This window comes from Romboutsia sp. MSSM.1001216sp_RTP31141st1_G3_RTP31141_220114 (assembly GCF_039031195.1).
Lineage (GTDB): Bacteria > Bacillota > Clostridia > Peptostreptococcales > Peptostreptococcaceae > Romboutsia_C > Romboutsia_C hominis.
In genome coordinates this window covers 1-57,671 of record NZ_JBCIUO010000004.1, presented here as the reverse complement: position 1 = coordinate 57,671, position 57,671 = coordinate 1, and the positions used below count along the sequence as shown (strand labels likewise).

General features: G+C 27.6%; 53 protein-coding genes, 1 rRNA gene and 2 riboswitches (1 of these 56 running past the window's edge). Of the genes, 43 read left to right on the top strand and 11 right to left on the bottom strand.

The features are described from left to right. On the top strand, positions 1 to 381 hold the 3' portion of the coding sequence (locus ABCP60_RS08350) for a methylated-DNA--[protein]-cysteine S-methyltransferase (RefSeq protein WP_092922888.1). The gene continues 84 nt to the left of window position 1, outside the view; the window shows 381 of its 465 coding nt (coding positions 85-465); its start codon lies beyond the left edge, outside the window; the stop codon is at positions 379 to 381. A gap of 36 nt (positions 382 to 417) precedes the next feature. Then, positions 418 to 813 carry a DNA alkylation repair protein gene (locus ABCP60_RS08345; RefSeq protein ID WP_330405549.1) on the top strand — a complete coding sequence of 132 codons (396 nt, stop codon included), beginning with the start codon at positions 418 to 420 and terminating at the stop codon, positions 811 to 813. Between the two features lie 298 nt (positions 814 to 1,111). On the opposite strand, the gene ABCP60_RS08340 is transcribed toward ABCP60_RS08345, so the two are convergent. Beyond that, positions 1,112 to 1,933: a nitroreductase family protein gene (locus ABCP60_RS08340; protein ID WP_166504814.1), complete on the bottom strand. Its 822-nt coding sequence runs from the start codon at positions 1,931 to 1,933 to the stop codon at positions 1,112 to 1,114. Positions 1,934 to 2,154: 221 nt separating this feature from the next. Here ABCP60_RS08340 and ABCP60_RS08335 point away from each other — a divergent pair, with 221 nt between their 5' ends. Then, positions 2,155 to 3,063 (top strand): LysR family transcriptional regulator, encoded by a 909-nt coding sequence (locus tag ABCP60_RS08335; RefSeq protein WP_166504815.1) that lies wholly within the window; start codon positions 2,155 to 2,157, stop codon positions 3,061 to 3,063. A 44-nt stretch (positions 3,064 to 3,107) separates the two neighbouring features. Here ABCP60_RS08335 and ABCP60_RS08330 read toward each other — a convergent pair whose 3' ends face one another. Further along, on the bottom strand, positions 3,108 to 4,574 hold the full coding sequence (locus ABCP60_RS08330) for an amino acid permease (RefSeq protein WP_343101587.1): 1,467 nt from the start codon (positions 4,572 to 4,574) through the stop codon (positions 3,108 to 3,110). A 276-nt stretch (positions 4,575 to 4,850) separates the two neighbouring features. Further along, positions 4,851 to 5,021, bottom strand: a riboswitch (Lysine riboswitch). Between the two features lie 190 nt (positions 5,022 to 5,211). On the opposite strand from ABCP60_RS08330, the gene ABCP60_RS08325 reads away from it, so the two are divergent. The 8 genes from ABCP60_RS08325 (at position 5,212) to ABCP60_RS08290 (ending at position 15,079) form a co-directional block, all read left to right on the top strand. Continuing rightward, positions 5,212 to 7,779: a cell wall-binding repeat-containing protein gene (locus ABCP60_RS08325; protein WP_166504817.1), complete on the top strand. Its 2,568-nt coding sequence runs from the start codon at positions 5,212 to 5,214 to the stop codon at positions 7,777 to 7,779. A 176-nt stretch (positions 7,780 to 7,955) separates the two neighbouring features. Beyond that, a complete protein-coding gene (locus ABCP60_RS08320; protein WP_092922906.1) occupies positions 7,956 to 8,168 on the top strand; it encodes a hypothetical protein in 213 nt (70 codons plus the stop codon). A gap of 207 nt (positions 8,169 to 8,375) precedes the next feature. Then, a complete protein-coding gene (locus tag ABCP60_RS08315) occupies positions 8,376 to 8,756 on the top strand; it encodes a hypothetical protein (protein WP_092922909.1) in 381 nt (126 codons plus the stop codon). 420 nt (positions 8,757 to 9,176) lie between these two features. Then, positions 9,177 to 11,306 carry an anaerobic ribonucleoside-triphosphate reductase gene (nrdD, locus tag ABCP60_RS08310; RefSeq protein ID WP_166504818.1) on the top strand — a complete coding sequence of 710 codons (2,130 nt, stop codon included), beginning with the start codon at positions 9,177 to 9,179 and terminating at the stop codon, positions 11,304 to 11,306. A 16-nt stretch (positions 11,307 to 11,322) separates the two neighbouring features. Further along, positions 11,323 to 11,826: an anaerobic ribonucleoside-triphosphate reductase activating protein gene (gene nrdG, locus ABCP60_RS08305; RefSeq protein WP_092922915.1), complete on the top strand. Its 504-nt coding sequence runs from the start codon at positions 11,323 to 11,325 to the stop codon at positions 11,824 to 11,826. A gap of 690 nt (positions 11,827 to 12,516) precedes the next feature. After that, complete coding sequence (gene rpsD / locus ABCP60_RS08300) at positions 12,517 to 13,110, top strand: 30S ribosomal protein S4 (RefSeq protein WP_092922918.1); 594 nt, start codon at positions 12,517 to 12,519, stop codon at positions 13,108 to 13,110. Between the two features lie 137 nt (positions 13,111 to 13,247). Continuing rightward, complete coding sequence (locus ABCP60_RS08295; RefSeq protein ID WP_092922921.1) at positions 13,248 to 13,583, top strand: helix-turn-helix domain-containing protein; 336 nt, start codon at positions 13,248 to 13,250, stop codon at positions 13,581 to 13,583. A 128-nt stretch (positions 13,584 to 13,711) separates the two neighbouring features. Further along, positions 13,712 to 15,079, top strand: coding sequence for a cation:dicarboxylase symporter family transporter (locus ABCP60_RS08290; protein ID WP_092922924.1), 1,368 nt, complete (start codon positions 13,712 to 13,714; stop codon positions 15,077 to 15,079). 77 nt (positions 15,080 to 15,156) lie between these two features. Here ABCP60_RS08290 and brnQ read toward each other — a convergent pair whose 3' ends face one another. After that, positions 15,157 to 16,446, bottom strand: coding sequence for a branched-chain amino acid transport system II carrier protein (brnQ, locus tag ABCP60_RS08285; protein ID WP_092922927.1), 1,290 nt, complete (start codon positions 16,444 to 16,446; stop codon positions 15,157 to 15,159). Between the two features lie 605 nt (positions 16,447 to 17,051). Here brnQ and ABCP60_RS08280 point away from each other — a divergent pair. Both ABCP60_RS08280 and raiA read left to right on the top strand, forming a co-directional pair. After that, positions 17,052 to 18,503: a DEAD/DEAH box helicase gene (locus tag ABCP60_RS08280; RefSeq protein WP_195237920.1), complete on the top strand. Its 1,452-nt coding sequence runs from the start codon at positions 17,052 to 17,054 to the stop codon at positions 18,501 to 18,503. Positions 18,504 to 18,643: 140 nt separating this feature from the next. After that, positions 18,644 to 19,174 (top strand): ribosome-associated translation inhibitor RaiA, encoded by a 531-nt coding sequence (raiA, locus tag ABCP60_RS08275; RefSeq protein ID WP_092922933.1) that lies wholly within the window; start codon positions 18,644 to 18,646, stop codon positions 19,172 to 19,174. Between the two features lie 93 nt (positions 19,175 to 19,267). Here raiA and ABCP60_RS08270 read toward each other — a convergent pair whose 3' ends face one another. Beyond that, positions 19,268 to 20,044, bottom strand: a complete 777-nt coding sequence (locus ABCP60_RS08270) for a type II CAAX endopeptidase family protein (protein WP_166504820.1) — start codon at positions 20,042 to 20,044, stop codon at positions 19,268 to 19,270. Between the two features lie 224 nt (positions 20,045 to 20,268). Further along, positions 20,269 to 20,380: riboswitch (TPP riboswitch) on the top strand. A gap of 130 nt (positions 20,381 to 20,510) precedes the next feature. Here ABCP60_RS08270 and thiS point away from each other — a divergent pair. From thiS to ABCP60_RS08245, 5 genes are read left to right on the top strand one after another with little or no spacing between them, the layout of a single operon-like run. Further along, positions 20,511 to 20,705 (top strand): sulfur carrier protein ThiS, encoded by a 195-nt coding sequence (gene thiS / locus ABCP60_RS08265; RefSeq protein WP_166504821.1) that lies wholly within the window; start codon positions 20,511 to 20,513, stop codon positions 20,703 to 20,705. Between the two features lies 1 nt (position 20,706). Next, complete coding sequence (thiF, locus tag ABCP60_RS08260; RefSeq protein ID WP_166504822.1) at positions 20,707 to 21,513, top strand: sulfur carrier protein ThiS adenylyltransferase ThiF; 807 nt, start codon at positions 20,707 to 20,709, stop codon at positions 21,511 to 21,513. Positions 21,514 to 21,532: 19 nt separating this feature from the next. Beyond that, on the top strand, positions 21,533 to 22,309 hold the full coding sequence (locus tag ABCP60_RS08255) for a thiazole synthase (protein ID WP_166504823.1): 777 nt from the start codon (positions 21,533 to 21,535) through the stop codon (positions 22,307 to 22,309). Between the two features lies 1 nt (position 22,310). After that, positions 22,311 to 23,414, top strand: coding sequence for a 2-iminoacetate synthase ThiH (thiH, locus tag ABCP60_RS08250; RefSeq protein WP_343101586.1), 1,104 nt, complete (start codon positions 22,311 to 22,313; stop codon positions 23,412 to 23,414). After that, the gene (locus ABCP60_RS08245; RefSeq protein WP_166504824.1) at positions 23,414 to 24,040 is read left to right on the top strand and encodes a thiamine phosphate synthase; all 627 of its coding nucleotides are present in this window, start codon (positions 23,414 to 23,416) and stop codon (positions 24,038 to 24,040) included. The genes thiH and ABCP60_RS08245 overlap by 1 nt, the downstream gene beginning before the upstream one ends. Before the next feature lie 150 nt (positions 24,041 to 24,190). Here the strand turns inward: ABCP60_RS08245 and ABCP60_RS08240 are convergent, their stop codons facing one another. Continuing rightward, positions 24,191 to 25,015, bottom strand: a complete 825-nt coding sequence (locus ABCP60_RS08240; protein WP_092922954.1) for a MerR family transcriptional regulator — start codon at positions 25,013 to 25,015, stop codon at positions 24,191 to 24,193. 362 nt (positions 25,016 to 25,377) lie between these two features. Here ABCP60_RS08240 and ABCP60_RS08235 point away from each other — a divergent pair, with 362 nt between their 5' ends. From ABCP60_RS08235 to ABCP60_RS08205, 7 genes are all read left to right on the top strand, one after another. Beyond that, a complete protein-coding gene (locus ABCP60_RS08235) occupies positions 25,378 to 25,578 on the top strand; it encodes a hypothetical protein (RefSeq protein WP_166504825.1) in 201 nt (66 codons plus the stop codon). Positions 25,579 to 25,611: 33 nt separating this feature from the next. Next, complete coding sequence (locus tag ABCP60_RS08230) at positions 25,612 to 25,800, top strand: hypothetical protein (RefSeq protein ID WP_092922961.1); 189 nt, start codon at positions 25,612 to 25,614, stop codon at positions 25,798 to 25,800. Positions 25,801 to 26,064: 264 nt separating this feature from the next. Further along, positions 26,065 to 27,018, top strand: coding sequence for an ABC transporter permease (locus tag ABCP60_RS08225; RefSeq protein WP_166504826.1), 954 nt, complete (start codon positions 26,065 to 26,067; stop codon positions 27,016 to 27,018). Beyond that, positions 27,008 to 28,021 (top strand): iron chelate uptake ABC transporter family permease subunit, encoded by a 1,014-nt coding sequence (locus ABCP60_RS08220; RefSeq protein WP_092922967.1) that lies wholly within the window; start codon positions 27,008 to 27,010, stop codon positions 28,019 to 28,021. Before ABCP60_RS08225 ends, ABCP60_RS08220 begins: the two co-directional genes overlap by 11 nt. Beyond that, complete coding sequence (locus tag ABCP60_RS08215; protein WP_092922970.1) at positions 28,021 to 28,776, top strand: ATP-binding cassette domain-containing protein; 756 nt, start codon at positions 28,021 to 28,023, stop codon at positions 28,774 to 28,776. Before ABCP60_RS08220 ends, ABCP60_RS08215 begins: the two co-directional genes overlap by 1 nt. 67 nt (positions 28,777 to 28,843) lie before the next feature. After that, complete coding sequence (locus ABCP60_RS08210; protein WP_092922973.1) at positions 28,844 to 29,803, top strand: siderophore ABC transporter substrate-binding protein; 960 nt, start codon at positions 28,844 to 28,846, stop codon at positions 29,801 to 29,803. 250 nt (positions 29,804 to 30,053) lie between these two features. After that, the gene (locus tag ABCP60_RS08205; protein ID WP_343101585.1) at positions 30,054 to 31,754 is read left to right on the top strand and encodes an ABC transporter ATP-binding protein; all 1,701 of its coding nucleotides are present in this window, start codon (positions 30,054 to 30,056) and stop codon (positions 31,752 to 31,754) included. Between the two features lie 51 nt (positions 31,755 to 31,805). Here the strand turns inward: ABCP60_RS08205 and ABCP60_RS08200 are convergent, their stop codons facing one another. After that, the gene (locus tag ABCP60_RS08200) at positions 31,806 to 32,000 is read right to left on the bottom strand and encodes a zinc ribbon domain-containing protein (RefSeq protein WP_343101584.1); all 195 of its coding nucleotides are present in this window, start codon (positions 31,998 to 32,000) and stop codon (positions 31,806 to 31,808) included. A 220-nt stretch (positions 32,001 to 32,220) separates the two neighbouring features. On the opposite strand from ABCP60_RS08200, the gene ABCP60_RS08195 reads away from it, so the two are divergent. Then, a complete protein-coding gene (locus tag ABCP60_RS08195; RefSeq protein ID WP_343101583.1) occupies positions 32,221 to 32,988 on the top strand; it encodes an ABC transporter ATP-binding protein in 768 nt (255 codons plus the stop codon). Beyond that, positions 32,978 to 34,987, top strand: coding sequence for an FtsX-like permease family protein (locus ABCP60_RS08190; protein ID WP_343101582.1), 2,010 nt, complete (start codon positions 32,978 to 32,980; stop codon positions 34,985 to 34,987). The genes ABCP60_RS08195 and ABCP60_RS08190 overlap by 11 nt, the downstream gene beginning before the upstream one ends. A gap of 147 nt (positions 34,988 to 35,134) precedes the next feature. On the opposite strand, the gene ABCP60_RS08185 is transcribed toward ABCP60_RS08190, so the two are convergent. From ABCP60_RS08185 to ABCP60_RS08175, 3 genes are all read right to left on the bottom strand, one after another. Beyond that, positions 35,135 to 35,359 (bottom strand): helix-turn-helix transcriptional regulator, encoded by a 225-nt coding sequence (locus tag ABCP60_RS08185; protein WP_092923282.1) that lies wholly within the window; start codon positions 35,357 to 35,359, stop codon positions 35,135 to 35,137. 13 nt (positions 35,360 to 35,372) lie between these two features. Beyond that, positions 35,373 to 35,864 (bottom strand): DUF2975 domain-containing protein, encoded by a 492-nt coding sequence (locus ABCP60_RS08180; RefSeq protein ID WP_092922988.1) that lies wholly within the window; start codon positions 35,862 to 35,864, stop codon positions 35,373 to 35,375. 145 nt (positions 35,865 to 36,009) lie between these two features. Continuing rightward, a complete protein-coding gene (locus tag ABCP60_RS08175) occupies positions 36,010 to 37,530 on the bottom strand; it encodes a hypothetical protein (protein ID WP_092922991.1) in 1,521 nt (506 codons plus the stop codon). Positions 37,531 to 37,864: 334 nt separating this feature from the next. Between ABCP60_RS08175 and ABCP60_RS08170 the strand changes: the two genes are divergently transcribed. The 4 genes from ABCP60_RS08170 to trxA all read left to right on the top strand — a co-directional run bounded on the left by ABCP60_RS08170 (position 37,865) and on the right by trxA (position 41,515). Continuing rightward, on the top strand, positions 37,865 to 39,163 hold the full coding sequence (locus ABCP60_RS08170; RefSeq protein WP_195928548.1) for a conjugated bile salt MFS transporter: 1,299 nt from the start codon (positions 37,865 to 37,867) through the stop codon (positions 39,161 to 39,163). Positions 39,164 to 39,389: 226 nt separating this feature from the next. Beyond that, positions 39,390 to 40,553, top strand: coding sequence for an SAM-dependent methyltransferase (locus tag ABCP60_RS08165; protein WP_092922997.1), 1,164 nt, complete (start codon positions 39,390 to 39,392; stop codon positions 40,551 to 40,553). Between the two features lie 110 nt (positions 40,554 to 40,663). Beyond that, the gene (locus ABCP60_RS08160; RefSeq protein WP_092923000.1) at positions 40,664 to 41,032 is read left to right on the top strand and encodes a C-GCAxxG-C-C family (seleno)protein; all 369 of its coding nucleotides are present in this window, start codon (positions 40,664 to 40,666) and stop codon (positions 41,030 to 41,032) included. A 171-nt stretch (positions 41,033 to 41,203) separates the two neighbouring features. Continuing rightward, entirely contained in the window at positions 41,204 to 41,515 is a 312-nt protein-coding gene (trxA, locus tag ABCP60_RS08155) for a thioredoxin (RefSeq protein ID WP_343101581.1), read from the top strand. 608 nt (positions 41,516 to 42,123) lie between these two features. On the opposite strand, the gene ABCP60_RS08150 is transcribed toward trxA, so the two are convergent. Further along, positions 42,124 to 42,849, bottom strand: coding sequence for a hypothetical protein (locus ABCP60_RS08150; protein ID WP_092923006.1), 726 nt, complete (start codon positions 42,847 to 42,849; stop codon positions 42,124 to 42,126). Between the two features lie 211 nt (positions 42,850 to 43,060). Here ABCP60_RS08150 and ABCP60_RS08145 point away from each other — a divergent pair, with 211 nt between their 5' ends. The 4 genes from ABCP60_RS08145 to ABCP60_RS08130 all read left to right on the top strand — a co-directional run bounded on the left by ABCP60_RS08145 (position 43,061) and on the right by ABCP60_RS08130 (position 47,787). Further along, the gene (locus tag ABCP60_RS08145) at positions 43,061 to 46,237 is read left to right on the top strand and encodes a two-component regulator propeller domain-containing protein (protein WP_343101580.1); all 3,177 of its coding nucleotides are present in this window, start codon (positions 43,061 to 43,063) and stop codon (positions 46,235 to 46,237) included. A gap of 89 nt (positions 46,238 to 46,326) precedes the next feature. Further along, the gene (locus ABCP60_RS08140; protein WP_343101579.1) at positions 46,327 to 46,503 is read left to right on the top strand and encodes a hypothetical protein; all 177 of its coding nucleotides are present in this window, start codon (positions 46,327 to 46,329) and stop codon (positions 46,501 to 46,503) included. A gap of 398 nt (positions 46,504 to 46,901) precedes the next feature. Beyond that, on the top strand, positions 46,902 to 47,273 hold the full coding sequence (locus ABCP60_RS08135) for a VOC family protein (protein ID WP_092923012.1): 372 nt from the start codon (positions 46,902 to 46,904) through the stop codon (positions 47,271 to 47,273). A 214-nt stretch (positions 47,274 to 47,487) separates the two neighbouring features. Continuing rightward, a complete protein-coding gene (locus ABCP60_RS08130) occupies positions 47,488 to 47,787 on the top strand; it encodes a PTS sugar transporter subunit IIBC (protein WP_092923015.1) in 300 nt (99 codons plus the stop codon). A gap of 358 nt (positions 47,788 to 48,145) precedes the next feature. Here the strand turns inward: ABCP60_RS08130 and ABCP60_RS08125 are convergent, their stop codons facing one another. Further along, positions 48,146 to 48,598 carry a MarR family transcriptional regulator gene (locus tag ABCP60_RS08125; RefSeq protein ID WP_166504835.1) on the bottom strand — a complete coding sequence of 151 codons (453 nt, stop codon included), beginning with the start codon at positions 48,596 to 48,598 and terminating at the stop codon, positions 48,146 to 48,148. A gap of 316 nt (positions 48,599 to 48,914) precedes the next feature. Between ABCP60_RS08125 and ABCP60_RS08120 the strand changes: the two genes are divergently transcribed. The 8 genes from ABCP60_RS08120 to ABCP60_RS08085 all read left to right on the top strand — a co-directional run. Further along, the gene (locus ABCP60_RS08120; protein ID WP_343101578.1) at positions 48,915 to 51,137 is read left to right on the top strand and encodes an ABC transporter ATP-binding protein; all 2,223 of its coding nucleotides are present in this window, start codon (positions 48,915 to 48,917) and stop codon (positions 51,135 to 51,137) included. 22 nt (positions 51,138 to 51,159) lie between these two features. Continuing rightward, positions 51,160 to 52,977 carry an ABC transporter ATP-binding protein gene (locus ABCP60_RS08115; RefSeq protein WP_092923285.1) on the top strand — a complete coding sequence of 606 codons (1,818 nt, stop codon included), beginning with the start codon at positions 51,160 to 51,162 and terminating at the stop codon, positions 52,975 to 52,977. Positions 52,978 to 53,236: 259 nt separating this feature from the next. Next, a complete protein-coding gene (gene agaB, locus ABCP60_RS08110; protein WP_092923024.1) occupies positions 53,237 to 53,713 on the top strand; it encodes a PTS galactosamine transporter subunit IIB in 477 nt (158 codons plus the stop codon). A 22-nt stretch (positions 53,714 to 53,735) separates the two neighbouring features. After that, the gene (locus ABCP60_RS08105) at positions 53,736 to 54,503 is read left to right on the top strand and encodes a PTS sugar transporter subunit IIC (protein WP_092923027.1); all 768 of its coding nucleotides are present in this window, start codon (positions 53,736 to 53,738) and stop codon (positions 54,501 to 54,503) included. Beyond that, complete coding sequence (locus ABCP60_RS08100; RefSeq protein ID WP_092923030.1) at positions 54,493 to 55,332, top strand: PTS system mannose/fructose/sorbose family transporter subunit IID; 840 nt, start codon at positions 54,493 to 54,495, stop codon at positions 55,330 to 55,332. The genes ABCP60_RS08105 and ABCP60_RS08100 overlap by 11 nt, the downstream gene beginning before the upstream one ends. Positions 55,333 to 55,341: 9 nt before the next feature. After that, complete coding sequence (locus ABCP60_RS08095; protein WP_343101577.1) at positions 55,342 to 55,743, top strand: PTS sugar transporter subunit IIA; 402 nt, start codon at positions 55,342 to 55,344, stop codon at positions 55,741 to 55,743. Positions 55,744 to 55,871: 128 nt separating this feature from the next. After that, a complete protein-coding gene (locus ABCP60_RS08090; protein WP_343101576.1) occupies positions 55,872 to 56,153 on the top strand; it encodes a hypothetical protein in 282 nt (93 codons plus the stop codon). Positions 56,154 to 56,579: 426 nt separating this feature from the next. Beyond that, a 16S ribosomal RNA gene (locus tag ABCP60_RS08085) occupies positions 56,580 to 57,671 on the top strand; the annotation flags it as partial.

Sequence of the window (57,671 nt, the reverse complement as noted above, 5' to 3'; positions counted from 1 at the left end):
GCGGAGAAACTATCATCAGAAGATATGAATATTGAAGAAACACCATTAATTAAAGAAACAGCAAAGCAACTTCAGGAATACTTATTAGGACAAAGAATAGAATTTGATGTACCACTTTCTCTTAACGGTACAGAATTTCAAAAGCTAGTATGGAATGAACTTAAAGATGTACCATATGGCAAAACATATAGTTATAAAGAATTAGCTCAAAAAATAGGTAAGCCAACAGCAGCTAGAGCAGTGGGAATGGCAAATAATAAAAATCCTATATTAATAATAATTCCATGCCATAGAATTATAGGTGCTGATGGAAGTTTAGTTGGTTATGCTGCGGGTTTAGAGATAAAAAAACAATTATTAGATATGGAAAATAATAATTAAATAAAAGTATATTAACATTATATGGAGAAGGGATATATGAACGAAAAAATTAGAGAAGAACTTTTGAAATTATCAGAAGAAAAGTATAGAGAATTTTCTTCAAGGCTAATACCAGGAGTTGAGAATATACTAGGTGTTAGACTTTTGTGTTTAAGAAAAATAGCGAAGAGAATAGCTAAAAAAGACTGGAGAGAATATCTAAAAAATGCTAATGATACATATTTTGAAGAGGTTATGCTACAGGGAATGGTAATAGGATATGTTAAGGATAGTAATATAGAAGAAATATTAGTATATATAAAAAACTTTATTCCTAAAATAAATAACTGGTCTGTATGTGATAGTTTTTGTAGTGGGCTTAAAATAACCAATAAAAATAAAGAAATAGTATGGGAATTTCTAAAAAAATATAACACTAGAATATTTAAATAATAATAATCTTGATGATTTTACTTACAATAAATCTCTCCAGAAAATATGTGAATCTTTAAAGATTGACAAAGAAAGGAAAGTCTTAATAAAATCAATGAAGAGATAGTAAAAATGGGCTAATTTACCTTAACATAGCCCATTTCTATTTTTTTACATACAAGGATTTTATATTAAGAACAAAACTGTTGATAAATTATGGATATAAGATATATCAACAAGTTTGAAAATGTAGAAAAATATATTTTGAGCAACGGACGTAGTCGTTGGCGACATGAGCGAAGCGAATTTTTTATTTAGATTACTTCCAAGATATTTGTGCTTCTTTTCTTGGAGTTGTTCTTTGATATTTTACATCTGGATATCCGATAACCATGCAAGTTACAATTTTTTGATTTTCGTTCAGTCCTAAGAAGTCCATAATTTTTTTATTTCCTTCAGCAGATCTTGTAAAGAATCCACTAAAGAAAGTTCCAAGGCCTAGAGCATTAGTCATAAGTTCCATATTAGAGGAAGCTAAACTAGCATCTACAGGATTATCAGAAACTACAAGTATTACAGCAGGAGCATTGAAGAATAGACTATCCCTACCAGTAGGATTTGCTTTAAATTCTTCATACATTTTTACCCACATCTGGGCATATAGCTTTAAATTCATTGTCTCAGGTGTTAAGTTAGCAAGCATATATTTACCCATATCACTTAATCTTTCTAAAGACATTTCTTTTAAAGTTTCTATGCCATCTTTAACTACAATATAAGATACATCTTGTGCATTTCTTGCTGTTTGAGTAAATCTCCCTGCTTCTATGATTTTAGAAAGTTTTTCTATTTCTACATCCTGATTTTTAAAGTGTCTTACACTTCTTCTAAACTTGATAAAGTTTAGTAAATTATCTGCATCAATAGAGAAATCCTCTTTATTATAATCTTTAACTTCATTCATGTTATAATCATCAGTTGATACTGCATTTTTAGGGCATATTGCAATACAGTGACCACATTTAAAACAGGCTACATTTTTAATATGAGCCTTTTTATCTATAAGTTCAATATCTTTAACCATGCAATCTTTAACACATAGAGAACATCCTATACAAAGATCCTTATCTACTTTCATCATAAAAAACACTCCCTTTAATTTATATAATATCTTTCAATTTTAATTTATATGTCTTAATTATTTTGGTATACTAATAAGTAAAATTCATAAGAAAATACAAATATATTTATTAAGGATAATAGTGATTATAGCACTGTTATAACCACTATGTCTAATTTAAAATATTCATAAACATATAACTTTTAGTTATAGATTTGATAAATTATAAAAAGGAGTAGAAAATGAACCTACAACAACTAGAGTATTTCAAAACAGTCGCTGAAACCGAAAATTTTACTAAAGCTTCAAAGTTATTATTAGTTACTCAACCAGCATTAAGTAAATCAATAGCAAAGTTGGAAGGAGAACTAAAAGTCCCTTTATTTGAAAAGAGTGGCAGAAATGTCAAACTAACTAGGTTTGGGAAATTATTTTTAGTTCATGCAGAGAGAGCATTGGTAGAGATTGAAAAAGGGATAAAGGAATTAGATGAAATGGTTAGTGATACTACAGGGACAGTTTCTATTTCCTCTACATCTAGAGTAGGAGCTTATTTTATGAATTTTATAATAAGCGATTTCTTAAATGATAACCCTAATGTAAAGTTTCAATTTAACCAACAGTCTGTAACTGAAATAATAGAAGATTTAAAAAAAGGAAAAATTGATATTGGTTTCTATGATAATCATACAGAACCTATTTGGGATATTAATATAGAATCTATACCAATAAAAAAGCAAGAGTATATATTAATAGTACCAAAGAATCATAAATTAGCCGGTAGAGGAGAGGTATCTTTAAAGGAATTAGAAAATGAATCTTTTATAGCATTTTGTGAAGGTAGTAAAGATAGGATTCTTTCTTGTACTGATGCTTTAGGGTATACCCCTAAAATATCAATTCAGCCAAAAGGAGCTAATATAGGAAGTGTAATAGAAGGATTAGTATCTGCTGGAGCAGGGATTTCAGTAGTTCCTGATTCACCAACTATCAATACAAATACACTATCTAAAATAAATATTAAAGAAACTATTAAGGAAAGAATAATATATATGAGTTATTTAAAAAATTCATATATACCTCCAATAGCAAAGTTATTTAGAGATTATATATTAGAATATGTTGATAGAAATTATATAACTTCATCATAAAAAATGTAACTCCTAAGTTAAAGGAGTTACATTTTTTATGTTTATTAATTTAATTCAAGGATCTTTTTTTCTATATTATCTAAATTTTTATCTTCTCCATAAGTTAAATCAACCTTGTGAAGAGGGATAAGTTTAGTCTTGTGCTTAATTTTATAACCTATATATATACTTAAAAATAGAGGTATACCTATATAAGAAGCTATTAAACCACTCCAGTCAATGCCATCTGGTTTAATACAAGAATAACCTTGACCTATTATTATAACTATACACATTATTAATGCTAGTATAGGTCCAAAAGGATACCATTTAGCAGTAAATTTTAAATCTTTTAAATTATTACCTTGATGAGTATATGCTTTTCTAAATCTATAATGGCATATTGCTATTCCAACCCATGCTATAAATCCAGCAAGGCCAGATGCAGCAACTAACCAAACATAAACAGTACTTTCGGCAAATACACCTGTTAAGAAACAAAAAGATGCAACTATAGTAGTTAATATTAAAGCATTTACAGGAACACCTCTTTTATTAGTCTTAGCAAATAGCTTTGGAGCAAGTCCATCCTTAGCCATAGAGTGAAGCATTCTGCTTGATGCATACATACCAGAATTTCCAGCAGATAATACAGATGTTAATATTACTGCATTCATAAGAGAAGCAGCTCCAGCTATACCTGCTTTCTCAAATACCATAGTAAATGGACTTTCAGAAACACCAGCCTGTGTAAAAGGTATTATAGCACCTAAAACTATTATCGTTCCTAAATAAAATATTAATATTCTCCAAAATATGGATTTTATAGCCCTAGGAATAGTTTTTTCTGGATTTTCACTTTCTCCAGCAGCAACTCCTATAAGTTCGGTTCCCTGAAATGAAAATCCTGCAACTAGAAAAATGGCAAAGATTGATTTTATTCCACCATGGAAAGGTCCATCTTTTATAAAATAATTATGAAATCCTATTTCATCAGAACCAATTATACCAACTATCATTAATACACCTATTATTAAAAATATAATTACAGTAACAACTTTAACACCAGCAAACCAATATTCAGACTCACCGTAAGCTTTTGATGATAGGAAGTTTAATCCGACAATTATTATTAAAAATAATAAACTCCAGTAAACTCCTGGTATGTTTGGGAACCAAAATTTCATAACTAAAGAACCTGCAACCATTTCGGCAGCTATTGTTATAGCCCAGTTGTACCAGTAATTCCATCCAAGTGCAAACCCAAGTGCTGGGTCAATAAATTTAGTAGCATAGGAACTAAAAGATCCAGAGATTGGCATAAAAGTAGCCATTTCACCTAAACTTGTTATTAAAAAATAAACCATAATGCCTACTAAACCATATGCAACTAATGCACCACCAGGTCCTGCTTGATAGATAGTATCTCCCATTGCAAGAAATATACCTGTTCCAATAGAACCACCTAGTGCTATCATGTTTAGATGTCTTGCTTTTAATCCTCTTTTTAATTCTTGATTTTGTTCACTCATTTGATTATCCTCCTTATGGTGTAAATTTTCCATAAGTAAGTAACTAAGATAATAAAATTTATCTAACAATAAAAATGCGCTTAGTTTATGTCGCTAACGACTTCGACGGTTACTCAGATATATTTTTATATTATTGAGTTATTGATATACCTTATATAAGTTATCAGTAATTTTAGGTTTACATAAGGTTTTTGTATACAAAAAAAGCCATGAGACTATACCCATGACAAAAATACGTAAATTATATACAAAAAATACAACGTACCGTACGTTTTCATTGAAAATAGCTCTCCACAAAAATGTGACAGTCTTATGCATATTTTACATAAGCCCAGTAAATAGTATCAAAGCCATTAACTATTTACTTCGGCGAAATTTCCTTTTGTATTATTTCATTGAGCTTACCTCCATAATACTACTCTTAAATTTCGCGCCTCTATCTCAGTTATCTACTTGTTGTTTTAAATTATAACCAAAACAAAAAATAAGTCAATAGAAAAGATTAGATTTTGTACAAAAACAATAAATAATAAGTTTACTAACAATAATTGCAAGTGTTAAAATAGAGTTAACATAGTTAGTAAAAATATAACAAGGAGCAAAAGCATTAAATAAAGAAAATTGAGGGGGAAAGCAAGTGACATTATTAAAAAAGAGCATAGCAAGCATAACAACACTATGTTTAATAACTATAAATCTAACTAGTTTGAGTTTTGCAAGTGAGGATATGCAAAAACAAGAATTAAAAAAAGCTATAGAAAAATCGGAACCATTTGTAGTAAGTGGTAATATAAAGGAAGAGAAAAAAGAAGGTATATCACCTCAACAAATCCTAATTAATTATTTAAGCAATGTAGAAAAAACTTCTACTTTCAAAGTCAAATCAAAAGAAGATGATAAAAATGATTCTCAGGTTATAGTAAGACTTCAACAGTATATAAATAATATACCTATCTATGGTTCAGATTTAGTAGGATGCGTAGATTATGACGGAAATATAAAATCAATTTCAGGATATATAGAGCCAACATCAAAGACATTAAAAGGATTTAACTATAATCCGACTTTAACTAAAGATGATGCACTTAAGATAGCAAAGGAAAAACTTGAACTAAAAAATGAATTAAATAAAAATGAAAAAGTAGAGTTATATTTATATAAAAGTAAAGAAGAATATAAACTTGCATACAAAGTAGATGTAAATATAATAGGAAAAACAATTTATAACAAAATTGTATTTATAGATGCTAACAGTGGAGATATAATAAATCAATACGAAAACACAAACAATATAATCAAATCAGAAAAAATTAAAGCAAAAGGTGTATTTGGAGATGAAAGAGAAATACAAGTAATACATAGACAAGGTGAAGCAGGCTTTAAAGACGGGTATTATTTTATAGATTTAAGTAGAGGATCAAAACCTATAAAAACTTTAGATATAAAAGGTCAATATTTTTATCAATATTATTATCAAAATAAAATTCCTTATGGCATGGATAATGATATAAAATATTTTAGCACAAAACTAGAAAAGAGCGATGGAAAGTTTGTAGATGCAAACTACCATGTAGGAAAAACTTACGATTTTTATTTAAATAAATACAATAGAGATGGGCTAGATGGAAAGGGAAGTAAGCCAGAATTACTTGTAAATGTAAATGAGCCAGGAAATGCATTTTCCAGTCTAGTAAATGGAGTTGATATACTAGTTTTTGGAAATGAAAACTCAACAACTTATGATTCTGCAGGATCATTAGATGTAATTGGACATGAATATACTCATTCAGTAGTAAGACATACTGCTAATTTAGATTATGTATCTCAATCAGGCGCTATAAACGAAGCATATGGAGATATTTTTGGTACTTTAGTAGAACATACTTATAAATCAAGCAAAAATTGGACTATAGGAGAAGATTTTTCAAAATATGGATACTTAAGAAGCATGAAAAACCCAGATATAGATAATGTAGATAATATGGAAATCTGTAGAAGGTCTCATGTACATAATGATAGCTGTGACAATGATTACGTACATGAAAATAGTGGTATAATAAATAAATTAGCTTACCTAATATCTGAAGGTGGAACACAATATGGTATTAATGTTAAAGGTATCGGAGAAGAAAAAATGGGTAAACTTTTCTATGATGCACTTACAGAAGGCTTATATTCTCAATCAGATTTTAATCATCTAGGAGAAGTATTATTATTAAAAGCTAAAACAGCAAGTGAAAAAGAAACAGTAGAAAATGCTCTAAAAGCTGTTGGGATAATGAAGGTAAGCTCAAATAATCCTAAAGTAGTTATAAGTAAAATGGTAGGAGAAACTAGATATGAAACATCTATAATGATAAGTCAAAAAGGTTGGGATACTTCTGATAATGTAGTATTAGTAAATTCAAGTTCTATAGCAGATGCTCTTTCAGCCACACCATTTGCAAAATCTATAAATGCTCCAATACTTCTAACACCAAATGACAGCTTATATTATAATATTGAACAAGAGATAAAGAGACTAAAAGCTAAAAATATATATATTATTGGAGGTACAAGTTCAGTATCGAATAATATAGTAAATGAGCTTGAATATGATGGATTTAAGGTAAATAGAATAAGTGGAATAGATAGATATGACACATCATTAGAAATAGCTAAAAGATTAGGTAACATATCAAATATAGCTGTTGTAAATGGAGTTAAAGGATTAGCAGATGCAGTTAGTATAGCACCTGTCGCAGCCAATAAGAATATGCCGATAATACTAACATCACAAAATGAAAATTTTGATAAAATTAATAAGTTTATTAAACAAAACAATATACAAACATCTTATGTTATAGGTGGACAAAGTACTATATCTAATGATATAACAACTAAATTACCTAACTATAAAAGAATAGGTGGAGATGATAGAAATGAAACCAATGCTTTAATTTTAGAGAACTTTTATAAAGAAAAAAATCTAGAAGACATACTTATAGCAAAAGATGGCATAAATAAACAAGATGATTTAATTGACGCCCTATCAGCAGGAGTATTAGCAGCTAAGAAAAACTCTCCAATTGTAATAGTTGGAAGTAATTTAAATTGGAAGCAAAAAGAAATTTTATCATCTAAAGAAACAAATGAAGTAACTCAAGTTGGTGGAAATGGAAATGAAAATTCATTTAGTCAAATAATTGATATATTAAACAAATAACTAAATTCTTTATAAAAAATACTAACAAGTAAAGTTAGTATTTTTTTGTTTAAAATCTAACTTATATGTTTTATATGTAAAAATATGGGAATAAAATTAATATATATGGATAGAAAGCTTAATTCAAGTAAAAAAGAAATTGAAGAATTTAAAGAATGTAGTTAGGAGATATTAAAATGAAGTTGGAAAAAGAAATAATATTAGAAGAAAGAGAAGCTAAAAAGATAGAAAGAAAATCTGAGAAATGTGATAAAAAGGAATTCGAAATTAACAGCGAAAGAAATTACAAAGAAGCACAAAAAGAAGCTAAAGCTCATCAAAAATCTATGAAAAAATTAGAAAAAGAAAAGTTTGAAGAAAAAAGGGAAGAAAGAAAAGTAAATAAATAAATTAAATAGGTATTTATAAAGGTATATAATTTAAGTATTATATGTTTATATAAGTATCTATTTAGATTATTTACTAAAACACTAACTTATTAAAGTTAGTGTTTTTTAATATATTTAAATAATAAATACAAAGATATAAAAAAAGTGGATTAATTAAAGGAATTTGTTTAAATTTGTAAAAGTATATTAATAAAGAGGTGAGTTCATATGTTTAACCAAAGTATTGTTTTAGAATTTGACAAAAGGTTAGTTTCAGAAGAAGAGATGATTGAGAATATAGATTATTATATTTCAAGGTCTAGTGAAGGTATGAAACTCATATCACAGGGAAAGCAAAAGGAGGCTATGAAAATATTAAAAGAAATTAAAACGTCATTAAAGAAAGAATACATATATTATAATAAAGAGAAGATTAAACCATATATACATAGAAATAATGTATATAGAACTTATCAATGGGGGATAGTTTTAGCTTATTCTAAATTATATAAAGTCTATTCTTATAAATATTTGTATGACAATTTATTTAATGTATGGGATAGTATCTCTAATCATGATTCTTGTTTATTTTTAGGATATAGAATATAAAGACACTTATATTATTTAATGATATAAGTGTCTTTTTAGTATAAAATAAATTTTATTTGTATAAAAATTTGGGTAAATATGATCTATAGCTACTTTTATATTTATTAGATTATTTACATCGAGATATTATAAAATTTTCAAAAAAATATAAAAAAATAAGGAAATTTACTGAAAAATATAAAATTTAAGCTAGAATTAGGTGGTATCAAGGGGTATAAGAAAAGTGAATATAAATAGCTTGAATATACACTATATATGGTATAAAATAGAGGTTGTGTTACTACATATAGTGCTTATGCAAAGTTAAGTAAAGTGCTGAAAAACAAAAAAGTCAATACTTTTTATTAAAAAAGTTATTGTTTTTTTATCTAGTAAGACTTGACAAACACATCAAGAAATATTAGGCAAAAGGAGAGTTTTATGACCAGAAAATTAAATATAATAAAAAGAAATGGAAAGGTTGCAGAGTTTGATAAAATAAAAATCGAAAATGCAATACTAAATGCTATGAAATATGGTAGCGGTATATATGAAGAAGAAATAGCTAAAAAAATAGCTAACGAAATAGAAGAAAATTGTTATGAAAAGTCACCTTCGCCGACAGTATATCAAATAGAAGATATGGTATATAAGAAGTTAATAGATTATAAACACGAATTGACTGCGAAAGCTTATGAAGGATATAGAGCGGTACAGTCATTTAAAAGAGAAGTGAATACAACTGACGAAAGTATATTAGGATTACTAGACAATAGTAATGAAGATGTTATAAATGAAAATTCAAATAAAAATGGATTATTAGCGTCTACTCAAAGAGACCTAATAGCTGGAGAAGTTTCAAAAGATATAGCAAGAAGAAAATTAATACCAGCACATATAGCGCATGCCCATGATGAAGGTGTACTTCACTATCACGATATGGACTATGCAATTCAACCAATTCATAACTGTATGCTTATAAACTTAGAAGATATGTTAAATAATGGTACAGTAATAAGTAATAAATTAGTAGAATCACCAAAATCATTTACAACAGCTTGTACAGTTACAACACAAATAATAGCTCAAATAGCAAGCGGTCAATATGGTGGAAACTCTATAACTATAAAGCATATAGCACCATTTTTAAGAGTATCGTATGATAAATATTTCAATAAATACAAAGAAAAGTATTCTGAAGAAATGGCTAAAGAATTAGCTGAAGAAAGAATGTTAGAGGAGCTAAAAGCAGGTATACAAACTATAAGATATCAATTATCAACGTTATATACAAGTAATGGTCAATCACCATTTTCAACTATATATTTAGAGATTGAAGAAGGTCATGAATATGAAAGGGAAATGGCTTTAATTTGCGAAGAAATGATAGCGCAAAGATTAGAAGGAATGAAAAACTACAAAGGACAAGAAGTAGGAGAAGAATTCCCTAAACTAGTTTATTTATTAGATGAACATAACTGCCTAGAAGGTGGTAAGTATGACTATATTACAAGGCTAGCAGCTAAATGTAATACGAAAAGATTAGTTCCAGATTATCAAAGTGCTAAAATAATGAGAAAGAATTATGAAGGAAATACTTTCCCACCTATGGGATGTAGAAGTCACTTATCTCCATGGAAAGATGAAAATGGAAATTATAAGTGGTATGGAAGATTCAATCAAGGTGTAATATCATTAAACTTAGTACAAGTTGCATTAACTGCAAATAAAGATATGGATAAATTCTGGGAGATATTAGATGAAAGATTAGAACTTTGTAAAGAAGCTTTAATGGTTAGACATGATTTATTAAAAGGAGTAAAATCAGATGTATCTCCAATACATTGGCAACATGGAGGAATAGCTAGACTTAAAAAAGGAGAGAAGATAGACGCTCTTTTAGAGGATGGATATTCAACTCTTTCTTTAGGATATGTTGGGGTATATGAAATGACTCAAGCAATGCTTGGTGTAAGTCATACAACTAAAGAAGGGGAAGCATTTGCATTAGAAGTTATGCACCATTTAAATGATGCTTGCCAAAGTTGGAAGGAAGAAACTGGTCTTGGATTTGGATTATACGGAACTCCTGGAGAAAGTTTAACTTCAAGATTCTGTAGAATAGATAAGCAAAAATTCGGAGAAATTAAAAATGTAACTGATAGAATGTATTATACAAACTCATACCATGTTCACGTAACTGAAGAAATAGATGCTTTTGAAAAATTAAAGTTTGAAAGTCAATTCCACGACATAAGTTTAGGTGGATGTATAAGTTATGTAGAAGTACCGGATATGAGTAAAAACCTACAAGCAGTAGAGCAAATAATAAATTACATCTATCACAATATACAATACGCAGAAATAAATACTAAGCCAGATATATGCTATAAATGTGGATACACAGGTGAAATAAAGCTTGATAAGGATTTAGAATGGTATTGTCCAAACTGCGGAAACAGAGATAAAGATGAAATGCAAGTTATGAGAAGAACTTGTGGATACATTGGGGCAAATATGTGGGGTAAAGGACGTACTCAAGAGATAGGTGAGAGAGTACTTCACTTATAGAATTTGGAGTGATAATATGAGATTTGCCAAAATAAAAGACAATGACATAGCTAATGGACTTGGAGTAACAATGTCTTTTTGGACACAAGGATGTCCCCACCACTGTAAAGGATGTTTCAATGGAGAAACATGGGATTTTAACGGAGGTCAAGAATTTACACAAGAAGATTTACAATATATTATTGATAATATAAATAAAAATAATATAGATAGAGACTTATCTATATTAGGAGGAGAGCCATTATGCCCTCAAAATGTAGAAGGTGTATTTAATTTATGCAAAGAATTTAAGAAACATTACCCAAATAAAATGATATACCTATGGAGTGGATATACACTAGAAAATTTTGATGAAAGTCAAAAGAAAGTATTAAAATATATAGATGTATTAATAGATGGTAAGTTTGAAGAAAACAATAGAAATCTAAGCCTAATGTTAAGAGGTTCATCAAATCAAAGAGTTATAGACGTAAAAAAGACATTATTAAGTAATAAAATAGTATTTTATGAGCTAGGTTAAGTATGTAGAATGCATCAAGATAAATATAAATTTTATCTTGATGCATTTTTTACATGTAAGTAAATTATATTAAGCACAAAAATGTTAACAACTCATGAAAGTAAAATATGTCAATAAGATTGAAAATGTAAAACGTGACATTTGAGGAACGGACAAAGTCGTTGGTGACATGAAGTGTAGCGCCCACGCAGTGGCTTAAGCGAAGCGAATTTTTTACAAAATAAAAAATTATTATGCTAGAAGAAGTAATTTCATAGAGTACTTTAACGTTTAGTTTCAAAAAATGAAATTAATAATTATTATCATTTACAAAAATGATTAATTATGATATACTTTAAATAAATAGAGAATTAATGAGTAATTTACTAGCAAGTGAACATAAAAGTGTAAATTATATCATAGCTTACATAAATTTTTTAAATCCGATGATCTTCAGCACGTTATTAGATTTAATACAGAAAGTATAATATTCCCCTATATGATAAATTACATTATAAATGTTATGCTAATTATACTCTTAATTTACTAATATAACTACACAACTTCTATATAAAGACCACGATTCATATCGTGGTTTTTATTTTAAAAAATGATAATGAAATTCATTTACAAAAAATAAAAATTATGATATATTAAAAATAGGCTTAAAATTATCGCGGCAAATTTCTGATTTTATAGGAGATGATAATTATGGCAAGAATGATGGGACCTAGATTTAAACAATGTAGAAGACTAGGGTTAAATGTATGTGGGCATCCAAAAGCAATGGATAGAGCTACAAAAGGAACGTCTAGAGCGGACAAAAAGCTTTCACCATATGGAGTACAGTTATTAGAAAAGCAAAGATTAAAGGCTTACTATGGTGTGTTAGAAAAGCAATTTTCTAACTATGTAAAAAAAGCGATGAAATCTAAAGACTCTACAGGTACAGCATTAGTACAAATGTTAGAATGTAGATTAGACAACTTAGTATATAGATTAGGGTTAGCAAGCTCTACAAGACAAGCTCGCCAAATGGTAGTTCATGGACATATACTAGTTAATGGGAAAAAAGTAGATATACCTTCTTATGGAGTGTCAGTAGGAGATGTTATATCTTTAAGAGAAAAATCTCAAAAAAATACAATGTTTAAAGATAGTTTTCAACAAAATGCTACTAGCCAATATCCTTACTTAACTAAGGATATAGAGAACTTTTCAGGTGTTCTTACTAGAAAGCCTGAAAGAAATGAAGTACCAATAGAAATTGACGATATTTTAGTTGTTGAGTACTACTCAAAATAATCTAAATATAAAATTACCATAAATCTTAGGGTTTATGGTAATTTTTTTATTTTAAGTATTTTATAAAGATAAAAATGGACAAAATGATAGTTATATTATAAGCTAATCTATATAAAATAATTAAAAGGAGGTCGTTAATGTATAGTTTGAACAATATCAAGCAAAATAATTGTCCATTAAAATTCATATCAAACATACTCGGAAAAAAATGGGTATGTGAAATAATATGGGAAATTGGTAATGATAAAAAAAGATTTGGAGAATTACAAAGGTGCATAGAAGGATGTAGCAAGAAGATGTTAATTCAACAATTAGAATTTTTAATCGAAAATGGAATAGTAATTAATGACAAAAAAGAATTAAAAAATAATATCCAATCAACATACTATTTAAGTGAATGTGGTGTTTCGTTACTTCCAATAATGGAAACTATGATACTTTGGAGTAACAAACATATTAAATGTGATTGTTAATTTTATATAGATATTAATCTGGTTACAAAAAAGTTACCAGTTGATACAAGAGCTCATACTTGTTATATTATAAAAAACAGGTATGAGCTCATTTACTTTATATAAAAATAATCGGAAGGAGGCAATACATGAATTATACGTTTTTTTCAGAATTTCTTATGGTCACGAATTATATGACTTTAATATCAATAGCAATTTTAATAGGAATGTTTTTTGTAATAAATAAATTAAGTAAAAAGATAAAATTTAATAAATTAATGATTTTATCAATAGTATTAGGGATTGGACTAGGAGTATTAGTCCATGCTATAGCAGGATTCCCAGAAGATCCTACTAAGGTAACTTGGTTAACAGAAGTATCTAAATGGTATGGGCTATTTGGATATGGTTTTATGGATTTATTAAAAATGTTAGTAGTTCCACTTGTGTTTGTTTCAATAGTAAGAGTAATAATGAACTTAAAGCAAGGTGAAAACCTAGGTAAATTAACAGGAAAGACTATTGTAATGTTATTAGGAACAACAGCGATAGCAGCAATAATAGGTATAGTAGTTGGAAATTTATTTAACTTAGGAGTAGGACACGAAGCGATAGTAAAAAGTGGAGAAATAAGAGAGGTTACACCAATAGTCGATACTATAAGAGGTTTATTACCATCAAATCCAGTAAATGCAATGGCACAAGCTAATGTAGTTGCAGTAGTAATATTTGCAGGATTTTTAGGTATAGCAGTAAAGAGACTTAATAAAAAGTATTCAGAAATAATAAAACCATTTGTAGATTTAGTAGAAGCATTTTATAAAATAATAATAAGTGTTTCTATAACAGTAATAAAACTAATGCCTTATGCAGTAGTTGCTTTAATGGCTACTACGATAATAGATAGAGGTGTAACATCAATATTAGATGTTATGGACTTTATAATAGCTCTTTATGTAAGTGTAGCAATAATGTTTATTGTACATTTAGTAATAATAACTTTAAGTGGGGTAAATCCTATAAAATACTTAAAAAATGTATCTAAACCACTTATATTAGCATTTACATCTAGATCAAGTTTAGGAACATTGCCTGTAACAATAGAAACACTTACAGATAATGTTAAAGTAGATCAAGGTATAGCAAGTTTTGTAGGAAGTTTAGGTTCTAATATGGGAATGAACGGTTGTGCAGGAATCTATCCAGCATTAATGGCAATTACTGTAGCTAATATGTCTGGTACTCCTATGAACTTTAGTTTTTATATCATGTTACTTATAGTAATAACTATAAGTTCGTTAGGAATAGCTGGGATACCAGGTACTGCAACAATGTCAGTTTCAGTAGTTATATCAGGTATGGGTATGGGAGCATATTTCCCGCTATTAGGTGGAATACTTGCTATAGATCCAATATTAGATATGGGACGTACAATGCTTAATGTTAATGGAACTATGGCTTCAGCAATAGCAGTTGCTAGTTCATTAGATAAAATTGAAAAAGATAAAATAAGTTAATAAAATCTATAAAAAACCTTCAAACAACTATTAATTATTTGAAGGTTTTTTATTAGTTTTTTATATGAATATTTTTATTAAGAAATCTTTGAATTTATACATATACTATTTTCTTTAATTATTAGTTTGCCTAAAAAAGCTCCAATTAGTGCAGGAATAACCCAGTTAAATCCTATATTAGCAAATGGAAGATTGTTAATAAAAGGGATATTTATACCTAGATTACTAAGTACTGTAAGCAAGCTTGTTAATAATGTTGCATAAGCAGCACCCTTAAAAGCAGAATCTCTCTTAAATATTTTTCCAAACAAGCTCATTAGAACTAAAACTATTGAAACAGGATATAACACTGTTAGTATAGGAGCAGCAATAGCTATTATTTTATCTACGCCTAAATTAGAAAATATGGCACTAAATACACATATAAAGGTTACTATGTATTCATATTTTAGTTTTCTATTAGTTACATCTTCGAAATACTTAGCTGTAACAGAAGTTAATCCTATGGAAGTTGTTAAGCAAGCAAATGCAACAACTATACTTAATAATATAGTACCAGTATTTCCTAATAAAAGATTTGTTATATTAACTAGTAATTCTGTCTGAGAAATGCTAGCATCATACACCGTAGAAACTGTAGCTCCAAGATAAGCTAGTCCACCATAAACTAGTGTAAGCCCAATACCTGCAATTAAAGATGCTTTTATCGTAAGGCTTATATTTTCTTTCTTATTTCTGTAACCTTTACTTAAGAAAGATGACATAACAAGTGCAGTTATACCACCTAATCCAAGGGCATCCATAGTTTGATAACCTTGAGTTACACCTCTCATAAATAGATTATCAGAAGAAATATTAGTATTTAACTCACCAATAGGAGATAATATCCCCTTGATTATTAAGATCGCTAACGCTGCTAAAAGTATAGGCGTTAAAAATTTACCTATAATATCCATAACCTTACTTGGTTTTATAGTTAATATAAACACTAGTGTAAAGAATAAAATTGAAAATATTATTGGATTAAATGAGTTATTTAGAGGAAGTATACTCATTTCAAATGTAGTTGCACCAGTTCTAGGCACTACTAATATTGGACCTAAGCACAACATCATTATTACTTCTAAAGTAAGCCCAAATCTTTTGCCAGCTTTTCCAATAACATCTTGGAATGAACCAGCCTTTGCTATTGCATTGATAGAAAGTAGTATTATACCAACATCTGCAATTATAAACCCTAAGAAACTCATTAGCCAATTGCTACCAGAGGTAACACCTATGTATGGTGGGAAAATCAAATTACCTGCTCCAAAGAACATTGAAAATAGTGCGAAACCAATAACAATAATATCAATATTTTTTTTCATAATAACACCTCTTTTTTATTTTATATATAAAAAAGCCACATAGTATGTACCATGTGACTTTTATTTTGCCTAGGATAAATAAAAAAGCCACATAGTATTATCTATGTGGCTTTACATAACAAGTTAGCTTTCACCATCATAGATACAAACAAGTACCAGTTTGTATCTACGATTAATCTATCGTTCATAAATACAAACCAACTACAATAGCCAAAAGCTAAAATAAGATATATTTAATTGTTTATTGTTAGTTAGATTTGTATTAATTATCATATTTATATTCTCCTAAAAAATTTATATTTAAATTGATTATATATAGTTAAAGGGAATATGTCAATAATATTTTTCAGAAAATTTATACAAATTATTTTATAATTAAAGTAAAAAATATTTTATAAATATGCAGTAAATTATAAAGGCTTAAGTAATAGCAATTATAGAAAAAAATAAAAATTTAGTGTATATTAGTTAAATGCTAATATAAAAGTAATAAAATAAAAAGACAATCATAATACAATAAAACATTGAAATAAAATAAACATATTAGCCATATTCTATGATGGTTAATAAAACAATAATAGTAAAATTAGATAAGGTGGAATTAAATGAATAATAAATTTGAGAGTTTAAAATTAAATAAAGATATATTAAAAGCATTGTATAATTTAGGCTATAATTCACCATCGAAAGTTCAGAGTGAAGTTATACCAAGGTTATTAAGATATGAAAATATAATAGTCAAATCAAAAACTGGGAGTGGAAAAACTGCGAGCTTTGCTATACCAATATGTGAAACAGTAGAAGTGGATAATAACAATCTTCAAGCACTAATAGTTGTACCCACTAGAGAGTTAGCACTTCAAGTAAAAGAAGAGATATCTAATATAGGTAGATTGAAGAAAATAAGATGTAGTGCTATATTTGGAAAACAACCTATGAAAGATCAAATAAAGGAGTTAAAGCAAAGAGTTCATATTGTAGTAGCAACTCCAGGAAGAATAATTGATCATATAAGTAGGGGTACAATTAACCTTGAAAGTATAAGATATTTTATAATTGATGAAGCAGATAAAATGCTTAAAAAAGGGTTTGTAGAAGATATGGAGTTTATATTTAATAGTATACCTAAAAATAGCATTAAAGGACTATTCTCAGCGACTATAGATAAAGATATAAAAAATATTTGCTTAGAATATATGAAAGATGCAGAAATGGTAGAAGTAAAAAATGAAAATTTATTAAATAATAAACAAATATCAGAAAAGACAGTCAAAGTAGAGGATAAAAAAAAGTATGATACTTTAAAAAATATAATATATTCTCAGGCTCCAGTATCAGTTATGATATTTTGCAATACAAAAGAAACTGTTACAAAACTTTATAAAAATTTAAAGGAAGATAGGTTTTTAGTAACAGAACTTCATGGTGATATGTCTCAAGACAAAAGAAATTTTACGATAAAAGATTTTAAAAATGGTAAGTTTAATATACTAGTAAGTACAGATGTAGCTGGTAGAGGTATACATATAGATGACATATCTTTAGTTATAAATTTTAATGTGCCTAGAGATAAAGAAAACTATATACATAGAATAGGTAGGACAGGTAGAAAAAAAAGCTTTGGAAAATCTATAACTATGGTAAATCAAAAAGATGAAAAGTATATGGAAGAAATAGAACATTATATTGGATATAAAATAGAAGATCTAGATGACATAAAAAAAGAAGATATTGCTTTAGGAAAAGCTAAGTTTGAAGAAAATAATAAAAAAGTTTTAAAAAATAGAAAAAATAGAAATGAAGAAAAAAAGGTTCACAGTGAAGTAACGAGACTATACCTAAATGCTGGAAAGAAAAAGAAAATAAGAGTTATAGATATTGTTGGAGCTCTTAATAGTATAGAGGGAATAAATAATGAAGATATAGGTGTAATAGAGGTACAAGACCTTTGTTCTTATGTAGATATATTAAATCACAAAGGTGAAATTATATTAAAGAAGTATAAAGAGATTAGTGTAAAAAAGAAGATGGTAAAAATAAAAAAAGATAGTAGATAAAAAACCCCCTTAACTTCTATAATACACCAAAAAAATATATAATAATAGCCTTAAAATGTAATTGTTTTCCTGTTATTATTTAAATATACAAGATAACTTGTATATTTAAAAATGTAGTCCAGATACAGGAGGTACATACTATGAGCGTAAAAATAATTTCAAAGCATGTAAAAGTTACAGAGGCAATAAGAGAAAAAATTGAAAGTAAGTTTGAAAAGCTAGAAAAATATATTAATGATGATTTTGATGTACATGTTAAAATAGATGTAAAGAGAAAAAATCAAAGTATTGAAGCGACAGTATATACTAAACATGGAACTATCGTTAGAGCTGAAGAATGCCAAGAAGATTTATATTCAGCAATAGACTTATTATATGATAAGCTTTATAAACAGCTTAGAAAATACAAAACACAAATGATAAGAAGAAATAGAAAAAATGAAAGTATAAGATTTGATAATATAGAGGAATATGAAGAAATAGATTTAGATGACGATGTAATAAAAAGAAGAAAGAAATTTAAAATGGACAAGCCAATAACTCCAGAAGATGCAATTGTTCAAATGAATTTATTAGGACATCAATTCTTTTTATTTAGAAATATAGAGACAAATAAAACAAGTATTATATATAAAAGACATGATGGATATGGCCTTATAGAACAAGTGTAATACCATAAACATTTAATAATAAAAAACGTATTGAAAATTTCAATACGTTTTTTATTATTAAAAAATAGCTTATTATTATTAATATAACTTGAATTATTTAGATTTTAGTTTTATACATTTTTTTGATATATAAAATATAATAAAACCAGCTAGACAAGTTGCTAGAGCTATAATTATATGTAAATCCACATCATACTCAAATACATAAGAACAAGCATTATCTAAAGCATGAAATAATATACAAAGCCAAATGCTATTAGTTTCCATGTATATGTAAGTAAGTACAAAAGAAGAAGCAATACAACTAAGAGCAAATGGAATAAAACTAGTATGTTGTTGTGGTGTACCAACTACAAACCATAAAGGTAGATGCCATAAGGACCAAATAATACCTATTATTAGAGAACTTTTAAAAGGAGAATATTTCTTTAGTAATTTAGGAAGTAAAAAACCTCTCCATCCTATTTCCTCTAATCCTCCCCCAAATATCATTATAGGAGTTAACCAACTTAAAAATATTAATGGGGATTTTAGTAAGGCACCATAGCCTCTAAACATTTCAACTACTATATATGGAACGGTCCAAAGTATTAAAGCGGCAATAATAACATATAAATATTCCTTTAGACTCCTGTTTGCATTTACACAGTTCCTTAAAAATCTATCAAATTCATCTTTAGACAAAAACTTTTTAGCGGTAATTAATCCAGCTAAAGCAGGAGAATACCCTGAAAGTGCATAAAATAACATAAAAATAGGAGAACCATATATTAAAATATTGAGTTGTGTTGTAGATATAGTTACTGTAAATCCAATTATACAAAAAAGTATTAGTACTATAAAAAAGTACTTTGTATCTTTTGAAATCAATTTTTTTCGCCTCCGAATTTTTTATAAGAATTAATTTATAGAATAATTCAAAGTATATTGAAATTATTGAATAACTATATAATTATTATACATAAGAAATCTAACTAATTTAATAGGGAAATTAAATAAAATTCGTATAATAAATATATATATATAGTTTATTTATAAACTAATAATTTGTTGATTATGAAAATACATTGTGCTACACTCAACTTGTAAAAATAAATAAAAGCTAGGGGAGCTATGATTGGATAGCTGAGAAGTAAAGCCATAACTTTCAGACTCTAAGAACCTGATTAAGATAATTCTTACGTAGGGAAGCTCGTATATTTTAATGTACCTAGATTTTTAGTTAAATAAGGCGCTCTCTATAAAAAGAGAGTGCTTTTTTAATGCTATTAAAGTTAAATTTATATAATTATTTTTATATCTTATAAAAGATAATCCTTAAAAGGAGGAAATGTAAGTGAAGGTAAATGGGGAAGAGTTTGAATTTAAATCAGATATGACAATATCAAAGTTATTAGAAGATATTGGAGTAAAAAAAGATAGCGTAGTAGTAGAGATAAATTTAAACATAATTGAAAATAATCAATACGATAGCTATATACTAAGAGAAGAAGATGTTATAGAAGTCATAAGGTTTGTTGGAGGGGGATAAGATGCAACTTTTTATAAATGAGCTACTTGTAAATATTGATGAAGATATAGTTACAGTAGATAAAGTTAAAGAAAAATATAAAAAAGATGCAGATATAATAATACTAAATGGTCATCCAGTAGATGCATATGTAGATTTAGAATTATATGAAAATGATAGAGTTACATTAATAAAAAGGGGTGAAATTCCAAAATTTGAAGAATTAGAAAATCTTATGGTTAGCAGACATACTCCAAATGTTCACTACAAATTAAAAAATGGAAAAGTAGCAATATTAGGTATTGGTGGATTGGGTTCAAATATAGCTATATCTTTAGCTAGAATAGGCGTAGGAACATTAATACTAGCAGACTTTGATATAGTAGAACCATCTAATTTAAATAGACAACAATATTTTATAAATGATATAGGAAAATATAAAACCGAGGCACTTAAAAATAATATAGAAAATATTAATCCATTTATAGAAGTTGAAACTATAAACAAAATAATAGATTCATCAAATATACATGAATTTGGGAACGTAGATATAATAATAGAGGCTTTTGATAATCCAAAGTACAAAGCAGAAATTGCAAATAACATTTTAACTAAAATGAGAGATAAATATTTAATATCCTCATCTGGAGTGGCAGGATATTATGATTCTAACATAATAAAAACAAGAAAAATCAGAGATAAATTTTACATATGTGGAGATGAGATAAATGAAGCTAAAGAAGGTGATGGGCTTATGGCACCAAGGGTGGCTATATGTGCTAATCACATGGCTAATTTAGCAACAAAAATATTGATAGAAGACAAATAAGATTATGTGGGGGATAAAAATGGATAAATTAATATTAAACGGACATGAGTTTAATAGTAGACTTTTAATAGGAACGGGAAAATATAGTTCAAATGATATGTTACCAAGAGTAATAGAGTCAAGTAACAGTGAAATAATAACTATGGCACTAAGAAGAGTAGACTTAGACAATACAGAAGAAAATATACTATCACATATACCTAGCAATATGACAATACTTCCTAATACATCAGGAGCGACTAATCATATGGAAGCTGTTAGGATAGCAAGAATAGCTAGAAAAATGGGATGTGGAAACTTTATAAAAATAGAAGTAATAAGTGATACAAAATACTTATTACCCGATAATGAAGAAACTATAAAAGCAACTAAAATACTTGCTGATGAAGGATTTGTAGTTCTTCCATATATGAGTCCAGATCTATATGCAGGCAAAAGGCTAATAGAAGCAGGGGCAGCAGCAGTTATGCCACTTGGGGCACCAATAGGTTCTAATAGAGGGCTTAAAATGAAAGAAATGATAAAAATAATGATAGAAGAATTAGATATACCAATAATAGTAGATGCAGGAATTGGAAAACCATCTCAGGCTATGGAAGCTATGGAAATGGGGGCAGCAGCAGTACTTGTAAACACTGCAATAGCTAGTGCAGGCGACCCTATAAAAATGGCGAATGCTTTCAAATTAGCAGTTGAAGGTGGAAGAGAAGCATATTTAGCTAAAACAGGAAGAGTAAGCAATTTTGCAAATGCATCTTCACCTCTTACTGGATTTTTAAGTGAAGTAGGTGTTTAATTTGAGTTTTTATAATGTTATAGAAAAGTATAAAGATATTGATATAGATAAATATCTAGAAAATGTATCAAATTATGATGTTTTAAGAAGTTTAGAAAAGGATAATTTAGATGAATATGATTTATTAAATTTATTATCTAAAAAAGCCACTAAATACCTGGAAGAAATGGCACAAAAAGCACACGAGATAACTAATAGATATTTTGGAAAGACTATACTTTTGTATACTCCTATGTATATAGTAAACTATTGTGTAAATAAATGTCTATACTGTGGATATAATATAGATTCTGGAATAAGTAGAAAAAAGCTCAACATTAATGAAATTAAAATAGAAGGAAATGAAATATCTAAAGAGGGATTTAAGCATTTGTTGCTTTTAACTGGAGAAAGTAAGATTCATTCAGACGTAGAGTATATAGGTGAAGCTGTAGAAGTTCTTAAAGATAAATTTCCATCTATTACAATAGAAGTTTATCCAATGGATGAAGAAGAGTATAAATATTTAGTAGATAAAGGCGTTGAAGGGCTTACTGTATACCAAGAAGTATATGATGAAAATATTTATAAAGAGGTACATTTAAAAGGTCCAAAATCTAATTATAAATATAGATTAGACTCACCAGAAAGAGGAATAAAAGCTGGAATGAGAAGTGTATCAATAGGTTCGTTACTTGGTCTTAATGATTTTAGAAAAGAAACTTTTTTTACATTAATGCATGGAAGATATTTAAGAAAAAAATATCCACATGTAGACGTTTCATACTCAATACCTAGAATAAGACCATTTAAGGGATGTTATGAAAAAATAATTGATATCAATGATAATGATTTAGTACAAGCTATGGTTGTTATGAGATTATTTGATAATCAAGGTGGTATAAATTTATCGACTAGAGAAAGCTTATCATTGCGAAGAAATTTAATACCTTTGGGAGTTACAAAATTAAGTGCAGGTGTATCAACAAATGTAGGAGGGCATTCTCAAAATAGTAAAGATACATCTCAATTTAAAATTAGTGATGAAAGTAGTGTTAGTGATATAAAAGCCATGTTAAAAGATATTGGATACCAACAAATATTTAAAGATTGGGAAAGGTTTTAATGTATCTAATAACGAATAGGCATCTATGCAAATATGATAGGTATATTGAAGTTATAAAAGAAGCATCTTATTGTGGCGTTAAAAATATAATACTAAGAGAAAAAGATCTGAGTAATGATGAGCTAGAAAATTTATATCTTAAGATTAAAAAAAATATAAATAAAGATACTAAGATAATAATAAATAGCAATATAGAAGTATTTAAAAGAGTTGATGCCGACGGTATACATTTACCATTTGATAAGTTTATAGATATTTATGATGAAAAAAATAAAAAAGATACAAATGAGTATATAGATATCAAAAACTTTAATAAAATATTAGGAGTATCAACTCATAGTATAAAAGATATAGTAGAAGTACTAAAAAGAAATGCAGATTATATATTTTTATCACACATATATGAAACTAAATGTAAGGAAAACTTAAAACCTAAAGGAATTGAAATATTAAAAGAGGCCAATTCTTTACTTACTAATTCAAATATAAATTTAATTGCATTAGGTGGAATAACACCTAGCAATGTCAAATACATAGTAGATTATTGTGATGATATAGCTGTTATGTCTAACCTAATGAGTAGTAAAAATATAAAAAAAACAATAAATGAATATAATATAGATTAAAAGTTAGCGTCTAAAATAATTTTTATTATTTTAGACGCTAACTTTTATTATAAATAGGTATTTTTATGTATTTTACTATTTAAAATAGTTACAATCTTTGATCTAGTAAAGGATTAGAATTTAAAGTTAATACCATTTAAATCATGAGTTTTATTTAGATAAATTAACTTTTATTGAGATTTTTATTACATAATCATCATATTCTTGAACTGCTAAATCATCAAGTATTATATCTTCATAGAAATGACCTTGAACAGATAGATTATTTTCTTCTATAAACTTTAAAATCTTATTATAAGTAATGCTAGTGTTATAATAACTACCCCTATGATATGCAACAATGTACAATCCCTTAGCTTTAGTAAAATTAGAATATTCTTTATTAGGAAGTTTATTATATATATATTTATAATCTAAGTAATTACCATTAGCTATATCACTGTATTCAAGCATTTCACCTAAAAAATGGGGGTAAGCTATACCTCTATCTTCACAACGACCTATATGAGCAGAAAAAGCCTCATAAACTTCTTTATCTGTAGAACAATTAAAAACTTTTGAAATAAATATGTATTCTTCTTGTAATGGTAAAATGCTGACTTTATCTGTATAATTATTAATAAAATCTTTGGAGTATTCAATTTTTCTATCAATAAAGAGTTTTATCTGGTTTAACTTATCTATTTTATTGATTACATTTATACGTTCCTTTTCTAGTAAATTAATTAATTCATTGGGATTTCTCTTACTTAAGTATTCTTTTATTTCTTTTAAAGGCATACCAATATCCTTTAGCATTGTTATAGCTCCAAACGTTTCTATTTGTTGATAAGAATAATATCTATAATTATTATCTCCTTTTATTTCAGGAGAAAAAATTCCAACTTGATCGTAATGATAAAGAGTTTGCTTACTAGTTTTGCAAAGCTTAGCAAATTCTCCAGTAGTAAAATGTATATTCTTATTAATTTTCATATAAAACACTCCAGATAATATAATAGTTTAATTATAAATATAACACAAAATGTTTAAGATTAAACTAATTAGCATTAATTTATGATAGTCTCCAATTCAAAAGTAAATACTATAAAAATAATAAAATTTTTATAATAGGAAGATATGGAAAGTGTAAGGGAAGTTTTAACAAATGGAAATTTTACTTATTAGTAAAAATTAAATTAAAATTTTTTAAGGAAAATATAAGTATTTTATATCCACAAATGGATATTAATTAAAAAAAAGAAGATAAGTAGATTTTATTGCAAAAATTATGGTGTATTTGATTTTGTATAATGAACAAACTAATGTTAAATAGATTATAAAAAGGAGTGAAGGTAGTGGAAGATAATAATTCTTTTATGGATGGATTAAGAAATTTGGGAAAGCAACTACTTTACACAGAAAGTGAGAATACAAATACTGATAGAGAGAATATAACAGAAATAAACAGTAATGGGAATAAAAGATGTATAACTAGAGCAGGCGCAGGGCCTAAAAGTCATAATAGAGTAGGTAACCCAAATAATAAATTTAGATAAATAATAAAATAATATCATTATGGAGGTAGTAATATGAAAAAAGGATTAATACCAGTAGCTTTAGGAACAGTAGTAACAGCAACAGGATTGATGTTAGATGCTAAGCAAAATAAAAAAGAGAAGTTCAATAGAAAAGATTATAAAAATATGGCAGGTGCACTTCTAGTGGGAGCAGGAGTTGCTCATATTGCCTTAGGTGGAATAGACATAGCTAAATATTAAAATAAGAGGAGATTATTCATTCTCCTCTTATTTTATATTATATTTAGAAATCACTATTATTAGGTGCTTGTCATATAAATGAAAACAAGTCGTTAATATATGTAAGAGCTTATTTTTGTTTTTGAAGATAAAAATTTAAATTAATAATTATTAATAAATAAAAAAATATTGACAATGATAATAATTATCAATACAATAAAAGTAAGTTGAAAATTAATTTCAAGAGATATGTATTTTCATATAAGGTTATAGCTAGGAGGAAAGATGAAGAAAAGATACTTAGGAATAATATTGATAATATTATCTGCAATATCAGTATTTTTAGGAGTACATAACATAAAGATAGTAGATATATTAACTTTAAATGAAGAACAATTAAATATTTTATTAATAAGCAGATTGCCTAGATTAATAAGTATATTAGTTGCAGGAATAGGAATGAGTATATGCGGTCTTATAATGCAACAAATAAGTAGAAATAAATTTGTATCTCCAACAACAGGAGCTACTATTGATTCAGCTCAATTAGGACTGATATTTGCGATGCTAATTCTACCAAATGCAACTATGGGTAGCAAAATGATAACATCTTTTGTATTTGCTCTTGGTGGGACCTTTATATTCATGAAAATATTAAAAAGTTTAAAGTTTAAAAATGCTGTGTTTGTACCGTTAGTTGGTATAATGTTTGGAAATATAATAGGTTCAATGACGACTTTTATAGCATATAAATATGATTTAATGCAAGATATAACTTCTTGGATGCAAGGAAATTTCTCTATGATACTTAAAGGAAACTATGAAATATTATACATAACAATACCAATGATAATACTTGCATATATTTATGCAAATAAATTTACTATAGCTGGTATGGGTGAAGATTTTGCGACAAACCTAGGACTTAATTACAATAAAGTTGTGAACTTAGGGTTAATTATCGTAGCAATAGTTACAGTATGTGTAGTAACAACAGTAGGAAGTATACCTTTTATAGGATTAATAGTACCAAATATAGTATCAATTTATAAAGGTGATAATGTAAAAGATAGTATATGGCATACAGGGTTATTTGGAGCAATATTTGTGTTAACATGTGATATATTCTCAAGGATTGTAATATATCCTTATGAAATACCAATAGGATTAACAGTTGGTGTTATAGGAAGTATAGTTTTCCTTTATATGATATTAAGGAGGAAGTCATATGCAAGTTAGTAGTGTAAATAAATTACCTAGTAAAAATATAAATATTAGATTACAAAAAGAAAACAGGCAAAAAAGAATTATATATTTAATAGGATTAATGGTTATTGCATTTTCAGCACTATTCTTAATAGCAGGGGTAAATCCAGAACATATAGATTATGCTATGAGCCAAAGAATACCTAAGTTAATAGCAATAGTATTAACAGGTGGATGTATAGCTTTTTCATCCATGATTTTTCAAACCATAACTAATAATAATATACTTACACCAAGTGTATTAGGTTTAGATTCTTTATACATATTAGTTCAGACGCTTATAGTATTTATTGTTGGAATAGATAGCAAATTTATAGCAAGTAAAAGTCATAACTTTTTATTATCAGTAGTAATAATGGTTGTAGCATCTTTTGTTTTATATAAGAAACTTTTTGAAAAAAGTGGGAATAATATATTTTTCTTACTTCTTGTAGGGATGATATTTGGAACTTTGTTTAAAAGTATGTCTACTTTCATGCAAGTTGTAATAGACCCAAATGAGTATGCTACTCTTCAAAATAGCCTACATGCAAGTTTTGGGAATGTAAATACAGAAATACTTTTAATAGCATCCATAATTTTAATAGCAATAATACCATTTATATATGATGAACTTAAGTATTTAGATGTATTATGTTTAGGTAAAGATAATGCCATAAATTTAGGTGTGGATTATGATAAAGTTGTTAAAAAGATGATAATAGTAGTATCTATATTAGTATCAATATCTACAGCTTTAGTAGGTCCAATAACTTTCTTAGGACTATTAGTAGTAAATATAACAAAGCAACTGCTAAGCACATATAAGCACAGTTACTTAATAGTAGCATCGATTCTTATAAGTATATCAACATTAGTTGGTGGTCAATTCTTAGTAGAAAGAGTATTTAGCTTTAATACAACTCTAAGTGTAATTATAAACTTTGTAGGGGGAGTATATTTTATATACTTATTGCTAAAGGAGAGTAAAGCATAATGATAGTAGTAAAAGATATAATAAAAAAATATTCAAATAAGTCAGTAGTTGACAATGTTTCAATAAATATAGAAAAAGGAAAAATAACATCCTTTATAGGCCCAAATGGAGCTGGAAAAAGTACTGCCCTATCTATAATAACTAGGTTAATGAAAAAAGATGGTGGAGAAGTTATTATAGATGGAAAGAGATTAGAAGATTGGGATAATAAAGAATTATCTACTAAAATAGCTATATTAAAACAATCTAATCATATAAATCTAAAGCTTACAATAAGAGAGCTTGTTGCCTTTGGAAGGTTTCCACATAGTCAAGGAAGGCTTACAGAAGAAGATAATAAATATATAGATGAAGCAATAGAATATATGAAGCTTAAAAGTATAGAAGATAGATACTTAGATGAATTAAGTGGAGGACAAAGACAAAGAGCTTACATAGCAATGGTTATAGCTCAAAATACGGAATATGTATTTTTAGATGAACCACTTAATAATTTAGACATGAAGCACTCAGTTGAAATGATGAGGGTACTTAGAAATTTATGTGATGAGCTAGGAAAGACTGTAATTTTAGTTATGCATGATATAAATTATACATCTTGCTATTCAGATTATATAGTAGCACTTAAAGATGGAAAAATAGCAAAGCATGGAAAGACTGATGAGATAATAAATAAGGAAGTATTAGAAGCAATATATGAGATGAAATTTGATATTCAAGAGATAAATGGAGATAAAATTTGTATTTATTTCTAAAAAATTTAAGGTTTTAATGATAAAGATAATCAATATAAAATAATAGAAATTATTAGGAGGACTTATTATGAATAAAAAAGTAGCAGCTATATCAGGTTTGGTTATAGCAGGATTAATAGGAGGGGCATTAGTATTTTCAAATAAAGGAGATAAAGAAGTTGCATCTAAAGCAGATGAAACAGTTAAGGTAGAGCATGCCTTAGGAACTACGGAGGTAGGAGTTAATCCTAAGAGAGTGGTAGTGTTTGACTATGCAGCATTAGATGCAATGCAAAGTTTAGGTATAGATGGTGTAGTAGGAACTCCGCAATCATCTTCGATACCAGAATATTTAAGCGAATACAAAGGGTCTAAGTATGGAAATGTTGGAGGCTTAAAAGAACCAAATTTAGAAAAGGTAAATGAACTTAAGCCAGATTTAATAATAATAAATGGAAGACAACATAGTTTCTATGATAAGTTTACGGAAATAGCACCAACTATATCATTATCAAAAGAAGATGGGAAGTACATGGAATCTTTTACTCACAATATGGAGGTTATAGGAGATATATTTGATAAAGAAGATAAGGTAGATGCTGAGTTAGCTAAGATAAATAAAAAAGTAGAAGAAATAAATAAGAAAGTAACAGAAAAAGATTTAGATGCAACAACTTTAATGGTTAGTGATGGATCATTAAGTGTACTTGGATCAGAATCAAGATTTGGGATAATATATAAGAGTTTAGGATTTAAAGAGACAGATGAGAATGTGAAAAATTCTGATCATGGACAAGATGTTTCATTTGAATATATAGCAAGTCAAGATTCAGATTATATATTTGTTGTTGATAAGTCAGTTATATCTAGTGATGAAGGTCAAAAGCCAGCACAGGAAATATTAAATAATGAATTAATAAATAATACTAGGGCAGCTAAAGATGGAAATATAGTTTATTTAGATACTCATTCATGGTATTTAAGTGATGGTGGAATAATATCTACAAATACTATGCTAGATGAGGTAGATGAAGCAATAAGCAAATAATAATTCACGTATAATACAAATAAATGTAACTTACTAAAAGTTGTATGAGGATGGGTTTAATTCTTATACAACTTTTGTTCTTTAGTAACTATTATACAAGTTATATTATTTGTAAGAATAATATAGATATCATTTACTTATAGATAAATTAGAAATATAATTATGTGGAGTGCATAAAATCTTTGAAATATAAAATGGTTTTAAAATATTATATACAATGTATAAATATATTGAAAGATGGAGGTAGACAATGATAAAAGAATTCATAAAATATTACAAACCTTATAAAAAATTGTTTGTACTTGATTTACTAGCTGCTTTCACAGTGGCACTATGTGACTTAGTTTATCCAATGATAACTAGAAGTATAATGGATGATGTTGTACCAAATAAAGATACAAGAATGTTAGTTGTATTTGCAATATCTCTATTAGTTATATTTATTATAAAAGCAGGATTAAACTATTTTATGCAATACTGGGGGCATGTAGTAGGTGTAAGGATGCAAGCTGATATGAGAAGCTATGTATTTACTCATCTTCAAAAACTTCCAAGTTCTTATTTTAATAATAATAAAACAGGTGTTATAATGTCTAGAATAATAAATGACCTTATGGAGATATCTGAATTGGCTCATCATGGACCAGAAGACTTATTCATATCTATTGTCATGTTGGTTGGTTCATTCTTTATATTATTAGGAATAAATATAGAGCTTACACTAATAGTTTTTGCTATATTACCTATAATACTTTTATATGCTATAACTCAAAGAAAGAGAATGAATAAGGCATTTAAAGAAACTAGAGTAAAAACTGGTGATGTAAATGCTACTTTAGAAAATAGTATAGCAGGTATGAAAGTTACTAAATCATTCTGTACCCAAGAAGAAGAATTAGAAAAATTTAATAAATCTAATAACATATTTAAATACGCAAGAGAAAGTGCATATAAAGTTATGGCACAATATTTTTCGGGAATGTTTTTATTTATAGATTTATTAGAGTTAGTTGTTTTAATAGTAGCAGGATATTTTACTTATATGAATCGTATAACGTTAGGTGATTTCGCAGCATATCTTTTATATGTAAAAATGTTTATACAGCCAATTAGAAAATTAATAAACTTTACTGAGCAATACCAAAATGGTATGACAGGATTTGAAAGATTTATGGAAATAATAAATGAAGAAACAGAAAAGGAAGCTAAAAATCCAATAGAACTTAATGGTGTAAAAGGTAATATAGAAATAGAAAATGTATCTTTTACATATGAAGATGAAAATCAAGTTTTAGATAATTTAAATTTATCTATAGAAGCTGGAAAAACAATAGCCTTAGTTGGTCCGTCAGGTGGAGGTAAAACAACTCTATGTAATCTTATACCTAGGTTCTTTGATTTTGACGAAGGTAGTATAAAGATAGATGGAATAAATATTAAAGACGTAAGTTTAGATTCCTTAAGAAAAAATATAGGTGTTGTAGCACAAGATGTATTTTTATTTACAGGAACTATAAGAGATAATATTGTAATAGGAAAAACTGATGCTACTAAGGAAGAAATAGTAGAAGCTTGTAAAAAGGCTAAAATACATGATTTTATACAAACTCTTCCTAAAGGTTATGATACATATATAGGAGAAAGAGGAGTTAAATTATCAGGAGGACAAAAACAAAGAATTTCTATAGCTAGAATATTCTTAAAAAATCCTCCAATAATGATACTAGATGAGGCTACATCAGCACTTGATAATGTTACAGAATATGAAATACAAAAATCTTTAGAAGAATTAAGTAAAGATAGAACAAATTTAGTTGTAGCACATAGATTATCAACTATAAAAAATGCAGATGAGATAGTAGTATTAACAGAAAAAGGTATAGAGGAGAGAGGAACTCATAAGGAACTTATAGAAAAAGGTGGAGTTTATTCAAAACTTCATAGAAAATAGTAATTTATATAACAAGAAGATGATTCTAACTTTAGAATCATCTTTTTGTATTTATAAATCAACCCAAGTTGATTTACCTGTATATATAAACTCTGTATGTCTACATTTAGGACAGACGTAAATTTTAAACATTAAATGCTCCTCTACATCAAAGATAGCTTTAAACAATCCACGGTCAGCCTCTTGAGAATCAAATCTATATTCTTTTAAAAATTCAAGACTTGTGTCACATCTTAAACAGTTCATAAAATATTCCCCCTTAATAAACAAGTAAGTAATATAATTGTAAGATATATTTAGACAAATTTGGTTGCAATATGGTTACATATACCTAAATTAGATAATAAGAAATATTAGAAAGTTATAGAATCTTACAAAAGTGTAATGAAAATGAAAGACAAATGAATATGTAGATTTTTGGATTTAGTATAAAATACATATATAAGAAATCTAAGGAGGTTATTAAATGAATAATATATTAAAAGTTGAAAATATAGAAAAATACTATGGAAATAAAGACAATATAACAAAGGCAATTGATAATATAAGTTTTAGAGTAGATGAAGGAGAATTTGTTGGTATAATGGGTCCTTCAGGAAGTGGTAAGACAACTCTACTAAACTGTATATCGACAATAGACAATGTATCTACAGGAAATATAATAATAAATGGTCAAAATATAACGAATTTAAAATCAAAAAAACTAGATAAGTTTAGACAAAATGAATTAGGATTTATATTTCAGGATTTTAATCTTTTAGATACTTTAACAAATTATGAAAATATAGCATTAGCTCTTACTATAAAAGGAGAGAAGCCATCTAAGATAGACTCTAAAGTAAAAGAAGTAGCAAAATATCTAGAAATAGAAAAAGCATTAAATAAATATCCATACCAAATATCAGGAGGACAAAAGCAAAGAGTAGCATCAGCAAGAGCGATTGTTACAAATCCATCACTTGTACTTGCAGATGAACCTACAGGAGCATTAGATTCAAAATCAGCAAGATTATTACTTGAAAGATTTGAAAGTTTAAATGAAGACTTAAAAACAACAATACTTATGGTTACACATGATGCCTTTACTGCAAGTTATGCTCATAGAATCTTATTTATAAAAGATGGAAAAATATTTAGTGAGTTAGTAAGAGGTAGTGATACTAGAAAAGAATTTTTCAACAGAATAATAGAAGTTATAACCCTTCTTGGAGGTGATGACAACGATGTATTCTAAGATAGCAATAGGAAATGTAAAAAAGAGTTTTAAAGATTATGCTATATATTTTTTAACACTAACTTTAGCTGTAAGTATATTCTATAGTTTTAACTCAATAGAATCTCAAAGAGCTATTTTAGAGATGAACAATTCAACAATGGGATTTGTAGATACACTATCTAAGATTATAGGTGGAATATCTGTATTTGTATCATTTATATTAGGTAGTTTAATAGTATATGCAAATAATTTTTTAATCAAAAAACGTAAAAAAGAGCTTGGAATATATATGACTTTAGGTATGGGTAAAGGAAAAATATCTAAAATACTAATTTTAGAAACACTTATAGTTGGGGTAATATCATTAGCAAGTGGGCTTATATTAGGACTAATAATGAGTCAAGGGTTATCATTATTTACATCTAAATTATTTGAAGTAAATATGAGTGAGTATAAATTTATTTTTTCTACAAGTGCAATAATCAAAACCATAATATACTTTGGAATAATATTTTTAATTGTTATGGCATTTAATGTAATTGTAATATCTAGATACAAGATAATAGATTTATTAACTGCAGGGAAAAAGAATGAAAATATAAGATTTAAAAATCCAATTATATACCTAATAACATTTATCTTATGCTTAATTTCAATAGGAACTGCATATAAGCTAATATTAGATGCTAAACTTAATATTGAAGATATAAGATTTTCAATGTCAATAGGACTTGGTGTGGTTGGTACATTCTTATTTTTCTATAGTTTAGCTGGATTTGGATTATATATATTTAAAAATAGTAAAAATATTTATTTTAGAGGATTAAATATTTTTATAACAAAGCAAATAAATAGCAAAGTTAATACAAACTTTATATCAATGTCTATTATATGTCTAATGTTATTTTTAACTATGGGAATGTTATCAACTGGAATAGGGTTTAAAAATGCATTAGAAAAAGGACTTGAGAAAACAACACCATTTGATGCTAGTGCGAGAGTATTTGCAAATGAAGATGATAAAATTAAAAGTATAAAAGATGCTTTAAATAATTTAGGATTTAAATTTAATGATAAAGACAAATATTTATACTATAATACATATGACTCAGGATTTGAGATAAAGAATCTAAATAAAGGTTTAGATAAGGAAAATCAAAAGAATTTAGACAAGATAGAGGACATAGGTGCTGATTTTATAAAAATATCAGAATACAATGACATAAGAAAGCTAGAGGGTAAAAAAAGTATAAGCTTAGGTAAGAATGAAGTTTTAATTATGTCAAATAATAATATGGCTAGCAAAATAATAAATAACTTTTTAGAAAATAATAAAGAGATAAAAATAGATAAAAAAAATTATAAGGTTAAAAATGAAAAGGCTATAGAGGACTCTCTTCATACAACTGCTTTAGCTGACAATATGTTTACTATAGTAGTTAATGATGATTTAATAAACAAACTTCAAGTTAGAGAATCTTATTTAAATGTGAATTTTGGAGAAAATAGCAAGAACTCAGAAGAAAAACTATCTAAATTATTTGATGATTTTAAAAATGGTAAGATTGACTATAAAAATTCAGCATTTATCTACGGAGAAACTAAGGCTCAAGTATATGCAGAAAGTAAAGGTATGACAACAATTATGTTATTTATAGGTATATATCTAGGAATAATATTCTTAATATCTAGTATGGCAGTATTAGCATTACAACAGTTATCAGAAGCAAGTGATAGTATAGAAAGATATAAATCACTAAGAAGAATAGGTGCAAATGATAAAATGATAAATAAGAGTATATTTATACAAACATTAATATATTTTAGTTTACCAATAGTACTTGCATTTATACATTCTATAGTTGGTATAAAAGTATCAAATGAGTTTATAGCTATGTATGGTAAGCCAGATATAGGATTATCATCTTTAGTAACTGCGTTAATATTTGTGTTTATATATGTTGGATATTTCTATGCAACTTATACTGGATATAAAAATATAGTCAAAAATTCATAATATAAAAATAAGCTAGATACAATATATGTATCTAGCTTGTTTTGTATATTAAAAAAGTATTTGTTTAATGTGGAACTTGTAGTAACTTAAAATATTAAACTAAAAAAGGAGCTATTAGAAATCTAATATAGCTCCTTTTTTAATTATTTACTTTAATCTTTCATCATCTTCATCTACATATTCTAATATGTCTCCAGGTTGACAGTTTAGTATTTTGCATATTGAATCTAATGTAGTAAATCTTACAGCTTTGGCTTTATTATTTTTTAATATAGATAGATTAGCCATAGTTATACCAAGTTCCTTTGAAAGTTCGGTAGAACTAATCTTTCTTTTAGCCATCATAACATCTAAATTTACAAGAATTGGCATAAAATATTCCTCACTAAATTGTTTTATCATTTTCATCTTTTATCTTTGTAGCTGTCTCAAATAATTGAGATAAAGTAAGACATAATAATCCTATAACTAGGCAGATAAAAGTAACTACTATAATTGCTGGAATTATAAGAGTGTCATTAAATGGACTTACAAAGTATTTTAGATACAACATGCATACAGCAAATATAATAATCTCACTAAAAGAACATATAGATATAGTTTTTAGAGCTTTTGAGCTGGCCATAGTAAAAGGTATATTCTTTATAATTAATCTACAAAGCTTTTTTAATTTAAATAAAGATATCATATAAGGTATAAAACATAAGTATACGCAAATTGATACATTAATCATTATTGGGTTAAGTTCTGACACAGGTACTTGTGTTTTACATAAAGCTATACTTATCATTGGTGTAGCTAGGAGTAAAACACCTGTAATAAATATTCCTATTAATATAATAACATTTAATATTTTAGAATTTAAGCTTTTTATCATTTTTATTTACCTCTCTTAAAAAATATATATTATACACCTATAATAAATATGTAATTATCGTTTGTCAATAAAAAAACATAATATTACAATAATGTAATGTACAAAAAAACTGTAGATAGCAAAAGGCTTTTCTACAGCTTTGATTTTATTCTATATTTTCTCCGAAATTTTCGCTTATTATTCGCGTATAACTTATAGATTTTGATATTCTGTCTAATATTTCTTCTTTTTTATCTAATACTATATCTTTTCTATCATTCCAAAGTGTATCAAATAAATTATTACACATATTTTTGAAATCATTATCACTTATTATAAAGTAATCATTTTGTCCTGAATTAGGATGTACTTTTGTAAACTTTAAATTCTTAGATAAATATAAAGATGGATTCTCTTTTTCTCTAAAATCATCAACAAAATCTCCATCAACTAATCGTATTTCAACATCATTAGATTCCATTAATATTTTTTCTATATATTCAATATGTCTTTCCCTTTCTTTGAATGTAAGAGTTACTGGTATATTGAAAAAGTGTAAGCAACCTGAAGACATATACTTTCTAAGTTCTGATTCATATATAAGTACTTTAAGATTAGATTTATAAGTAACATTATGAAGGAATACATTTATCTTTTTTAGCTCATTTATAATTTTTTTATTATCTCCAAAAACTCTTTCGGCAATCTCCATGAATAAATCCGGAGGCATAAAGAATTCATTAATAGAACCTAAAAGACATCTTAAATCATTGTTCATTATATATTGTATATAAGTTTGATTTTCTATCATAGAGGTACAATCTCTTTTGTCGTATAAAAGTTTTCCTTTATTTTTTAAAGTATACTTTATATTTGCATAAAAATCTTCTACTAATTTTCTGTCTTTAGAGGTTGTGGTAAACATACATTCACCTTCTTCAAAGAATAGATTTGTAGATAAGAATTTATTTTTAATTGCAAATATTGCAGTATTGGAATTTATACTACAGTTGTATAACTTAAAATTAAGTGAAGTAGATGTTGAAATTAAGTTTATAGCAAGGAGTGTATTAATAACGTCCTCATCTTCATAGTCATTAAGACCGATTAAAAAACTCGCTTTAACATTAACTTTTTTACTTAATTCATTTAAAAAAGCTTTCAAATTAGATAGTGTTAATTTATCTTTATGGTTTAGATAAAGTAAATTTACAGAAATCAGTACTTCTAAATCTTCATCTTTATCAGCATAAAAGCTCAATTCTTTAAAAAAGGTTTTATAAATTATGCCTGGATTAACTAAAGAAGTACTATTATAATATTCCTCTGAATGCGTAGTTTTAGGCATGGATTTTACCTGAGTATTGTTTACATTGACAGTATCCATATAAACTTCTTTGAGCTTAGTTTCTATATATTCTCCAATGAATTCATTACTGCTATCAGAAGATATTTCAAAATAATCTATTAAATTATCTAATGTATCGTCATTTAAAGACTCCATAATAAAGTCTGATATATTTTTACATATTTCATTTATTCTTTTTGAGCTTGGAAGATGTTTAGAAAGAATCCACTTATTTACATAAGAAACATCATAGCCTACATACTTTGCCAAACTACTTTTCTTTTGATTTGATAAGTATAGTAGATTCTCTAATAAACTTCCAAAAGTAATGGTTTTCAAGTTATATTCCCCCCCAATAATTCGTTTTATGTCAGCTTTTAAATTATATTATATCACTTACTAAGGTATATTATAAGAGTTCGAAATAGATTGAAATATAATAAAATAGAAGCAATTTGAAGAAAGTTTTTTCAATGAAAAATGCAGAGGCATATAAAAAATGCCTTATATCCTTAAGTTTCGTTATTATTCGTAAAAGTAAGTAGATGATACGTGTTATTATATAAGCATAGACAATGAAAAATACGTTTTCTCAACAAGGGAATACGAAATATACTAAAATTACGGTAAGGAAAAACTAGAAAATTTCTAGGCAATAAAATTAGGAGGATATATGGGCAATTTAAAGAGTAACAAAATAGCAAAGGGATGGATGATAGTAATAGCATGTATGCTTATACAAGCAATACCATTTGGTGTAGCATCAAATATTCAGCCATTATTTATACATCCAGTAACAACAGATAAGGGGTTTAGTCTGAGTTCATTCTCATTAATATTTACAATAGGAACAATAGTATCAGCAGTAGCATCTCCATTTATAGGTGCGCTTTACGGGAAGATAAATGCTAAATTAATATATATAGTAGGATGTTTATTATCTGGTGGAGGATTTATGTTATTCTCTATGTGTACAGAGTTATGGCAATTCTACTTAGTAGCAGGAATAGTTAATATAGGAACATCAGCTATATCAGCTATAGGAGTTCCACTTTTAATAAACTCATGGTTTGATGAAAGTACAAAAGGAAAGGCAATGGGAATTGCTTTTGCTGGAGGATCTATAGGTAATATATTCCTTCAACAAATGGCTATATACTCAATAGCATCTAATGGATATTCTAAAGCTTATTTCTTATTTGGGGTATTATCTTTAGCTGTTGGTATACCAGTCGCATTATTAATGATAAGAATGCCTAAAAATAAAGATGAGATAGTAGTAGGAAATAAAAAATTAGATAAGGCAGAAGATAAAAAGAAAGAAAAAGCAGATTTAGCATATACATTAAAAGAAGTACAGAAGATAAAATATTTTTGGATGATGGCAATAGGATTCTTATTTGTAGGAATATATGTATCTGCATATTCAGTACAATATGCTGCATATTTCCAAGGAGAGTTAAAGTTAAATCCTAGTGTTGTAGCAATGTCAGGTTCAATATTTGCAATTACATCATTATGTGGAAACGTAGTTGGTGGTATATTATTTGATAAAATAGGTGTTATGAAGTGCTTAGTAATATCATCAGTAGCAGTATTTGTGTCAGGAATATTCTTGACTATGTCTGGAACATCTCCAATATTTGCATATGCATTCTCTGCTATAAAAGGTATAGCTGTTTATATGTATATGATGGGACCAGCATATCTTACAGGTTCATTCTTTGGAAGAAAAGAATATGGTAGTATATTAGGTATGATAAACTTAGTATTTGCACTTGGATTCTCAGGAGGATCAGCTATATTTGGTTTATTTACAGATAAGTTTGGTTATAACACTGCATGGATGGGTATATTAGCTTGTGTTGCAGCAGCATACATATTACTTATAATAGCATCTAGAGGAATGAATAATCTAAACAAAGATAGAAGACAAAGATTAGAAGATGAAAAGGAAATTAAAATAGCTTAATAAAAAGTCGCCTTTAATTAAAGGCGACTTTTTAATTTATTTCATTAGAAATGACCATATTCTCAAAGAAATTTTACAAAATGAAGGAATAGAGATAAGTGTGTAAGGTAAATATTAAAAAATGACTATACATGATGGTATTATGCAAAAAGAGTTTGAATTAATCTAATATATATAATAATATCTTAATATGGACATAAAAATATGAGATGATAGGTGTGAATGAATGGAAGAACTAATAAAATCAATTGATGAAATAACTAAAGATGAAGTTATTAAAGTAGTTATAAGTAATAAAAAAAATAAAGATATAAAATACAATAAAATAAATATAGTTTTAAAAGAAAAAAACAATAAAGAATACTATCAAATAGAAAAGTATACGGATAAACAAGTTTTTCATGAGAATATAGAAAAAGATGAGCTAAATACTAAATTATTAGAGTATATAGGCGATAACTATAAACAATTAGCAGCATGGACTATATCTAAAACTTTTGATCTAAAAGTATCTAAAAAAGGTAAAATATTTTTAGGGAAAAAAAATAGTGATAACTCAAATATGGTAAACAAGAGCCATAATAAAGAGAAAAACTATATATTAAAAGAAGGAATGATAATACAACCACTTATAGACTTAGGAGTATTTACTAAGGAAGGGAAGGTTGTTAAATCAAAATATGATAAATATAAGCAAATAAATAGATTTATAGAGATTATTGATGATGAAATTAAGAAGAATAATTATAAAGAACTTACTATATTAGACTTTGGATGTGGAAAATCTTATTTAACATTTGTCTTATATTATTATTTTGTAGAGATAAAAAAAATAGATGTAAAAATGATAGGTCTAGATTTAAAAGCTGATGTCATTAAAAAGTGTAATGATATAGCTAAAAAGTACAATTATGATAATTTAAGCTTTGAATTAGGAGATATAAATGGATATAGATTTACAGATAAGGTAGATATGGTAATAACACTTCATGCATGTGATACGGCTACTGATTATGCTCTATATAATGCTATAAAGTGGAATACAAAGATGATATTCTCAGTTCCTTGTTGTCAACACGAGTTTAATAGTCAAATGAAGTCAGATGAATTTTCTCTACTTACAAAGTATGGGATAATCCAAGAAAGAATGGCTGCACTTATGACAGATGCTGTAAGAGCAAATTTACTTGAAAGTATAGGGTATAAAACTCAATTACTAGAATTTATAGATATAGCCCACTCACCTAAGAATATATTAATAAGAGCGGCTAAGGGAAAAGTGTCTAAAGAGAAGAGAGAAAAAGCATTAAATGAAGTAAATAATTTAATAAGTGAATTTAACTTTAAGCCGACATTATACAAACTTTTAAAAGATGATAAATTAATATAATAAATCTTTATAATTATAAGGGTTATTTATATGTGTGATAAAGTCACAGAAATATGTAGTAAAGTATGGTAACATATATTCATGAACTAAAGTACTTAAGGAGTGATAGTATGATAAGACCATCAGAATACCATAGTCAAGGGTATACTTGTGCAGAAGCATTAATAAAAGCATATAACGAAGAACATAATACAGACATACCTGTTGCACTAGGTAGTGGTATGGGAGTTGGCATGACAGTAGGAAGTATATGTGGTGCTGTAAATGCAGGTATAGTAGTTATAGGATTTATAAAAGGAAGAGAAAATAATACAGAGGCTAATATAGCTAGAAAATATTCAAATAAGTTGATGAAAAAAGTTAGAGAAAAATATAATTCTGAAATATGTGTAGACTTAAAGAAAAATAAAGTTGGATGTGATGAAATAATAAACTTTACTTATGATGCTATAAATGAGCTACTTGCGGAGGAAATGTAAAAATACAAATTAATAACTATTAAATATAAATAAATTTTACCAAGATATAAAATTTTGAAAAATTGATTTAACAGTTATTAAAGGTAATAAATATACTATTAATATATTTTACGCTAGAAATAGTATGTATTAATTTAATAAGGATTAAAGAGGCGATTTTGGAGGGAAAAAATGGGAAAAATAATTAATAGCACTAATTTTGAACAAGAAGTAAATGATGGAGTTGTAGTGGTTGATTTCTTCGCTACTTGGTGTGGACCTTGTAAAATGCTAGCTCCTATATTTGAGCAACTTAGCGTTGAAATGAAAGATGACGCTAAATTTGTTAAGGTAGACATAGATAAAAGTCTTGAAATAGCTAGAAAATATATGATATCTAGTGTTCCTACAATGATGATTTTTAAAGATGGAAAGCCTGTAGATACTATGGTTGGATTTATGTCAAAGGAATCTATAAAGAGCAAAGTAGAATCACATATATAATAAAAATGGATGCCTAAAAGTTTAGGTATCCATTTTTATTGTATTAAGAAATTGATTAAATAAAACAAATATATAAATTATATTATAAAAATGAGAAAAATATAAAATTTATTTTATAGGATGTTTAAAAATAATTAATTAAAAAATACATAAAAATAAAATTTTACATAAAAAAGAAATTATAATATGGTAAAAAATGTAGAAATATATTATATTATTAATAGTCACCGACAGGAACGGACATAGAAGGACACAACCACAATTTATATCATAAGAATAAATTAATTTACTCAGATTATTTTTAAATGATGAATAATATAAGAGTAAATCTAATGACATGGAAAATACTATCCCCCCTGAATAGTATTAAAAAAGCTTAAGACTGCATATGCAGTCTATTTTTTTACAAAAAATTAGCTTGCATATTGAGAGGATATATATAGGAAGTTAAGATAAAAGAATTAGTAAAATACAAAAAATGGTATTGATTTAATTAAAACAATACCATTTTTAATTTATTGATATTTACAGATATACTATTATATATGTAGTGCAGGCATTTTCTATAATGATTAGCTATTAAATATAAATAGTTTTTATAAAATTTATTAAAGATTATAATTAAATGAACTAATAAGGTTATCTAACTTGAATTTAGGATATATAGGTTTCGAATTGCACATAGAACGTAATATTAAGTAATGCTTATATTCATTACTATCAGATTTAAAATATTTATTTATAGATATTTCTAACATGTCTTCTTTATCACTAAAATTCATATATTTTAAATAAGAGTCCTTTAAATTAGGGTAATCTAAAGTAAGAGAATAAAACTTTCTTTCTACTATTTTCAAATCTTCTATAAGTTTATATGTTCGATTATTTATTTCTTGATTTAAAAAATCACAATCTCTAGAACTATTAGTTAAATCTGACATAATTTCATACTGGATATGCTTGATTTTTTTATTTAACATAAGGGATAAGCAAAATAGTTCACCTAGTTCTTTTTCTTTTTCAAATTCTCCTTTTAACAAAAGCCTTATAGATGGCAAATCTTTTTTTGAAAATATTTTAAGCTGTCTTCCTTTACCAAATACTATTTTTAATGGAAATTTTAAGTTATCAGGGCTTATAGACTGAGTTAAAATTCCATCTTCTACAATATAAAATTCTTCCCCTTGGTAAATAGCAAAGTTTTTACTGTAATTATAATAAAGTGTTTTTGTTGGGACTTGATCTCCAAACTCAAACTCTTTTAAATTTATGTTAGATCTTATGACTTTACCATCGTCATTTACTGTAGGATAATAAAAACAATCAAATCTCATAAAGTTTATTCCCCCTAATACATAAATTATATATCTATAATAATTATAGTCCTTATATGATGTTTTGTAATTAAGTAATGTAAAATATTTAAATAAATACAACTGTATAGTAAATACAATAAGATAAGCAATACTATATACTTGTGTAGAAAAATGTAAAATTATGTAATATAATGAAAGAGTTAAAAAATACAGATAAAGAGAGGGCAATATGACATATATAAAGAAGTTAAATATTTTTAAAGTGTTAGTAGTATTAATAATGATATTATCTATAAATACTATTAAAATATTTGCTCAAACAAGTCTGAAATTTAGGAATATAACGATTGAGCAGGGATTGTCGCAAGGTACTATAGAAGATTTGTATCAAGATAGCAAGGGATACATATGGATAGGAACTCAAGATGGTTTAAATAGGTATAATGGATATGAGTTTAAACAATATAGACATAATGAAAAATCTAAAAACTCAATAGTAAGTAATAATATTATAAAGATAAAGGAAGATAAGGAAAATAATATATGGGTAGGAACTATAGATGGAGTAAGTAAGATTTCTAAAAATGGAAAGATAAAAAACTACAAACAAGGTAGTAAAAATGGGAATATTTCTGATGACAATGTTTGTGATATACTAGTAACTTCTGATGGAAAAGTTTTAGTTGGTACTACAAATGGACTAAATATATACAATGAGGACAAGGATAGATTTGAAAGAATATTATCGAAAGAATCTGATTTAACAGATCAATTTATTTATTGCTTAGATGAAGATAAGAATAAAAATATATGGATAGGGACTAGTGATGGATTAAATAAAATAAATACAAAAAATAAAAATATAGATAAGATATATCTGACAAAGGATAAGAAACCTAATGAAAAAGATACAATATATGGACTTTATATGGATAAAGAAGGATATGTATGGATAGGAACTATGAAAAATGGTTTATTAAAAATAGATATTAATACAAATAAGATAAAGTTGCATAAAGTAAGTAAACAAAATAAAGAATTAGACTTTGTAAAAAATATATTAAAGGATAGTGAAGGAAATATATGGGTATGTACTGATGATGGATTATTAGAGCTATCTGAGGATGGAAATCATGAAGAATTGTATAAAAATAAACCTTATGATAGTCATAGTTTAATTAGCAATAGTACAAGGTGTATTATGCAAGATAAAAATGGTTTAATTTGGGTAGGTACATACACAGGTATAAGCATATTTGATCCTAAAAATAGAGTGACTCAGTATCAAAGTGATCCTTATGACAAAAACTCTTTGAGTAGCAGTGTAATTCATGGAATATATGAAGATAAAGACGGCTTAATTTGGGTAGGTACAAGATCTGAAGGCGCAAATATAATTAATAGAAAAAAAGGCATAATAAGGCAAATAGAAAAAGGAATATTAACTGATGATAGAATTAGATATATAACAGGTAAAGATGATGATATATGGATTGGAACAAATAGTGGATTAAATAGGATAAATAAAAAAACAAAGAAAATAAAGTATTACACTTTAGATAATGGATTATTAGATAATTATATAAGAACCATTTATATCGATGGAGAATATGTATTTGTAGCCACAAGGGGTGGAGTTAATGTAATTAATTCTAAAACCAATGAAATAAGTAATATAAATGATTTGCTAGAAAGATATAAAATTCCTAAAGACTATATATCTTGTATTTATAAAGATAGGGAAGGTATTTATTGGTTAGGTACATCCACTGAAGGCGGTTTAATAAGCATAAATTCTAAAACTAAAAAAGTAAAAATATACAACAAAAAAGATGGATTAAGCACTAATGAAATAAGGAATGTAGTTGAAGATAATAAAAAGAATTTATGGATAGCCACTAATTATGGTTTAAATAAATTAAACAAAGAGACTGGAAAAATAATACATTTTACAGAACAAGAAGGCTTGCCTAATAATACGATATATGGTGTAGTTCTTGATTATGAAAATAATCCTTGGATGAGTACAAATAATGGGATTTCTAAATTCGATGTAAAAAATAATAAATTTATAAATTTAAATGTTACAGATGGACTTCAAGGTAATGAGTTTAATGCTAATGCTTGCTTTAAAAACTCTAAAGGAGAGATCTTATTTGGAGGGATTAATGGATTAAATATAATTAATCCAAAAAATTTAGTAACATCAAAAGATATATCTAGAGTAATGATTGATGATATATCAGTTAATGGAGTTGTGTTTGAAGAGGGAAAAAATTTAAACTTTAAAAGTGATGAAAATACTATAGAGATAAAATTCTTCTTACCAGATTATAAAAATACTCAAAGAATACAATATGTATATAAGTTAGAAGGGAGTAAGGATAGTTGGCATACCATAAAGGATAATAAAGTAACATATACAAATTTAAGTCCAGGAGATTATAAGTTTGTGGTAAAAGCTATAAATAATGATGGTGTAATGAGCGAAAAAACTAGTATAAACTTTAAAATAAATCCACCATGGTGGAGAAGTAAAGAAGCAATAGTTATTTATGCACTTATTATAATAGCCATTATTGTCCACAATCAAAGAAAAATGAAAAGGCTAGACAAATTAGTAGGAGAAAGAACAGAAGAACTACGAGAAGAGATGGAAAAAAATAAAGTTCTTTTTGATAAGGTTATTGAACTTGAAAAAAATAAAAATAATTATTTTATAAACTTATCTCATGAATTAAGAACACCATTAAATCTTATACGTAGCACAGAGCAGCTAATAACAGGGCTTAATAATCGTGGAAAGCAAATATCAAGTGAAAAAATAGAATATTATATGAGTATTTTAAGAAAAAATTCAAATCGATTATTAAGGCTTATTAATAATATTATTGATACATCAAAAATAGAAAATGGGAACTATATACTTAATATAAACGAGCATGATATAGTCTACTTAGTAGAGGAAAGTGCATTAAGCTTGAGCAATTTAGCTAATGATAAGGGAATTGAATTGATAGTAGACCCTTATATAGAAGAAAAAACAATACTATGTGATTCATATGATATTGATAGATGTATAGTAAACTTAGTAAATAATGCTATAAAGTTTACAGATGAAGGTGGAAAGGTAGAAGTTATAATTAAAGAAGTTGGAACAAACGTACAGATAGAAATATCTGATACAGGAGTAGGAATAGAAGAAAAATATCATCATTCTATATTTAATAGATTTAACCAAGTGGTAGATGAATATGGTGAATCAAAACAAGGTAGTGGATTAGGTCTTACTATAACAAAACATATTATCAATTTACATAAAGGTGAAATATATGTAGAAAGTGAATTAGGGAAAGGAACTAAATTTACAATAATATTACCAGAAAATATGTACAAAAATAACTAGCTTATAGCTAGTTATTTTTGTACATAGATTGATTAAATATCATAAGAAATGTCAAAGATAGTACTAACAATTAATTTAGGGGGTATATAATGGTTTTAAGTAGAGAAAATATAATAGAGGGGCTAATAGATTTAAAAAGTGAAAGAGAAAATGAAAGTAAAAAAATAATAATAAACATAAAGGAAATAGTAGAGAGTCAAAATATAGATGATATGGAAAAGTTAAAGTTGATTAATAATGAATTAGGTAAAATGCTAGTTATATAATAAAACTATACACAAAAATAATTTAATATAGTTAGCATTATAGTAAGCTAAATTAGTTTATATACAAATTTTTTTATTATTATATAGGAGACTTAGAATTGATACTAGCTTAATAAAAGTTATATAAATACAAAGTAAATTTAATATTATAAGAATATATTATTAATAACACACGAATAAGCATAAAATGTTAAGGAGTAATTATATATTTAAGAAATTTTTCTAAAATTGTTAGTTAAATTTTCCACTATATTTATGTTAATTTGTGGATAGATTATTATATTTTTTAAATAATTACATATGTTTAGATACTAGTGTAACATTAAAATTAGGTTAATATATTTATTTAAATCAATAAATAAATTATAATAAATAAAAAGATATATGGAGGGGAATCTATGAATTTTAAATTTTGCCACAATAACTTTAATGTATTAAATCTTGAGAAAAGTCTTGAGTTTTATGAAAAAGCATTAGGTCTTAAAGAAGTAAGAAGAAAAGAAGCTGAAGACGGAAGTTTCATATTAGTTTATTTAGGTGATGGAGAAAGTGATTATACGCTAGAATTAACTTGGTTAAGAGATTGGGATAGACCGTATAATTTAGGAGATAATGAATTCCATCTAGCTCTTAGAGTAGATGACTTTGAAAAAGCTCACAAATTACATAAGGATATGGGATGTATATGTTTTGAGAATGAAGCTATGGGAATTTATTTTATAGCAGATCCAGATAATTACTGGATAGAAATACTTCCTCAAAATATGTAATTTGTTTAACTAGTTAAATAACATTTGAAACAGTATATAAAAAGTATTGTAGCTAATATAGCTAACAATACTTTTTTTATTAGAGTGTACTTGTATCAAATAAAAAACTATATTGATTTATATAGGACGGTTTATTTATAAGATTAATATTGACTCAGAGAATAATAAAATATAATAATATAAAGATAGATTATAAAATAGAGAGGTATTAGATATGAAGAATATAGTAGCTATATGTGAAAATTTACAAAGTGCTGAAGCAATAAAGTTAGCAGGAAAAGAATTAGGGATAAATGTAGTTTGTGAAATACAAGAAAATTGCAAAATACAAAATGAAATAAGTGAAGCTGAAATTAGAAAAGCATGTGCAGTATTATTTGTAATAAGCTTTGAAGTGGAAGATATAGAAAAGATAGAAAGATTTATAGATTGTGAATACTATGAAGTAGAGCCTAAGTATGTTATAAATGATGCAAAATCAGTAATTAAAGAGATAATGGAAGAAATAAATTAGTAGGTTAAGTAATAGAAATTAAAGTATTATATCATTAAATGTAAATTAAGAGAATATATTAATGCAAGCGGTGATATAATTGAAAATATTTAATAAAGAAAGTCTATTATTTAATATATTTGGAAATGTAAGAAAAGTAATTGCGTTGTTGATTACATTAGTATTTTGTTATCTAAGTATTAGTGGAACCATAACACAATAACAATTTATATCTGTCTTTAGTATGGTTTTAGGATATTATTTTGGTAAGTCAACAGCACTAGATGTTCCAGAGAAATTAAGAAAAAAAGAAAATACTATCACTAAAGAGATTAGTGAAGCAGATAAAAACATATTTGATTAAAATAAAAGCTCAGACTTAATTGTCTGAGCTTATTTCCATTAATACCTCTTTTAAATTCTCAAGAGATGTATTTAATTTATTAAGTTGGTCGTCTGGAATAGTTGAAAGCCTATTTTTTAAAGTATCTTTCATAAGATTAAACTTATCTTTTAAATATTGATCTCCTTTATCAGTTAAGCTAATATTAACTATTCTACGATCTTTTGTATCATGAGCTCTTTCAACCATTCCTTCATTTATAAGTTTATTAAGAAGTTTTGTCATATTTGGTGTTGAAATTAACAGCTTTTTAGCAACTTCAGAAATTGGTTGAGTACCCTTACGTCTAAGAACTTCCATTATTTGGAAGTGAGAATGATTGAATGTATCATTTCTAAAACCACATTCATTCCTAATTATTTTCTTTTGAAATAATGGCATTATCTTTACAAAATTTTGAACTATAGATTCTAATTTATCATCAGCCATAATAATACCTCCATAAAAATTTATTTTAACACAAATTTTACCCATAAAAATTATTTCATACTATATACAACATTAAATTTATTTTCAGACTGTAGGGAAATACAATATATATAAATTTTACAATATTTTATATACTATTTTTAGTTATAAAAATAGTATATAAAATATTGACTTTTTTTAAAAATACTATATACTTAAAAAATATAATAGTTAAAAAGTATAACTATTAACTAGTATAAGTAGTTTAATATTATTATACATCAAAAACTATAAATTGTGTAAAAAGACTAAAATTAAATGGAGGGAATTTTAAGCTATGTTTAAGATTTTTAAATACTCAAAACCGTTTATTGTGTCAATTATTATGGCGGTTATGCTTTTAGTAGTTCAAGCAATGTGTGATTTATCATTGCCTGATTATACTTCAAACATAGTAAACGTAGGAATTCAACAAAGTGGTATAGAAAATGCAGTACCAGTTGTTATAAGAGAAACAGAATTTAAGAAGTTAAAAATATTTATGAACGACACTGAAAAAGAAAAGGTTGAAAAATATTATAACTTGATAGACAAAGAAGACTTAAGTGACAAGGAGTATAACAAAGAAGTTGAGAAGTATCCTGCACTTAAGAATGAACCTTTATACCAATTAAATACTAAAGATAAAGATGTTATAGATAGCTTAAATAAGATAATGTCTGACTCTATGATGAGAGTAGCAGCTATAAATATGGCTAGTGATAAAGGTGATATACCAAATGTACCAAAGGGTACTGATATATGGCCTATGATAGAAAATATGCCAAAGGCTCAATTAGACACTATGATGAAGCCTATTGATGAAAAAATAGATGATTTAGATCCTAGCATGCTTACTCAATCAGCTATTTATGCAGTTAAAACTGAGTATGAAAAAATAGGTATGGATTTAACTAAGTTACAAAATAATTATATATTCAAAACAGGAGCAATAATGATAGTAATAGCTCTTGTAGGTATGGCAGCTACAATATCAGTGGTTTACATAGCTGGTAGAGTTGGTGCAGGAGTAGGAAGAAATATACGTAAAGATGTATTTAGAAAAGTTGTAGGATTTTCTAATGTAGAATTTAACAAGTTTTCTACAGCATCACTTATAACTCGTAGTACAAATGATATACAACAGATACAAGTATTTACTGCGATGTTTATAAAGATGGTATTTTATGCTCCAATACTAGGTATAGGTGGGGTATTAAAAGTGCTAGATACAGATACTTCTATGTCTTGGATAATAGGAGTTGCTATTGGTGCAATATTAATAGTTGTTACAGTATTATTTAGTTTAGCTATACCGAAGTTTAATAGGGTTCAAAAGCTTATAGATAAATTAAACTTAGTAACACGTGAATCATTAACAGGAATGTTAGTTATAAGAGCTTTTAGTACTCAAAAAATAGAAGAAGAGAGATTTGATGAAACAAATACTCTTTTAAGAAAAACAAATACATTTGTAAATCGTATAATGACTATGATGATGCCGACTATGATGCTTATTATGAATATAACAACTGTACTAATAGTATGGGTTGGGGCTAAGCAAATAGATGCAGGTGCGATGCAAGTCGGGGATATGATGGCATTTATACAATACTCTATGCAAATAATAATGGCATTCTTAATGATATCAATGTTATCAGTAATACTTCCAAGAGCAGCTGTATCAGCTAAGCGTATAATGGAAGTACTAGGTACAGAATTATCTATAAAAGATGTTGAAAATACTAAAATATTTGATGATTCAAAAGATGGAGAAGTTGAATTTAAAAACGTATCATTTAAATACCCTAATGCAGAAGATAATGTATTAAGTGATATAAGTTTTGTTGCTAAGCCAGGTCAAACAACTGCATTTATAGGAAGTACAGGAAGTGGTAAATCAACTCTAATAAACCTTATACCTCGTTTCTTTGATGCTACTGAGGGAGAAGTTTTAGTAAATGGAGTTAATATAAAGGAAGTAAGCCAACATGATCTTAGAGAAAAAATAGGATATGTACCTCAAAAAGGAGTTTTATTCTCTGGAACAATAGATAGTAATATAAAATATGGTGCAAGAGATATAAGTAAGGAAGAAGTTGAAAGAGCAGCACAAACAGCTCAAGCAATGGAGTTTATATCTACTAAGCCAGAAAAATTCGAAACTGAAATATCTCAAGGTGGTACGAATGTATCTGGAGGTCAAAAGCAAAGACTTTCTATCGCTCGTGCTTTAGCTAAAAAGCCTAAGATATTTATATTTGATGATAGTTTCTCAGCTTTAGATTTAAAAACAGATGCAAAACTTAGAAAAGAACTTAAAAATCAAACTGGAGATTCAACAGTTTTAATAGTAGCTCAAAGAATCAGTACTATAATGAATGCAGAGCAAATAATAGTGCTTGATGAAGGAAAGATGGTAGGTAAAGGAACTCATCAAGAGCTAATAGAAAACTGTGACGTATATAAGCAAATTGCACTATCTCAGTTATCAAAGGAGGAGTTAGTCAATGAGTGTTAAGAAAAGCAAAAGACCTATGAGAATGGGTGGAGGACCTTCTATGATGGCAGGTTCAGAAAAAGCAAAAGACTTTAAAGGGACTATGAAAAAATTACTTAATCGTTTAAGTCCATATAAAGTGTCATTAATATTTGTTGTATTATTTGCTATAGGTAGTGCGGTATTTACTATAGTGGGACCTAAAATATTAGGTAATGCAACAACAGAAATATTTGAAGGATTAGTAAGCAAAGTAAGTGGAAGCGGAAGCGGAATAGATTTTACTAGCATATCAAAAACACTAGCTATGCTAGTTGGATTATATGTTATAAGTGCACTGTTTTCATTTGTTCAGACATTTGTTACATCTGATATATCACAAAAGGTATCTTATAATTTAAGAAAAGAGATATCAGAAAAAATAAACAAATTACCTCTTAAATACTTTGATGGAACAACAAACGGAGAAGTATTATCGAGAGTTACTAACGATGTAGATGCAATAAGTCAAAACTTAAACCAAATACTATCACAGATGATAACTGCAGCGACAGTACTTATAGGTGTACTAGTGATGATGTTATCAATAAGTGTAAGTATGACTTTAGTAACTTTAGTAATAATACCTTTAGCATTAGTATTTATAAGTATTGTTGTTAAAAAATCTCAAAAACACTTTAAAGATCAACAAGAGTACTTAGGTCACACTAATGGTCACATAGAGGAAATATATAGTGGGCACAATATAATGAAAGCATTTAATGGTGAAGAAAAAGCTATTGAAGAATTTAATGAGCTAAACAATACATTATATAATTCTGCTTGGAAATCTCAAGCATTATCTGGAATGATGATGCCTATAATGACTTTTATAGGAAACTTAGGATATGTAATGGTAGCTATAATGGGTGGATATCTTACAATAAAGAAAAAAATAGAAGTTGGGGATATACTATCATTTATTCAATATGTAAGATCATTTATGCAACCAATAGCACAAACAGCTCAAATTGCCAATGTAATGCAACAAACGGCAGCTGCTGCTGAAAGAGTATTTGAATTCTTAAGTGAAGATGAAGAAATGGAAGAAACTAAAACACCTGTATCAACTGAAAATATTAAAGGTGAAGTTGAATTTGAAAATGTAAACTTTGGATACAGTGATGATAAAATAATAATAAATGATTTCTCAATAAAAATAAAACCAGGTCAAAAAGTAGCGATAGTAGGTCCTACAGGAGCAGGTAAAACTACAATAGTAAAACTTCTTATGAGATTCTATGAGTTAAATAGTGGAAAGATATTAATAGATGGACACGATATAAAAGAATTTACAAGAAGAGATTTAAGAAATCTATTTGGTATGGTTTTACAAGATACTTGGTTATTTAATGGAAGTATAATGGATAATATACGTTATGGAAACCTTAAAGCGAGTGATGAAGAGGTTATAAAAGCAGCAAAACTTGCGCATGCAGATCACTTTATAAAGACATTAAGTGATGGATATAATATGGAAATAAATGAAGAGGCTAACAATATATCTCAAGGTCAAAAACAATTACTAACAATAGCAAGAGCTATACTTGCAGACCCAAAAATATTAATATTAGATGAAGCAACAAGCTCTGTTGATACTCGTACAGAAGTATTAATACAACAAGCTATGGAAAATCTTATGGAAGGTAGAACAAGCTTTATAATAGCTCATAGATTATCTACTATAAGAAATGCTGATTTAATATTAGTAATGAAAGATGGGGACATAGTAGAACAAGGTAGTCATGATGAATTACTAAAAGAAGGCGGATTCTATTCTGAATTATACAATAGTCAGTTTGAAGAAGTAGAAGCCTGTTAATAAAATAAAAAGCGATTCTTAAGTTTAATAACTTATGAATCGCTTTTTATTTTATTAAAATATTGTATTTTAAATTACAGAGAAAAGAGTTTTCGTATATATAATTACACATATTTTTATATGAATCTAGAATATAAAAGTACAAATCATAAACACAAAATTACAAATACACAGATTGAAAAAGTTACTACAATTAAAGTAAGTAATATAATTTTATAAAACATAACAAATAATATCAAAATTTAAGGAGTGGGGGATTATGCCAAATATAGTATTAACAAGAATCGATAACAGATTGATACATGGTCAAGTAGCGACAATGTGGTCTTCAAGTGTAGGAGCAAATTTATTATTAGTTGCAAATGATGAGGTATGTGCTAATGAATTTAGACAAGGTCTTATGGATATGGCAGCACCAAGCTTTGCGCAAACTAGATATTTTAGTATAGAAAAAACTATAAATATAATAGACAAAGCAAGTGATGCTCAACATATAGCAATAATATGTGAAACTCCACAAGATGTAGTGAGATTAGTAGAAGGTGGAGTACCAATAAAAGAAGTTAATATAGGAAATATGCATATGGCAGAAGGGAAAAGACAAGTATCTAAAGCTGTATGCGTAGATGATGATGACGTCAAAGCATTTAGACGTCTTCAAGAACTTGGTGTGAAGCTAGAAATCAGAAGGGTTCCAAGTGAATCTGCTGAGAGTCTAGATGAACTATTTAAATAAAATTCAATAAGGGGGTAAGTTTATGGAATTAAGTTTTATTCAAATTGGTCTTATATTAATAGTTACAATGATAGCAGCAATAGACCAATTTAACTTCTTAGAGTCCTTTTATAGACCGATAGTAATTGGTCCTATAATAGGAGCTATAATGGGAGATTTACAAACAGGACTTATAGTTGGTGGTTCATATGAACTTATGATGATAGGAGCAATGCCAGTAGGAGGAGCACAACCTCCAAATGCAGTTATAGGTGGAATAATGGCTACAGTATTTGCTATTCAATCAGGATTAGATACTTCAGCTGCACTACCTCTTGCAATACCATTTGCATTACTTGGTCAATATGCAGTAACAGCTTTATTTACAGTAATGTCTCCATTAATGGGGCTATGTGATAAGGCAGCAGATGAGGCTAATCCAAAAGGTATAGATAGAGTCAATTATATGGCTATGGGAATATTAGCAGTATCATTTGCATTGATAGTTTTAGCTGGATTATTATCAGGTCAGGCAATAGGAGAAACTTTAACAAAAGTATTACCACAATGGGTTTGGGATGGACTAACTGCAGCAGGTAAGATGATGCCAGCACTAGGATTTGCAATGTTACTTAAAGTTATGTTAAGTAAAGAATATGCATTATTTATGATGTTAGGATTTGTTTTAGTAGCATATGGTAAATTACCACTTTTAGCTATAGCTATAGTAGGTATAGCTGCAGCAGTTTATGACTTCCATGTAAGTATGAAAACTAAAAATACAGGAGGAGGTATAGGCGATGGCATCTAATACAGAAGCATTAAAAAGTCAAAGAGAGTATATCGATAAAACAGAAGGCGAAACTCTTGACAATAAAACATTAAATCAAATGGCTTGGAGATCAATGTTTTTACAAGCATCATTTAACTATGAAAGAATGCAAGCTGGAGGATGGTTATACTCTATACTTCCAGGGCTTAAAAAAATACACAAAAACAAAGAAGATTTATCAACATCAATGAAACATAATATGGAGTTTTTCAACTGCCATCCGTTTTTAATAACATTTGTTATGGGGATAATATTATCTCTTGAACAAAAAAAGGCAGATGTTCAAACTATACGTGCTCTAAGAGTTGCAGCAATGGGACCTTTAGGTGGTATAGGAGATGCAATATTCTGGTTTACATTATTACCAATATCTGCAGGTATAGGAGCGAATCTTTCTTTACAAGGAAGTATATTAGGACCAATTATATTCTTTGTGTTATTTAATATAGTACATTTAGGATTGAGATTTGGTCTTATGCATTGGTCATATAAAGTTGGTGTTGAAGGTATAACTAAGCTTACTAAAAATGCTAAAGAATTTACTAGATCAGCTACAGTACTTGGTATGATAGTAGTAGGAGCATTAATAGCATCATATGTAAATATAAATATAGTTACTCCAGAATACTTAAGTATGTCTGGAACTATAGACTTACAAAAGATACTAGATTCTATAATGCCATGTTTATTACCTCTTGGATTAACATTTGGAATGTATGGATTAGTTAAGAAAAATGTTTCTCCGTTAGTTAATATATTAGTATTAGTAGTAATAGGATTAATAGGAGCATTCTTAGGTATACTCTAGGAGGATAAAATGATAATAATAACAGGACATGGGAATTTTGGAAGTGGACTTAAAAGTAGTTTGGATTTAATTGCAGGAAAATATGATTTTATAAAAACTGTTGATTTTACAGAAAATAAATCATCAGATGATTTAAAAGAAGAAATAAGAAACATAGTTAAAGATACTTATAATAAAGTATATATATTTACAGATTTACCTGGAGGAACTCCTTTTAAGGTTAGTAGTGAATTAACATTAGAACATTCGAATATAGAAGTTTTTTGTGGAACTAATCTGCCAATGCTAGTTGAATCTACTATGATGGTGTCTGTAGGATTTGAGATTGATAGTGAGGCTATAAAGACAGCTGGAATAAACAGTATAAAGCCGCCAATAAGAAAAGTTGTGTTGGCTGAAGATGGAATATAAATTATAAAAAAGGAGGATGCAAAATTGCATTCTTCTTTTTTTATAATTTATTTAAGCTTTTTATAATAAAAAATAATATTATGGAAAAATTAAATATAATTATGCTATTTCTTACAGGAGGAAGTAATATGGACAATATAAGAGAAACTAGATATAAAAGAGAAGATGGAACATATGATATATCTTTAGAAGTTAAAGATTCTTCATACTTTAATGTATTTGATAACGCAGACACAACATCAGGTAAAGAATTTCTAAGAGATTATTTAAAAAGTAATGCAGATGATGCTAGATATGAGGATATTTCTGTAAATCATAATAAGGGTAGACGTATAGTAAACATAAAAGCTAAACTAGATTATGAAGGTAATATGCACACATCATATGATAACAGAAGAAAATTATATTAAATAAAAAATAATATACATATTGTACTAGTTAAAATTAATTATAAAAATAAAGATAAGAAAAAATTAACTAGTACAATATATTTAAAACTAAGTGAATATAAGTAATTTATTGATATTAATATTAAATAATAAATATAAAAATAAAAAAGTTTATAAAAAGTATTGACGATATAAAATTATGGTGATATAGTATTACTTGTCCTTAAGAAAAGGGCAAAGCAAAAAAGTAAGCGCCGACACAGTCGCTTAAAATGAACTTTGAAAATTAAACAGTAGGTTAATTTATATAACTGATTCTTAAAGAATCGAAAACAAACCAAGCCAGATATTCAGATAATGATAGTCTGAGCAGGAAAACTTATATTTGAGCAACAGAATAAGTTGAGTGAATACGAAACTTGTTTGTTGGCGATATAAATTCAAATTTATTTTGAGAGTTTGATCCTGGCTCAGGATGAACGCTGGCGGCGTGCCTAACACATGCAAGTCGAGCGATTTACTTCGGTAAAGAGCGGCGGACGGGTGAGTAACGCGTGGGTAACCTGCCCTGTACACACGGATAACATACCGAAAGGTATGCTAATACGAGATAACATGAGAGAGTCGCATGGCTTTCTTATCAAAGCTTTTGCGGTACAGGATGGACCCGCGTCTGATTAGCTAGTTGGTAAGGTAACGGCTTACCAAGGCGACGATCAGTAGCCGACCTGAGAGGGTGATCGGCCACATTGGAACTGAGACACGGTCCAAACTCCTACGGGAGGCAGCAGTGGGGAATATTGCACAATGGGCGAAAGCCTGATGCAGCAACGCCGCGTGAGCGATGAAGGCCTTCGGGTCGTAAAGCTCTGTCCTCAAGGAAGATAATGACGGTACTTGAGGAGGAAGCCCCGGCTAACTACGTGCCAGCAGCCGCGGTAATACGTAGGGGGCTAGCGTTATCCGGAATTACTGGGCGTAAAGGGTGCGTAGGCGGTCTTTCAAGTCAGGAGTGAAAGGCTACGGCTCAACCGTAGTAAGCTCTTGAAACTGTAAGACTTGAGTGCAGGAGAGGAGAGTAGAATTCCTAGTGTAGCGGTGAAATGCGTAGATATTAGGAGGAATACCAGTTGCGAAGGCGGCTCTCTGGACTGTAACTGACGCTGAGGCACGAAAGCGTGGGGAGCAAACAGGATTAGATACCCTGGTAGTCCACGCCGTAAACGATGAGTACTAGCTGTCGGAGGTTACCCCCTTCGGTGGCGCAGCTAACGCATTAAGTACTCCGCCTGGGAAGTACGCTCGCAAGAGTGAAACTCAAAGGAATTGACGGGGACCCGCACAAGTAGCGGAGCATGTGGTTTAATTCGAAGCAACGCGAAGAACCTTACCTAAGCTTGACATCCTTTTGACCGATGCCTAATCGCATCTTTCCCTTCGGGGACAGAAGTGACAGGTGGTGCATGGTTGTCGTCAGCTCGTGTCGTGAGATGTTGGGTTAAGTCCCGCAACGAGCGCAACCCTTGCCTTTAGTTGCCA

What these genes read in the sequence shown, in the direction of transcription:
- ABCP60_RS08190 (WP_343101582.1), top strand. Translation starts at nt 32,978, where the DNA reads ATGTATTCTAAGATAGCAATAGGAAATGTAAAAAAGAGTTTTAAAGAT.
- ABCP60_RS08220 (WP_092922967.1), top strand. Translation starts at nt 27,008, where the DNA reads ATGCAAGTTAGTAGTGTAAATAAATTACCTAGTAAAAATATAAATATT.
- ABCP60_RS08100 (WP_092923030.1), top strand. Translation starts at nt 54,493, where the DNA reads ATGGCATCTAATACAGAAGCATTAAAAAGTCAAAGAGAGTATATCGAT.
- ABCP60_RS08160 (WP_092923000.1), top strand. Translation starts at nt 40,664, where the DNA reads ATGATAAGACCATCAGAATACCATAGTCAAGGGTATACTTGTGCAGAA.
- ABCP60_RS08170 (WP_195928548.1), top strand. Translation starts at nt 37,865, where the DNA reads ATGGGCAATTTAAAGAGTAACAAAATAGCAAAGGGATGGATGATAGTA.
- ABCP60_RS08295 (WP_092922921.1), top strand. Translation starts at nt 13,248, where the DNA reads ATGTATAGTTTGAACAATATCAAGCAAAATAATTGTCCATTAAAATTC.
- ABCP60_RS08095 (WP_343101577.1), top strand. Translation starts at nt 55,342, where the DNA reads ATGATAATAATAACAGGACATGGGAATTTTGGAAGTGGACTTAAAAGT.
- thiF (WP_166504822.1), top strand. Translation starts at nt 20,707, where the DNA reads ATGCAACTTTTTATAAATGAGCTACTTGTAAATATTGATGAAGATATA.
- ABCP60_RS08330 (WP_343101587.1), bottom strand. Translation starts at nt 4,574, where the DNA reads ATGAGTGAACAAAATCAAGAATTAAAAAGAGGATTAAAAGCAAGACAT.
- ABCP60_RS08230 (WP_092922961.1), top strand. Translation starts at nt 25,612, where the DNA reads ATGAAAAAAGGATTAATACCAGTAGCTTTAGGAACAGTAGTAACAGCA.
- ABCP60_RS08140 (WP_343101579.1), top strand. Translation starts at nt 46,327, where the DNA reads ATGGTTTTAAGTAGAGAAAATATAATAGAGGGGCTAATAGATTTAAAA.
- ABCP60_RS08280 (WP_195237920.1), top strand. Translation starts at nt 17,052, where the DNA reads ATGAATAATAAATTTGAGAGTTTAAAATTAAATAAAGATATATTAAAA.
- trxA (WP_343101581.1), top strand. Translation starts at nt 41,204, where the DNA reads ATGGGAAAAATAATTAATAGCACTAATTTTGAACAAGAAGTAAATGAT.
- ABCP60_RS08345 (WP_330405549.1), top strand. Translation starts at nt 418, where the DNA reads ATGAACGAAAAAATTAGAGAAGAACTTTTGAAATTATCAGAAGAAAAG.
- ABCP60_RS08180 (WP_092922988.1), bottom strand. Translation starts at nt 35,864, where the DNA reads ATGATAAAAAGCTTAAATTCTAAAATATTAAATGTTATTATATTAATA.
- nrdD (WP_166504818.1), top strand. Translation starts at nt 9,177, where the DNA reads ATGACCAGAAAATTAAATATAATAAAAAGAAATGGAAAGGTTGCAGAG.
- ABCP60_RS08120 (WP_343101578.1), top strand. Translation starts at nt 48,915, where the DNA reads ATGTTTAAGATTTTTAAATACTCAAAACCGTTTATTGTGTCAATTATT.
- brnQ (WP_092922927.1), bottom strand. Translation starts at nt 16,446, where the DNA reads ATGAAAAAAAATATTGATATTATTGTTATTGGTTTCGCACTATTTTCA.
- ABCP60_RS08290 (WP_092922924.1), top strand. Translation starts at nt 13,712, where the DNA reads ATGAATTATACGTTTTTTTCAGAATTTCTTATGGTCACGAATTATATG.
- ABCP60_RS08135 (WP_092923012.1), top strand. Translation starts at nt 46,902, where the DNA reads ATGAATTTTAAATTTTGCCACAATAACTTTAATGTATTAAATCTTGAG.
- ABCP60_RS08125 (WP_166504835.1), bottom strand. Translation starts at nt 48,598, where the DNA reads ATGGCTGATGATAAATTAGAATCTATAGTTCAAAATTTTGTAAAGATA.
- nrdG (WP_092922915.1), top strand. Translation starts at nt 11,323, where the DNA reads ATGAGATTTGCCAAAATAAAAGACAATGACATAGCTAATGGACTTGGA.
- ABCP60_RS08335 (WP_166504815.1), top strand. Translation starts at nt 2,155, where the DNA reads ATGAACCTACAACAACTAGAGTATTTCAAAACAGTCGCTGAAACCGAA.
- ABCP60_RS08225 (WP_166504826.1), top strand. Translation starts at nt 26,065, where the DNA reads ATGAAGAAAAGATACTTAGGAATAATATTGATAATATTATCTGCAATA.
- ABCP60_RS08340 (WP_166504814.1), bottom strand. Translation starts at nt 1,933, where the DNA reads ATGATGAAAGTAGATAAGGATCTTTGTATAGGATGTTCTCTATGTGTT.
- ABCP60_RS08130 (WP_092923015.1), top strand. Translation starts at nt 47,488, where the DNA reads ATGAAGAATATAGTAGCTATATGTGAAAATTTACAAAGTGCTGAAGCA.
- ABCP60_RS08195 (WP_343101583.1), top strand. Translation starts at nt 32,221, where the DNA reads ATGAATAATATATTAAAAGTTGAAAATATAGAAAAATACTATGGAAAT.
- ABCP60_RS08320 (WP_092922906.1), top strand. Translation starts at nt 7,956, where the DNA reads ATGAAGTTGGAAAAAGAAATAATATTAGAAGAAAGAGAAGCTAAAAAG.
- ABCP60_RS08215 (WP_092922970.1), top strand. Translation starts at nt 28,021, where the DNA reads ATGATAGTAGTAAAAGATATAATAAAAAAATATTCAAATAAGTCAGTA.
- raiA (WP_092922933.1), top strand. Translation starts at nt 18,644, where the DNA reads ATGAGCGTAAAAATAATTTCAAAGCATGTAAAAGTTACAGAGGCAATA.
- ABCP60_RS08200 (WP_343101584.1), bottom strand. Translation starts at nt 32,000, where the DNA reads ATGAACTGTTTAAGATGTGACACAAGTCTTGAATTTTTAAAAGAATAT.
- ABCP60_RS08210 (WP_092922973.1), top strand. Translation starts at nt 28,844, where the DNA reads ATGAATAAAAAAGTAGCAGCTATATCAGGTTTGGTTATAGCAGGATTA.
- ABCP60_RS08105 (WP_092923027.1), top strand. Translation starts at nt 53,736, where the DNA reads ATGGAATTAAGTTTTATTCAAATTGGTCTTATATTAATAGTTACAATG.
- rpsD (WP_092922918.1), top strand. Translation starts at nt 12,517, where the DNA reads ATGGCAAGAATGATGGGACCTAGATTTAAACAATGTAGAAGACTAGGG.
- ABCP60_RS08165 (WP_092922997.1), top strand. Translation starts at nt 39,390, where the DNA reads ATGGAAGAACTAATAAAATCAATTGATGAAATAACTAAAGATGAAGTT.
- ABCP60_RS08090 (WP_343101576.1), top strand. Translation starts at nt 55,872, where the DNA reads ATGGACAATATAAGAGAAACTAGATATAAAAGAGAAGATGGAACATAT.
- ABCP60_RS08240 (WP_092922954.1), bottom strand. Translation starts at nt 25,015, where the DNA reads ATGAAAATTAATAAGAATATACATTTTACTACTGGAGAATTTGCTAAG.
- ABCP60_RS08255 (WP_166504823.1), top strand. Translation starts at nt 21,533, where the DNA reads ATGGATAAATTAATATTAAACGGACATGAGTTTAATAGTAGACTTTTA.
- ABCP60_RS08150 (WP_092923006.1), bottom strand. Translation starts at nt 42,849, where the DNA reads ATGAGATTTGATTGTTTTTATTATCCTACAGTAAATGACGATGGTAAA.
- ABCP60_RS08115 (WP_092923285.1), top strand. Translation starts at nt 51,160, where the DNA reads ATGGGTGGAGGACCTTCTATGATGGCAGGTTCAGAAAAAGCAAAAGAC.
- ABCP60_RS08315 (WP_092922909.1), top strand. Translation starts at nt 8,376, where the DNA reads ATGTTTAACCAAAGTATTGTTTTAGAATTTGACAAAAGGTTAGTTTCA.
- ABCP60_RS08205 (WP_343101585.1), top strand. Translation starts at nt 30,054, where the DNA reads ATGATAAAAGAATTCATAAAATATTACAAACCTTATAAAAAATTGTTT.
- agaB (WP_092923024.1), top strand. Translation starts at nt 53,237, where the DNA reads ATGCCAAATATAGTATTAACAAGAATCGATAACAGATTGATACATGGT.
- ABCP60_RS08145 (WP_343101580.1), top strand. Translation starts at nt 43,061, where the DNA reads ATGACATATATAAAGAAGTTAAATATTTTTAAAGTGTTAGTAGTATTA.
- ABCP60_RS08185 (WP_092923282.1), bottom strand. Translation starts at nt 35,359, where the DNA reads ATGCCAATTCTTGTAAATTTAGATGTTATGATGGCTAAAAGAAAGATT.
- ABCP60_RS08245 (WP_166504824.1), top strand. Translation starts at nt 23,414, where the DNA reads ATGTATCTAATAACGAATAGGCATCTATGCAAATATGATAGGTATATT.